The organism is Rhizobacter sp. P2_G4 (assembly GCF_056403575.1).
Genome location: NZ_JBFUFG010000008.1, coordinates 109,363 through 166,768, shown reverse-complemented (window position 1 = coordinate 166,768; position 57,406 = coordinate 109,363). Strand labels below are relative to the sequence as shown.

General features: G+C 61.1%; 53 protein-coding genes (1 of these 53 cut by a window edge). 20 read left to right on the top strand and 33 right to left on the bottom strand.

The window, feature by feature from the left end; translation table 11 throughout:
* The 4 genes in view from AC1DYS_RS24800 to AC1DYS_RS24785 are tightly spaced (at most 42 nt apart) and all read right to left on the bottom strand, a layout consistent with a single transcriptional unit that may run on beyond the window.
* Window positions 1-1,852, bottom strand: the 5' portion of a protein-coding gene (locus tag AC1DYS_RS24800; protein ID WP_477904116.1) for a 3-hydroxyacyl-CoA dehydrogenase/enoyl-CoA hydratase family protein. The gene continues 533 nt to the left of window position 1, outside the view; the window shows 1,852 of its 2,385 coding nt (coding positions 1-1,852); its start codon is at window positions 1,850-1,852; the stop codon falls past the left edge of the window.
* Between the two features lie 40 nt (window positions 1,853-1,892).
* A complete protein-coding gene (locus tag AC1DYS_RS24795) occupies window positions 1,893-2,336 on the bottom strand; it encodes a DUF2147 domain-containing protein (protein WP_477904114.1) in 444 nt (147 codons plus the stop codon).
* 36 nt (window positions 2,337-2,372) lie between these two features.
* Window positions 2,373-4,163: an acyl-CoA dehydrogenase C-terminal domain-containing protein gene (locus AC1DYS_RS24790; RefSeq protein ID WP_477904112.1), complete on the bottom strand. Its 1,791-nt coding sequence runs from the start codon at window positions 4,161-4,163 to the stop codon at window positions 2,373-2,375.
* A gap of 42 nt (window positions 4,164-4,205) precedes the next feature.
* Window positions 4,206-4,892, bottom strand: a complete 687-nt coding sequence (locus AC1DYS_RS24785; protein ID WP_477904110.1) for a TetR/AcrR family transcriptional regulator — start codon at window positions 4,890-4,892, stop codon at window positions 4,206-4,208.
* Window positions 4,893-5,055: 163 nt separating this feature from the next.
* On the opposite strand from AC1DYS_RS24785, the gene AC1DYS_RS24780 reads away from it, so the two are divergent.
* Together AC1DYS_RS24780 and AC1DYS_RS24775 are read left to right on the top strand one after the other, a co-directional pair.
* A complete protein-coding gene (locus AC1DYS_RS24780) occupies window positions 5,056-6,072 on the top strand; it encodes a 2-dehydropantoate 2-reductase (protein ID WP_477904108.1) in 1,017 nt (338 codons plus the stop codon).
* A 103-nt stretch (window positions 6,073-6,175) separates the two neighbouring features.
* Window positions 6,176-6,733, top strand: a complete 558-nt coding sequence (locus AC1DYS_RS24775) for an HNH endonuclease (protein WP_047490840.1) — start codon at window positions 6,176-6,178, stop codon at window positions 6,731-6,733.
* On the opposite strand, the gene AC1DYS_RS24770 is transcribed toward AC1DYS_RS24775, so the two are convergent.
* Genes AC1DYS_RS24770 through tal form a run of 3 tightly spaced genes read right to left on the bottom strand, consistent with a single transcriptional unit; the run spans window position 6,730 to window position 9,886 of the window.
* Entirely contained in the window at window positions 6,730-7,341 is a 612-nt protein-coding gene (locus AC1DYS_RS24770) for an HAD family hydrolase (protein ID WP_477904106.1), read from the bottom strand. The two genes, AC1DYS_RS24775 and AC1DYS_RS24770, sit on opposite strands and share 4 nt — an antisense overlap.
* A complete protein-coding gene (gene pgi / locus AC1DYS_RS24765) occupies window positions 7,338-8,939 on the bottom strand; it encodes a glucose-6-phosphate isomerase (protein WP_477904104.1) in 1,602 nt (533 codons plus the stop codon). The genes AC1DYS_RS24770 and pgi overlap by 4 nt, the downstream gene beginning before the upstream one ends.
* Window positions 8,936-9,886, bottom strand: a complete 951-nt coding sequence (tal, locus tag AC1DYS_RS24760; protein WP_477904102.1) for a transaldolase — start codon at window positions 9,884-9,886, stop codon at window positions 8,936-8,938. Before tal ends, pgi begins: the two co-directional genes overlap by 4 nt.
* 136 nt (window positions 9,887-10,022) lie before the next feature.
* On the opposite strand from tal, the gene zwf reads away from it, so the two are divergent.
* Complete coding sequence (gene zwf / locus AC1DYS_RS24755) at window positions 10,023-11,468, top strand: glucose-6-phosphate dehydrogenase (RefSeq protein ID WP_477904100.1); 1,446 nt, start codon at window positions 10,023-10,025, stop codon at window positions 11,466-11,468.
* 109 nt (window positions 11,469-11,577) lie between these two features.
* Complete coding sequence (locus AC1DYS_RS24750; RefSeq protein ID WP_477904098.1) at window positions 11,578-12,447, top strand: MurR/RpiR family transcriptional regulator; 870 nt, start codon at window positions 11,578-11,580, stop codon at window positions 12,445-12,447.
* A 4-nt stretch (window positions 12,448-12,451) separates the two neighbouring features.
* Here AC1DYS_RS24750 and AC1DYS_RS24745 read toward each other — a convergent pair whose 3' ends face one another.
* The 6 genes from AC1DYS_RS24745 to AC1DYS_RS24720 all read right to left on the bottom strand — a co-directional run bounded on the left by AC1DYS_RS24745 (window position 12,452) and on the right by AC1DYS_RS24720 (window position 16,480).
* On the bottom strand, window positions 12,452-12,751 hold the full coding sequence (locus AC1DYS_RS24745) for an STAS domain-containing protein (RefSeq protein ID WP_477904096.1): 300 nt from the start codon (window positions 12,749-12,751) through the stop codon (window positions 12,452-12,454).
* A 2-nt stretch (window positions 12,752-12,753) separates the two neighbouring features.
* Window positions 12,754-13,371: an MlaC/ttg2D family ABC transporter substrate-binding protein gene (locus tag AC1DYS_RS24740; RefSeq protein ID WP_477904094.1), complete on the bottom strand. Its 618-nt coding sequence runs from the start codon at window positions 13,369-13,371 to the stop codon at window positions 12,754-12,756.
* 156 nt (window positions 13,372-13,527) lie between these two features.
* Window positions 13,528-14,358: an MlaA family lipoprotein gene (locus AC1DYS_RS24735; RefSeq protein WP_477904092.1), complete on the bottom strand. Its 831-nt coding sequence runs from the start codon at window positions 14,356-14,358 to the stop codon at window positions 13,528-13,530.
* Window positions 14,355-14,864, bottom strand: a complete 510-nt coding sequence (gene mlaD / locus AC1DYS_RS24730) for an outer membrane lipid asymmetry maintenance protein MlaD (protein WP_047490864.1) — start codon at window positions 14,862-14,864, stop codon at window positions 14,355-14,357. The genes AC1DYS_RS24735 and mlaD overlap by 4 nt, the downstream gene beginning before the upstream one ends.
* Before the next feature lie 24 nt (window positions 14,865-14,888).
* Window positions 14,889-15,671, bottom strand: a complete 783-nt coding sequence (gene mlaE, locus AC1DYS_RS24725; RefSeq protein WP_477904090.1) for a lipid asymmetry maintenance ABC transporter permease subunit MlaE — start codon at window positions 15,669-15,671, stop codon at window positions 14,889-14,891.
* Entirely contained in the window at window positions 15,668-16,480 is an 813-nt protein-coding gene (locus AC1DYS_RS24720; RefSeq protein ID WP_477904088.1) for an ABC transporter ATP-binding protein, read from the bottom strand. The genes mlaE and AC1DYS_RS24720 overlap by 4 nt, the downstream gene beginning before the upstream one ends.
* Before the next feature lie 224 nt (window positions 16,481-16,704).
* Between AC1DYS_RS24720 and AC1DYS_RS24715 the strand changes: the two genes are divergently transcribed.
* From AC1DYS_RS24715 to AC1DYS_RS24690, 6 genes are read left to right on the top strand one after another with little or no spacing between them, the layout of a single operon-like run.
* Window positions 16,705-17,169, top strand: coding sequence for a type IV pilin protein (locus tag AC1DYS_RS24715; protein ID WP_477904086.1), 465 nt, complete (start codon window positions 16,705-16,707; stop codon window positions 17,167-17,169).
* The gene (locus tag AC1DYS_RS24710) at window positions 17,127-17,783 is read left to right on the top strand and encodes a GspH/FimT family pseudopilin (protein ID WP_477904084.1); all 657 of its coding nucleotides are present in this window, start codon (window positions 17,127-17,129) and stop codon (window positions 17,781-17,783) included. Before AC1DYS_RS24715 ends, AC1DYS_RS24710 begins: the two co-directional genes overlap by 43 nt.
* Window positions 17,784-17,809: 26 nt before the next feature.
* Window positions 17,810-18,169, top strand: coding sequence for a type IV pilus modification protein PilV (gene pilV, locus AC1DYS_RS24705; protein WP_477904082.1), 360 nt, complete (start codon window positions 17,810-17,812; stop codon window positions 18,167-18,169).
* Window positions 18,170-18,173: 4 nt separating this feature from the next.
* Entirely contained in the window at window positions 18,174-19,334 is a 1,161-nt protein-coding gene (locus tag AC1DYS_RS24700) for a PilW family protein (RefSeq protein WP_477904080.1), read from the top strand.
* A complete protein-coding gene (locus tag AC1DYS_RS24695) occupies window positions 19,331-19,984 on the top strand; it encodes a hypothetical protein (RefSeq protein ID WP_477904078.1) in 654 nt (217 codons plus the stop codon). The genes AC1DYS_RS24700 and AC1DYS_RS24695 overlap by 4 nt, the downstream gene beginning before the upstream one ends.
* Before the next feature lie 15 nt (window positions 19,985-19,999).
* Window positions 20,000-23,791, top strand: a complete 3,792-nt coding sequence (locus AC1DYS_RS24690; protein ID WP_477904076.1) for a pilus assembly protein — start codon at window positions 20,000-20,002, stop codon at window positions 23,789-23,791.
* A 95-nt stretch (window positions 23,792-23,886) separates the two neighbouring features.
* Here AC1DYS_RS24690 and AC1DYS_RS24685 read toward each other — a convergent pair whose 3' ends face one another.
* From AC1DYS_RS24685 to AC1DYS_RS24635, 11 genes are all read right to left on the bottom strand, one after another.
* On the bottom strand, window positions 23,887-25,365 hold the full coding sequence (locus AC1DYS_RS24685; RefSeq protein WP_477904074.1) for a glutamate synthase subunit beta: 1,479 nt from the start codon (window positions 25,363-25,365) through the stop codon (window positions 23,887-23,889).
* A 20-nt stretch (window positions 25,366-25,385) separates the two neighbouring features.
* On the bottom strand, window positions 25,386-30,140 hold the full coding sequence (locus AC1DYS_RS24680; protein WP_477904072.1) for a glutamate synthase-related protein: 4,755 nt from the start codon (window positions 30,138-30,140) through the stop codon (window positions 25,386-25,388).
* Window positions 30,141-30,230: 90 nt separating this feature from the next.
* A complete protein-coding gene (locus AC1DYS_RS24675) occupies window positions 30,231-30,857 on the bottom strand; it encodes a transposase (protein ID WP_477904070.1) in 627 nt (208 codons plus the stop codon).
* A 106-nt stretch (window positions 30,858-30,963) separates the two neighbouring features.
* Entirely contained in the window at window positions 30,964-32,100 is a 1,137-nt protein-coding gene (locus tag AC1DYS_RS24670; RefSeq protein WP_477904185.1) for a deoxyguanosinetriphosphate triphosphohydrolase, read from the bottom strand.
* A 28-nt stretch (window positions 32,101-32,128) separates the two neighbouring features.
* Window positions 32,129-33,220 carry a 3-dehydroquinate synthase gene (aroB, locus tag AC1DYS_RS24665; protein WP_477904183.1) on the bottom strand — a complete coding sequence of 364 codons (1,092 nt, stop codon included), beginning with the start codon at window positions 33,218-33,220 and terminating at the stop codon, window positions 32,129-32,131.
* 25 nt (window positions 33,221-33,245) lie between these two features.
* Window positions 33,246-33,782 carry a shikimate kinase gene (locus AC1DYS_RS24660; RefSeq protein ID WP_477904181.1) on the bottom strand — a complete coding sequence of 179 codons (537 nt, stop codon included), beginning with the start codon at window positions 33,780-33,782 and terminating at the stop codon, window positions 33,246-33,248.
* Window positions 33,783-34,319: 537 nt separating this feature from the next.
* Window positions 34,320-36,476 (bottom strand): type IV pilus secretin PilQ, encoded by a 2,157-nt coding sequence (locus AC1DYS_RS24655; protein ID WP_477904068.1) that lies wholly within the window; start codon window positions 36,474-36,476, stop codon window positions 34,320-34,322.
* Window positions 36,473-37,021 (bottom strand): pilus assembly protein PilP, encoded by a 549-nt coding sequence (locus AC1DYS_RS24650; protein ID WP_477904066.1) that lies wholly within the window; start codon window positions 37,019-37,021, stop codon window positions 36,473-36,475. The genes AC1DYS_RS24655 and AC1DYS_RS24650 overlap by 4 nt, the downstream gene beginning before the upstream one ends.
* Window positions 37,018-37,716, bottom strand: a complete 699-nt coding sequence (locus tag AC1DYS_RS24645) for a type IV pilus inner membrane component PilO (RefSeq protein WP_477904064.1) — start codon at window positions 37,714-37,716, stop codon at window positions 37,018-37,020. Before AC1DYS_RS24645 ends, AC1DYS_RS24650 begins: the two co-directional genes overlap by 4 nt.
* A gap of 13 nt (window positions 37,717-37,729) precedes the next feature.
* On the bottom strand, window positions 37,730-38,386 hold the full coding sequence (locus tag AC1DYS_RS24640) for a PilN domain-containing protein (protein WP_477904062.1): 657 nt from the start codon (window positions 38,384-38,386) through the stop codon (window positions 37,730-37,732).
* On the bottom strand, window positions 38,383-39,420 hold the full coding sequence (locus tag AC1DYS_RS24635; protein ID WP_477904179.1) for a pilus assembly protein PilM: 1,038 nt from the start codon (window positions 39,418-39,420) through the stop codon (window positions 38,383-38,385). Before AC1DYS_RS24635 ends, AC1DYS_RS24640 begins: the two co-directional genes overlap by 4 nt.
* 305 nt (window positions 39,421-39,725) lie before the next feature.
* Here AC1DYS_RS24635 and AC1DYS_RS24630 point away from each other — a divergent pair, with 305 nt between their 5' ends.
* Window positions 39,726-42,089 carry a penicillin-binding protein 1A gene (locus AC1DYS_RS24630; RefSeq protein WP_477904060.1) on the top strand — a complete coding sequence of 788 codons (2,364 nt, stop codon included), beginning with the start codon at window positions 39,726-39,728 and terminating at the stop codon, window positions 42,087-42,089.
* 22 nt (window positions 42,090-42,111) lie between these two features.
* Here the strand turns inward: AC1DYS_RS24630 and cyaY are convergent, their stop codons facing one another.
* Window positions 42,112-42,474 carry an iron donor protein CyaY gene (gene cyaY / locus AC1DYS_RS24625; RefSeq protein WP_477904058.1) on the bottom strand — a complete coding sequence of 121 codons (363 nt, stop codon included), beginning with the start codon at window positions 42,472-42,474 and terminating at the stop codon, window positions 42,112-42,114.
* Here cyaY and lptM point away from each other — a divergent pair.
* Entirely contained in the window at window positions 42,473-42,658 is a 186-nt protein-coding gene (lptM, locus tag AC1DYS_RS24620) for an LPS translocon maturation chaperone LptM (RefSeq protein WP_477904056.1), read from the top strand. The two genes, cyaY and lptM, sit on opposite strands and share 2 nt — an antisense overlap.
* 2 nt (window positions 42,659-42,660) lie before the next feature.
* On the opposite strand, the gene AC1DYS_RS24615 is transcribed toward lptM, so the two are convergent.
* The 6 genes from AC1DYS_RS24615 to AC1DYS_RS24590 all read right to left on the bottom strand — a co-directional run bounded on the left by AC1DYS_RS24615 (window position 42,661) and on the right by AC1DYS_RS24590 (window position 49,324).
* Window positions 42,661-43,653 (bottom strand): ABC transporter ATP-binding protein, encoded by a 993-nt coding sequence (locus AC1DYS_RS24615; RefSeq protein WP_477904054.1) that lies wholly within the window; start codon window positions 43,651-43,653, stop codon window positions 42,661-42,663.
* Window positions 43,650-44,627, bottom strand: coding sequence for an ABC transporter ATP-binding protein (locus tag AC1DYS_RS24610; protein ID WP_477904052.1), 978 nt, complete (start codon window positions 44,625-44,627; stop codon window positions 43,650-43,652). Before AC1DYS_RS24610 ends, AC1DYS_RS24615 begins: the two co-directional genes overlap by 4 nt.
* A 4-nt stretch (window positions 44,628-44,631) precedes the next feature.
* Entirely contained in the window at window positions 44,632-45,546 is a 915-nt protein-coding gene (locus AC1DYS_RS24605) for an ABC transporter permease (protein WP_477904050.1), read from the bottom strand.
* A 49-nt stretch (window positions 45,547-45,595) separates the two neighbouring features.
* Window positions 45,596-47,170 (bottom strand): ABC transporter substrate-binding protein, encoded by a 1,575-nt coding sequence (locus AC1DYS_RS24600; RefSeq protein ID WP_477904048.1) that lies wholly within the window; start codon window positions 47,168-47,170, stop codon window positions 45,596-45,598.
* Between the two features lie 20 nt (window positions 47,171-47,190).
* Complete coding sequence (locus tag AC1DYS_RS24595; RefSeq protein WP_477904046.1) at window positions 47,191-48,174, bottom strand: ABC transporter permease; 984 nt, start codon at window positions 48,172-48,174, stop codon at window positions 47,191-47,193.
* A 109-nt stretch (window positions 48,175-48,283) separates the two neighbouring features.
* Window positions 48,284-49,324 carry a porin gene (locus AC1DYS_RS24590; protein WP_477904044.1) on the bottom strand — a complete coding sequence of 347 codons (1,041 nt, stop codon included), beginning with the start codon at window positions 49,322-49,324 and terminating at the stop codon, window positions 48,284-48,286.
* Between the two features lie 245 nt (window positions 49,325-49,569).
* Here AC1DYS_RS24590 and coq7 point away from each other — a divergent pair, with 245 nt between their 5' ends.
* On the top strand, window positions 49,570-50,223 hold the full coding sequence (gene coq7 / locus AC1DYS_RS24585) for a 2-polyprenyl-3-methyl-6-methoxy-1,4-benzoquinone monooxygenase (protein ID WP_477904042.1): 654 nt from the start codon (window positions 49,570-49,572) through the stop codon (window positions 50,221-50,223).
* A gap of 15 nt (window positions 50,224-50,238) precedes the next feature.
* On the opposite strand, the gene AC1DYS_RS24580 is transcribed toward coq7, so the two are convergent.
* Window positions 50,239-50,661 carry an OsmC family protein gene (locus tag AC1DYS_RS24580; protein WP_477904040.1) on the bottom strand — a complete coding sequence of 141 codons (423 nt, stop codon included), beginning with the start codon at window positions 50,659-50,661 and terminating at the stop codon, window positions 50,239-50,241.
* 317 nt (window positions 50,662-50,978) lie between these two features.
* Here AC1DYS_RS24580 and ilvA point away from each other — a divergent pair, with 317 nt between their 5' ends.
* Window positions 50,979-52,547 (top strand): threonine ammonia-lyase, biosynthetic, encoded by a 1,569-nt coding sequence (gene ilvA, locus AC1DYS_RS24575; RefSeq protein WP_477904038.1) that lies wholly within the window; start codon window positions 50,979-50,981, stop codon window positions 52,545-52,547.
* A 114-nt stretch (window positions 52,548-52,661) separates the two neighbouring features.
* Complete coding sequence (locus AC1DYS_RS24570; protein ID WP_047490926.1) at window positions 52,662-53,726, top strand: nicotinate-nucleotide--dimethylbenzimidazole phosphoribosyltransferase; 1,065 nt, start codon at window positions 52,662-52,664, stop codon at window positions 53,724-53,726.
* 22 nt (window positions 53,727-53,748) lie between these two features.
* On the opposite strand, the gene AC1DYS_RS24565 is transcribed toward AC1DYS_RS24570, so the two are convergent.
* Entirely contained in the window at window positions 53,749-54,354 is a 606-nt protein-coding gene (locus AC1DYS_RS24565) for a type II secretion system protein N (RefSeq protein WP_477904036.1), read from the bottom strand.
* A 48-nt stretch (window positions 54,355-54,402) separates the two neighbouring features.
* On the opposite strand from AC1DYS_RS24565, the gene gspG reads away from it, so the two are divergent.
* Genes gspG through gspK form a run of 5 tightly spaced genes read left to right on the top strand, consistent with a single transcriptional unit; the run spans window position 54,403 to window position 57,316 of the window.
* Window positions 54,403-54,843: a type II secretion system major pseudopilin GspG gene (gspG, locus tag AC1DYS_RS24560; protein WP_047490932.1), complete on the top strand. Its 441-nt coding sequence runs from the start codon at window positions 54,403-54,405 to the stop codon at window positions 54,841-54,843.
* Window positions 54,770-55,339: a pilus assembly FimT family protein gene (locus tag AC1DYS_RS24555; protein ID WP_477904033.1), complete on the top strand. Its 570-nt coding sequence runs from the start codon at window positions 54,770-54,772 to the stop codon at window positions 55,337-55,339. The genes gspG and AC1DYS_RS24555 overlap by 74 nt, the downstream gene beginning before the upstream one ends.
* Window positions 55,336-55,707, top strand: coding sequence for a type II secretion system minor pseudopilin GspI (gene gspI / locus AC1DYS_RS24550; RefSeq protein ID WP_477904031.1), 372 nt, complete (start codon window positions 55,336-55,338; stop codon window positions 55,705-55,707). Before AC1DYS_RS24555 ends, gspI begins: the two co-directional genes overlap by 4 nt.
* Window positions 55,708-55,709: 2 nt before the next feature.
* Entirely contained in the window at window positions 55,710-56,360 is a 651-nt protein-coding gene (locus AC1DYS_RS24545; protein ID WP_477904029.1) for a PulJ/GspJ family protein, read from the top strand.
* Window positions 56,357-57,316, top strand: coding sequence for a type II secretion system minor pseudopilin GspK (gene gspK / locus AC1DYS_RS24540; RefSeq protein ID WP_477904027.1), 960 nt, complete (start codon window positions 56,357-56,359; stop codon window positions 57,314-57,316). Before AC1DYS_RS24545 ends, gspK begins: the two co-directional genes overlap by 4 nt.
* The last annotated feature ends 90 nt before the right edge of the window (window positions 57,317-57,406 follow it).

Genomic DNA, 57,406 nt, shown 5'->3' with positions numbered 1-57,406 from the left:
CGCCGCCGGGGATCAGGCCTACGCCCACTTCCACCAGGCCCATGTAGCTTTCCATGGCCGCGACGCGCTTGGCCGAGTACACCGCCAGTTCGCAGCCACCGCCCAGCGCGATGCCGCGCAGCGCCGAGACCACCGGCACCGCGGCGTAGCGGATGCGCAGCATGGCGTCCTGCAGCTTCTTCTCTTCAGGCGCGATGCCCTTGGCGCCGCTCTTCATGAAGACGGGCATCAGCGCCTCGAGGTTGGCGCCCGCCGAGAACACGTCGTCCGGCGACCAGATCACCAGGCCCTTGTACTTCTCTTCGGCGATGTCGACGGCCTTCAGCAGGCCTTCGGTCACCAGCGGGCTGATGAGGTGCAGCTTGGCGGTGATGCTGGCGATCAGCACCTCGCCGTCGAGCGACCATACGCGCACCTCGTCGTTCTTGAACTCCTGCGTGCCGGCCTTCAGCGGGTCGACAGCACCGGCGCCGAACAGCGCTTCAGGGAAGTACTGGCGCTCGTAAACCGGCAGCGTGCTTTTCGGCAGGTACTTGCTCTGCGCCGCGCTCCACGAGCCTTCGGCGGTATGCACACCGTCGCGGCCATCGAAGACCCACGCGGGCAGCGGTGCCTTGCTCAGCGCCTTGCCGGCGTCGATGTCGGCCTTGACCCACTCGGCCACCTGCTTCCAGCCGGCTTGCTGCCACAGCTCGAACGGGCCCTGGCTCATGCCGAAGCCCCAGCGCAATGCGAGATCAACCTCGCGGGCAGAGTCGGCCACGTCGGCCAGGTGCACGGCAGCGTAGTGGAAGCCGTTCCGCAGAATGGCCCACAGGAACTGCGCCTGCGGGTTGGTCGATTCGCGCAGCAGCTTCAGGCGCTCGGCCGGGGCCTTCTTGAGCATGCGGGCGACGATCTCGTCGGCCTTGCCGCCACCGGCGACGTAGTCCTTCTTGGCGGGGTCGAGGCGCAGGATGTCCTTGCCGACCTTCTTGTAGAAGCCCGCACCGGTCTTCTGGCCCAGAGCGCCCGCGGTGATCAGGCCGCCCAGCGCGGCCGGGGTGGCGTAGGCGCTGTAGAACGGGTCGTCCTTCAGGTTGTCCTGCATCGTCTTGATGACGTGGGCCATGGTGTCCAGACCCACGACATCGGCAGTGCGGAAGGTGCCACTCGATGCGCGACCCAGCTTCTTGCCGGTGAGGTCGTCGACCACGTCGTAGCTGAGGCCGAAGTTCTCGGCTTCCTTCATCGTCGACAGCATGTTGGCAATGCCCACGCGGTTGGCGATGAAGTTCGGCGTGTCCTTGGCGCGCACCACGCCCTTGCCGAGCGCGGTGGTGACGAAGGTCTCGAGCTGGTCGAGGATCTGCGGCTCCGTCGCGGGGGTGGGGATCAGCTCCACCAGGTACATGTAGCGCGGCGGGTTGAAGAAATGGATGCCGCAGAAGCGGTGGCGGATTTCTTCCGGCAGCACATCCGACAGTTTGGTGATCGACAGGCCCGAGGTGTTGCTCGCGACGATGGCGTGCGGGGCGATGAACGGCGCGATCTTGGTGTAGAGGTCGAGCTTCCAGTCCATGCGCTCGGCGATGGCCTCGATGATGAGGTCGCAGTCCTTCAACAGCTCGCTGTGCTCTTCGTAGTTGGCCTGCTGGATCAGCGCAGCGTCTTCCGGAATGCCGAGCGGCGAAGGCTTCAGCTTCTTCAGGCCTTCGACCGCTTTGGTGACGATGCCGTTCTTCGGGCCTTCTTTCGCAGGCAGGTCGAACAGGATCACGGGGACTTTGACGTTGACCAGGTGCGCGGCGATCTGCGCGCCCATCACGCCGGCGCCGAGCACGGCCACCTTGCGAACATTGAATCGGCTCATGGCTTCTCCTAGGAATTATTTGAAAGGGTGGCGGGGGCTGTCATTCCGCTTTCTGCCAGGTCTGCGAACGGCCGAACACCGGCGTGCCGATGTAGCCGCGCACCTCCAGCTTCTTGCCGTCTTCAGATGGCTTCAAGCGCAGCTTGTAGGTCTTGCCGTTGTTGGGGTCGAGGATGGTGCCGCCGTCCCAGATGCCCTCGGTCTCGGCGCTCTTCTTCACGCCGCGGATGATGGCCATGCCGACGATGGGCTTGCCCTTGCGGTCATCGGTGCACTGTTCGCACACCGCGTCTTGCTTGGCATCGGCGCCGAGCAGCTTCTCGATGCGGCCACCAAGCACACCACCGGTTTCGGTGATGCGGATCAGCGATCTTTCGGTCTTGGTCTCGTCGTCGATCGTCTTCCACAGGCCCACGGGTGTGGGCTGTGCAAAGGCCACGCTGGCAGCGAAGGTGGCGGCCAGCGCCATCAGCACTTTCTTCATCGTCTCTCCTGGCTTTACTCTGGGGTGGAAGTCAGCTTAGAACAAAGCTTCTTCCATCTCCATCAGCGGCTTCAAGCCCGCGCGCGCGGTGCGGATCAGCGAAGCCGTCTCGGGCAGCAGCTTGGCAAAGTAGAAGCGCGCGGTGGCCAGCTTGGCCTTGTAGAACGGGTCGCCGGAGCCTTGCTTCTCGAGCGCCACCTTGGCCATGCGGGCCCAGAAGTATGCGAACACGAGGTGGCCGGCCACGCGCAGGTAGTCGACAGCGGCAGCGCCCACTTCGTCCTGGTTGCCAAAGGCTTTCATGCCCAGCTCGGTAGTGAGCTTGGTCAGCTTGTCGCCCAGATCGGCCAGCGGATTGATGAACTCCTGCATGGCTTCGTCGACGCCTTCGTCTTCCACGAACTGCTGCACGATCTTGCCGAACTTCTTCAGCTTGGCGCCGTTGTCGCCCAGCACCTTCCGGCCCAGCAGGTCGAGCGACTGGATGGTGTTGGTGCCCTCGTAGATCATGTTGATGCGCGCGTCGCGCACGTACTGCTCCATGCCCCATTCGCGGATGAAGCCGTGGCCGCCGAAGACCTGCATGCAGTGCGAGGTCGAGATCCAGGCGTTGTCGGTGATGAAGGCCTTGATGATGGGCGTGAGCAGCGCCACCAGATCGGCGCACTCCTTGCGCTCTTCTTCGTCGCCGGACGACAGCTCCTTGTCGAGCTGCAGCGCGGTATAGATCTGCATCGCGCGGCCGCCTTCGGCGTAGGCACGCGCGGTCAGCAGCATCTTGCGCACGTCGGGGTGCACGATGATCGGGTCGGCGGGTTTGTCCGGCGCCTTCGGGCCCGACAGCGCACGCATCTGCAGGCGGTCTTTTGCGTAGGCGACGGCGTTCTGGTACGCCACTTCGGTCAGGCCCAGCGACTGGTTGCCCACGCCCAGGCGAGCGGCGTTCATCATCACGAACATCGCGGCGAGGCCCTTGTTGGGCTGGCCGACCAGCGTGCCGACAGCGTTCTCCAGCACCAGCTGCGCCGTCGCGTTGCCGTGGATGCCCATCTTGTGCTCGAGACCCGCGCAGAAGATGCCGTTGCGTTCGCCCAGACTGCCATCGGCCTTGACCAGGAACTTGGGCACCACGAAGAGCGAGATGCCCTTGGAGCCGACCGGTGCGTCCGGCAAGCGAGCCAGCACGAGGTGGATGATGTTGTCGGCCATGTCGTGCTCGCCGGCCGAAATGAAGATCTTCGCACCGGTGATCTTGTAGCTGCCGTCGCCCACCGGCTCGGCCTTGGTCCGCAGCAGACCGAGGTCAGTGCCGCAGTGCGATTCGGTCAGGCACATGGTGCCCGTCCATTCGCCGCTGGTGAGCTTGGGCAGGAAGGTCTTCTTCTGCTCGTCGGTGCCATGGGCATGCAGTGCCTCATAGGCGCCGTGCGACAGGCCGGGGTACATGGTCCAGGCCTGGTTGGCCGAGTTCAACATCTCGTAGATGCACTGGTTCACCGTCACTGGCAGGCCCTGGCCGCCGAAGGCCGGGTCGCAGCTCAAAGCCGGCCAACCGCCTTCGACGTACTGCTTGTAGGCCTCCTTGAAGCCCTTGGGCGCGGTGACGTCGTGTGTCTGCTTGTCGAGCGTGCAACCTTCTTCGTCACCGCTCTGGTTGAGCGGGAACACCACTTGAGCGGCGAACTTGCCGCCCTCTTCGAGCACGGCGTTGATGGTGTCGGCGTCGATGTCCGCATGGGGCGGCAGCGCCTTCAGTTCTTCGGGCACGTTGAGCACTTCGTGCAGCAGGAACTGCATGTCGCGCAGCGGCGGGTTGTACTGAGGCATCGTGGACTCCTTGAATATGGAAAGGGAAACTGAGCGATCGGGTTATCGATTTGCAGCGCGCTTGGCGGGCCGCGGGCCGGCAGCCACGGCTTTCACCGGCGAGGTCGCGTAATAGGCGATCACGCGTTCGAAGCCCGTGCGAGCGCGGTCGAGCGCGCCGGGCAGGCGCAGGAAACGCGCGTCGTGGTGCACCGCAAGAATGTGGCCGTGGATCTCGAACAGCATCTGCAGCGGGTCGGTGTCGGGGCGCAGCTGGCCTTCGTCGATCGACATGCGGATGGCGCGCTCCAGGGCCGAATGCCAGGCGCGAACCATGGTCACCAGCGCATCGCGCACCGGCCCGGGCCGGTCGTCGAATTCGACAGCGCCGCTGATGTAGATGCAGCCGGAGTCGAGCTCAACGGAGACGCGCTTGATCCAGCGCTCGAACAGCGCGCGCAGGCGAGGCAGGCCACGTTCTTCACGCAACGCTGGGAAGAACACTTCTTCTTCGAACTTGGCGTGGTATTCGCGGATCACCGAGATTTGAAGCTCTTCACGCGAGCCGAAGTGGGCGAAGACGCCCGACTTGCTCATGTTCATCACGTCCGCCAGCGCACCGATCGACAGGCCTTCGAGGCCCATGTGCGAAGCCAGGCCCAATGCGGCTTCGAGAATGGCGGCGCGGGTCTGCTGACCCTTTTGCATCTGCTTGGGGCTTTCGCGAACGGGCTTCTGGGCGACACTCATGCGATGGCTCTGCGGTTGCAAATAAAACGAACGATCGTTCTATTCTCCCCGAGTTTTTTGGGCAGCGCCACGAGTTTTCCGACTTCTTCGTCACCTTTTTTCTAGGCGCTGTCGCCTAGATGCGATCACAGCTCTCACACGCAAGGGTTAACCCGCAAATCACATGACCATGATGACTGAGCGAATGAAGATCACCGTGGTGGGCCTCGGCGCCGTGGGCGGGTTGATTGCCGCCAAGCTGGCCCTCGCAGGGCATGAGGTCAGCGCCCTTGCGCGTGGTGCCAACTTGAAGGCAGTGCGAGAACAAGGCTTGCGCCTGCGCATGGACGGTACCGAACAAACCGCGACGATCGCCGCCAGCGACGACGCTCGCTCGCTGGGCATGCAAGAGCTGGTGGTCATCGCCCTCAAGGGCCAAGCCCTGCCCGACATCACTCCGACGTTGGCTCCGCTCATCGGCCCGGACACGCTGGTGCTGCCTGCCATGAACGGCGTGCCTTGGTGGTTTCTGCGCACACCGGCATTGAGCCGGCGGCTCACGCCCGAGCAACAGCATCTGACGAGCGTGGACCCGAGCGGCGCAATCGATCAGGACCTGCCATTGCAGCAGGTCCTCGGTTGCGTGGTCCACCTCACCTGCTCGCAGCCGCAACCGGGCGTGGTGGTGCATGGATTCGGCAAGCGCTTGATCATTGGCGAGCCAATGGGTGCGCTGAGCGATCGCGTGCAGCGCGTCTCGCAGGCGTTCGCCGGTGCGGGTTTCGAGGCTGAGCCGAGCGCCGACATCCGGCGCGACATCTGGTTCAAGCTGTGGGGCAACATGACCACCAACCCGGTCTCCGCACTCACCGGCGCCACCGCCGACCGCATCCTCGACGACCCGCTGGTTCGCAGCTTCATGCTGCGCGCGATGGCCGAAGCAGCAGCCATCGGCGAGCAGCTGGGTTGCCCCATCGATCAATCGGGCGAAGAGCGGCTTGTGGTCACCCGCAAGCTGGGCGCATTCAAGACCTCGATGCTGCAAGACAGCGAGGCGAACCGCTCGCTGGAGATCGATGCGCTCGTTGGCGCCGTGCACGAGATCGGCCAGCGGCTCGGCATCCCGACGCCGAACATCGACACCGTGCTCGGCCTCACTCGGTTAATGGCCCGAACGCGCGGTCTCTATCCGCTGGATTGATGATCGCTTGATGACATGTGTGTGGCGCCTTCGCTGTCACCAAGTGCATCGCTCTTGAGCGAACACTATGGAATGGATTACTCTCCGTATAGGAGAGTGACCTGTGGAAGTGCTGCAACTTGATGTATCCGGCCGCCCGCAATCGTGGATCTCGGCCAAGGAAGCGGCGATCCTCTACGCCAGTGATGGCGTAGCCTGGACGCTGGGAGACGCGTTCCATGTGCTTCGCGGTGGCATGCAGCGCCGCACCGGCATGCAGTCGCGCATCGAAGTGCACCCCATCATCGCGGTGCGCGGCGCCGTCCCCAGCCGAGCGTGGCGGCAAACGCCGGCGCTGTCCAACCCGAAGCTGTTCAACCGCGATCGGCTGGTCTGCGCCTACTGCGGCGGGCGCTTCCATGTGGACGACCTGACGCGCGAGCACATCGTGCCAACCTCACGCGGCGGTCATGACACCTGGATGAACTGCATCACCGCCTGCCGCCCCTGCAACGGGCACAAGGGCAACCGCATGCCCGAAGAGGCGCACATGTCGCTGCTGTACCTGCCCTATGTGCCGAGCCTGCATGAGGACATGATCCTGCGCGGGAGACGCATCTTGGCCGACCAGATGGAGTTCCTGCTGGCCAGCGTGCCGAGGCACAGCCGGCTTCGCGTCTAGAGAAGCATCAGCAGTTCACGCTCGCACTGGACTGAGTTCCGGAAGTGAACTGCCTGCCATCCATGCGCGCGGGCTGCTTCGACGTTGTGCAGTACATCGTCAATGAAGATCGTGTCTTTTGGGACTACGCCGAAGCGCTTCGTCGCCAGTTCGAAAATCTCGGGCTCGGGCTTGATGAGTTGAACGCGTGCTGAAAAGATGCCGTCGGTGAAGCGCTCGAAGAATGCATTGCTCCGCTCGAGATGCTCGGCATAGCCGGCCGGCATGTTCGACAGGTAGAACAGCGGGTGACCGTTGGCATGCAGGCGGTGCAGCAGGTCCACCGTGCCCTCGAGTGGCTGCAGTTCGCCAGGCACGGCGGCGATGACGGCGTTCACTTCGTCCAGCGACAAACCCAGGCGCTGGGCGATACGGGGTGCGAGTTCGGGCACGGTGATCGTGCCGCGGTCGAAGTTGCCCCAGTCACCGCGGTAGCCTTCGAAGAAGGCGTCCACCATCGCGTTCGCCGAAGTCAGATCGCGCGCATGCCGGGGCAACAGGCGCAGCATCAGCTCATGCGGCTCCCAGCAGAAGACGACACCGCCGAAGTCGAAGACGATATTCTTCACGCGAGCAACCGCTTCATCAGGCCAGCGGTCGACGCGTCCAGCCCAGTCACGTCGCCGGAGGCAAGGCGCGGCAGCAGGTCGTTGCACAGGGCCTTGCCCAGCTCCACGCCCCACTGGTCGAAGCTGTTGATGCCCCACAAGGCGCCGCTTGTGAACACACGGTGTTCGTACAGCGCGATCAGGGCGCCCAGGCTGCGCGGCGTGATTTGATCCAGCATCAAGGTCGTGCTGGGGCGGTTGCCGGGGAAGGTGCGGTGGCGCGCCACGGTCTGCGCGTCGAGCGAAGCCGAAGCCGTCGGCGCCTTCTCGCCCAGCGCCTGGGCGGTGCTCTTGCCCAGCATCAGCGCCTGGCTTTGCGCGAGGCCGTTGGCGATCAGCTTGGTGTGCAGGTCGTGCAGATCGTGGGTTGGCCGCTTGACGAGGATGAACTCGACCGGGATCACATCCGTCCCTTGGTGCAGCATCTGGAAATAGGCATGCTGGCCATTGGTGCCCGGCTCGCCCCACACGACCGGGCTGGTCGCGAAAGGCAGCGCCTCGCCATCGAGATCGACGCACTTGCCATTGCTTTCCATCTCCAGCTGCTGCAGGTACGCCGGCAGGCGCTTCAAGCCCTGGTGATACGGCGCGACGCTGCGGCTGGTGAAGCCGTGGAAGTTGCGATACCAGACATCGAGCAGCCCGAGCATCGCCGGCAGGTTCTTGGCCAGCGGCGCCTGTGCAAAATGCTGGTCCATTGCGTGTGCACCAGCGAGCAGCGCACGGAAGTTGTCTGCGCCGATGGCCAGCGCAATGGGCAAGCCGATGGCCGACCACAGCGAATAGCGGCCGCCCACCCAGTCCCAGAAGCCGAAGGTCGTGCTGATGCCGAACTCGGCGGCGGCCTTCACGTTGGTGGTGGTGGCGACGAAATGCTTGTGCGTGTCGGTTCCCCCATTGGCGAGAAACCAGGCCTTGGCGACCTGCGCATTGGCCAGCGTCTCCTGCGTGGTGAAGGTCTTGCTGGCGATCACGAACAGGGTATCGGCCGGGTCGAGGCCGCGCAGCACCGGCGTGATGTCATGACCATCGACGTTGGAGACGAAGTGAAACTGCAGGCCGCGGTGCGCAAAGGCGTCGAGCGCCGGCAGCACCATCTGCGGCCCGAGGTCGCTGCCTCCGATGCCGATGTTGACGACGTGCCGAATGCCGCTGTTCGCCGTGTCGCGCACGGTTTCGGCGTAAGCCAGCATGCGGTCCAGCACCTCGTGCACCTCGGCGCTGAACGGGCCCTCGCCTTTCGGTGCGCGCAACGCCGTGTGCAGCACAGCGCGACCCTCGGTGATGTTGACCACATCGCCGCGCAGCATCGCGTCGCGTCGTGCTTCAAGCTGGCACTCGGCCGCCAGATCGAGCAGGAAATGCCGCGTGGCCACGTCGATCAGGTTCTTGGACAGATCGGCAAACACCTCGGGCGCTTCGATGCCGAAGCCGGCAAAGCGGTCGGCATCACGCTCGAAGGCGTCGCGCAGGTCGAAGTCGCGGCCGTGTGCTTCGTAGTGGCCCTGCAGGGCGGCCCAAGCCTCGGTGCGGTCGCAGCGTGGTGCAGCAGCGTTCACTTCAGGCCCTCGATGATCTTGTCGAGCTTGATCGCATCGGCCGCGAACGCACGGATGCCTTCGGCCAGCTTCTCGGTGGCCATGGCGTCCTCGTTCAGGGCAAAGCGGAAGCTCGGCTCGTTGTAGGTGAGCGCATGGATGCAAGCATCACAGGCCGCCTTGGGATCGAGCGCACGGCTCAACGGTTGCTCGCTCGACTGCAGTTGCGCCAGCAACTCGGGGCTGATGGTCAACAGATCGCAGCCAGCCAAGGCGACGATCTGGCCGACATTGCGGAAGCTCGCCCCCATGACCTCGGTCTCGATGTCGAACTTCTTGTAGTAGGTGTAGATCTGCGCCACCGACTTGACACCAGGGTCGTTGGCTCCGGCGTTCGCGGCTTCGTCCCAGCTGGCGCCGGCGCTCTTCCTGTACCAGTCGTAGATGCGGCCGACGAAGGGCGAGATGAGCCGCACGCCGGCGTCACCGCAGGCCACCGCCTGGCAGAACGAGAACAGCAAGGTCAGGTTGCAATGGATGCCTTCGCGCTCAAGGATGCGCGCCGCCTGGATACCCTCCCAGGTGGCAGCGATCTTGATCAGCACGCGGTCGCGGCCCACGCCGTTGGCCTCGTACAGCGCCATGATGCGCCGCGCGCGTTGCACGGTGCAAGCGGTGTCGAAGCTCAGCCGCGCATCGACCTCGGTGGACACGCGCCCGGGCACTACCTTCAGGATTTCGAGGCCGAAGCGCACCAGCACTTCGTCGATCACTTCATCGTGCAGGCGCCCGCGATGGGCCGCCACGGTTTCTGACAGCAGCGGCGCGTAATCGGGCTGCTGCACGGCCTTGAGGATCAGTGACGGGTTGGTGGTGGCATCACGGGGCGCAAAGGCGCTCAACTGCTTGAAATTGCCGGTATCAGCCACCACGGTGGTGAACTGTTTGAGTTGCTCGAGTTGGTTCATTTCCTGGCCTTAAACAGAGGCGATATGCCATTAGAACCGAGCGAGTGCCGTAGTTCTATGGCCCGACCCCACAGTTTGACGCAAGGAAGAAACGTGGGCATCATTCCGATGAAACTAAATTACATCGGCCACGCGTATGTCATTCGACCTTGTCTTCTTCGGCGGCACCGGCGACCTCACTTGGCGCAAGCTGATGCCGGCGCTGTTTCAGGCCTTTCGCCACGGCAAGCTGCCGGCGGGCGGGCGCATCTTGTCGGTCGCCCGCGATGAGCAGAGCGATGACAAGTACCGCCACTGGTTGAAAGAGCGCTTCCAGGAAGTTGAAGGCGCAAAACGGCCGAGCGACGAAGAATTTGCCCGTTTTGCCGAGCTGCTGCACTACAAGCGCATGGACCTGTCCCAGCCTGCCGACTACGGCAAGCTCAAGTCCTGGCTGGAAGAGCGCAATGCGGACACCGCGGTGCTCTACCTCGCCACCAGCCCGCACCTTTTTCCCCAGATCTGCGAGCAGCTGGGCGCCGCCGGCCTGAACGGGCCTCGCATTCGCGTGGTGCTGGAGAAGCCGCTCGGCCACGACCTCGCCAGCGCACAAGAAATCAACCGGGTGGTGCGGTCGGTCTTCAGCGAAACCCAGGCCTTCCGCATCGACCACTACCTGGGCAAGCCGTCGGTGCAGAACCTCATGGCCCTGCGCTTCGGCAACGCCTTGTTCGAGCCGCTGTGGCGTCGTGAAAGCATCGCCAACATCCAGATCACCTTGGCAGAAGGACTGGGCGTGGGCACACGCGGCGACTTCTACAACCGCACCGGTGCGCTGCGCGACATGATTCAGAACCATGCGCTGCAGCTGCTGACGATGGTGGCGATGGAGCCGCCGTCGAGCTACGACGCCGACGCCATCCGCGACGAAAAACTGAAGGTGTTGCGGTCGTTGAAGCCCTTCACCGATGAATCGGTGGCGCGCGACGTGGTGCGCGGCCAGTACCGCGCCGGCAGCGCCGCAGGCAAGCCGGTGTTGGGCTATCTGCAGGAAGAAAAAGTGCCGGCCGGCAGCCAGTGCGAGACCTTCGTCGCGCTGCGCACCGAGGTGCAGAACTGGCGCTGGGCCGGCGTGCCCTTCTACCTGCGCACCGGCAAGCGACTCGCTGCACGCGATGCGCAGATCGTGGTGAATTTCAGGCCCACGCCGCACAGTATCTTTCCCGGCCGGAACCAGCCGAACAAGCTGGTCATCAACCTGCAGCCGGAGGACGGGCTGGAGCTGCATCTGCTTGCGGCCAAGGGAGCCGGCCAGCAGGAGATGCTGTCACCGGTGTCGCTGGACCTGGACTTCGACAAGGCCTTTGCCGAGAACCGGGTTGGCGCCTACGAGCGCCTGCTGCTCGATGCGATTGCCGGCCGGCTGAATCTTTTCGTCCGCAGTGACGAGCAAGAGCAAGCATGGCGTTGGGTCGAGCCCATCCTGGGCGCCTGGGTCAGGGACACGAGTGGACCGCGCCCGTATGCCGCCGGCACCTGGGGCCCGGCAGCAGCGAGTGCGTTGGTCGCCCGCGATGGCTTCGCCTGGTCTGAAGAGCAGTGATGACGACACCTCGCTCCACGGGTACATGGGGCGATCCCCGAGTGGGATCGGCCCTGGCTTTGGAGCAGTCCGCAGCAGCAGCCCGACGACTCTTCAAGAGCGCGGCGTGATGCTCGATCGCATTCGGGCATCCATTCCCGCGCTGCCGCCCGCCGAACAACGCGTCGCTGAACTGGTGCTGGCGGACCCGCGCAGCTTTGCCACGCTGCCAGTGACCGAACTGGCCCTGCGAGCCAATGTCAGCAAGCCCACTGTCGTGCGCTTTTGCCGCAGCGTGGGCTACGACGGTCTGACGGATTTCAAGCGCAAGCTGGCGGGGAGCGTCAACGAAGGCGTACCTTTCGTGCACCGCGCGGTCGATGAAGACGACAAGCCCAATGACATCGTCGTCAAGGTGATCGACAACGCGGTGAGCGCGCTGCTGAAATACCGCAACGACGCTGCCGCGCACGCCTTCGAGCGGGCGTTGACCGCTCTGGCCACAGCTGGCCGTGAGGGACGGCGCATCGAGTTCTATGGCGTCGGCAACTCGGGCATCGTCGCACAGGACGCGCAGCACAAGTTCTTTCGCCTGGGCGTGAACGCCATGGCCATCAGCGATGGCCATGTGCAGGTGATGAGCGCCACGATGCTGCAACCTGGCGACTGCCTGGTCGTCATCTCGAACTCCGGGCGCAGCCGTGACCTGATCGACGCCGCAGAAATCGCACGCAAGAAGGGCGCGACGGTGATCTTCATCACCGCCAGCGGGTCGCCATTGGCCGTGATGGGCCAGGCGGGTGCCAACCAGATTCTGCTTCCGGTCGATCACCCGGAAGACTTCGATCGTTACAGCCCGATGGTGTCGCGCCTGCTCCACCTGGTGGTGATCGACATCCTGACGACCGGCGTGGCGTTGAGGTTGGGCAAGGAATTGCGCGCAACGCTGCAAGACATCAAGCGCAACCTGCGAGCCAAGCGCTACGCGCCGCTGGACTGAAGCTTCAGGTCTTCGGCTCGGCGGCCGGCATCAGCAACGCGTCAACGCCATACAAGCGCGCCAACTCAGCCAGCTTGGTAGGTGCGTTGCGCACCGCAAAGCCTTTGCCCCAGGCCTGCGCCAGGCGTTGGCATTCGAGCAGTACCGCCAAGGCAGCAGAGTCGAAGTGCTGCAAGCCAGCAGCATCGACCGTGACAACAGGCTCGTCCTGCGTCTTGATGCCCTGCTGCAGCGCCTGCGCGAGCATGCGCTGCGTGTCACGTGCTTCCTGCGTGGTGATGGTCGCTGGCAGGACGAGCCTCATGGTCAACGGGCCGAAGCCTTGTTGAGATCGACCAGCGCCTTGATGACACCGTCGATGCCGCCAGAGCTGATCACCGGCTTGAATTGGCCCTGGAAGTTGGCAACCAGCCAGAGGCCGGACACGTTCACGTCCCAGATCTTCCAGCTGCCCGTGGAGTTCTCAAGGCGGTAGTCGAGCGGAATGGGTTCGCCGGATCCGCGAATCTTGCTCTTGACGAGCACTTCGCCGGACTCGGCAGCGCCTGCGCGCAGCGGCTCGACTTGGACGGTCTGGTCTTTCACTTGGGCGAGCGCGCCGGCATAGGTGCGCACCAACAGAGTCCGGAATTCGTCCTGCAGCTTTTGCTTCTGCTCGGGCGTGGCCTGCCTCCACTGCGGACCGATGGTCTTGGAGGTCATCAACGGAAAGTTGACATAGGGCATGACCTTCGTTTCGACCAGCGCGCTGATCTTCTTCATGTCGCCTGCTTGGATGGACTTGTCAGCCTTTGCCGCGTCAAGCACTTCGCTTGAAATCTGTTTGACCAGTGCGTCGGGGGTCTGTTGAGCATGGGCAATGCCCACGGTGGCCATCAACACGGCAGCCGCTGAAAACCATGACGTGAAACGTTGGCGGAGCATTTTGTTTCCTTTCTATTTGCGAGCCCACGAAACGTGGCCTGGATTGGAGGAGCCTGCGCGCGATGAGTTCACGCTCAAGCGGCTCGCATGATGATCAACGCACCATGCACGCTGACGGTTGGCATGCATTACACAGCAGCAACACAGCGCAGCAGCCTAGCCCGGCTGGGATGCAGCCGACGCTGCGGGTGTTGGTGCAACGGGAGCAGGCGCTGGAGCTTCTGCAGGTGGGGCAGTTTTCTCTTTTTCGAAGGCGGGCTCGTCGTCCGCAGGGTCTTTCTCTTCCGGGGGGTCGCCGTCGAACACGAGGCTTCGACGACGCTGCAGATAGCCGTCCCGCACGAATGCGTACTTGTCCAGTGCGATGTCGTTCAGCAACCCGCTGGCCCCCAGCAGGTTGGCCCGCGTGTTCACGAGCTGCAGGCCGGTGACCATGTATTGAGCGGCCTCGTTGGTGACGATCCCCGCGGGTGTGACACTCATGTCCAAAGGCAAGGCCAGCGAGTCTCGCAACGTAGACGGTCCGAGCACAGGCCAGACGACGTACGGCCCTGGCGCCATGCCCCAGTGACCCAAGGTCTGACCGAAATCTTCGCTTTGCCGATCGGCCCCGAACTCACTGGCGACATCAAGAAAACCGCCCAGGCCGAACAAGGTGTTGGTTCCCACGCGAACCACATCTTGAAAGCCGTTGGCAAACTTGCCTTGCAGGAAGTTGTTCACCGCCGACCACGCGTCGGAAAAATTGCCGAAGAAGTTGGTGACACCACGTCGTACCGGCTGCGGCACCACGTTGGTGTAAGCCGTGGCCACTGGCTTCAGCACCGCTCGGTCCACCCGGTCGTTGAAGGCGTAGACCTTGCGGTTCCAGTTCTCCCACGGGTCGATCTTCTGTGCGGCCGTCTTCGGCGCACCGCCCGTCGTTGCACAGCCAGTCAGCAGTGCAAGCAAGCTCGCGATCAACAACAAGCCGAGTCGTCGCATCATTTCTTGGGGGCTGGTGCTGCAGGCTGGGCGGCGGGCGTGGCAGGTGCAGTGGGTTCGGCAGCCTTGCTGTACAGGAACTGGCTGATCAGGTTCTCAAGCACCACGGCCGACTGGGTTTGCGTGATGGTGTCACCAGCGGCAAGGTTCTTCTCTGCTGCGCCAGGCTCGAGGCCGAGGTACTGCTCACCCAGCAAGCCGGATGTGAGGATCTTCGCGGAGCTGTCCTTGGGGAAAGCGAACTTCTTCTCCAGCTGCAGCATCACGCGAGCCTGGTAGGTCTTGTCGTCGAAGCCGATCGATTCGACGCGGCCCACCACCACGCCCGCGCTTTTCACGGCAGCACGCGGCTTCAGGCCGCCGATGTTGTCGAACTTGGCGGCCACTTGGTAGGTTTCATCGAAGTTCAGTGTCAGCAGGTTGCCGGCCTTGAGCGCCAGAAAGAGCACCGCCGCCGCGCCGATCATCACGAACAGACCTACCCACACGTCATGACGAGATTTTTGCATCGCCTATTTCTCCCACGAATCCCATCAAATCGAAAACATCATCGCCGTCAAGACGAAGTCGAGCCCCAGCACGGCCAGTGACGCCATCACCACCGTGCGCGTCGTCGCAGCCGACACGCCTTCCGGCGTGGGCTTGCAACCGTAGCCTTGCAGCAAGGCGATGAAGGTTACCGTGAAGCCGAACACGACGCTCTTGATCACGCCATTGCCCACGTCGGCCCACACACCAACGCCACCTTGCATCTGAGACCAGAAACTGCCGGCATCGATGCCGATCAAAGGCACCGCCACGAGCCAGCCGCCAAGTATGCCGACCGCGCTGAACACCGCGGCAAGCAGCGGCATCGCAATCACACCCGCCCAGAAACGCGGCGCAAGAACGCGCTTCACCGGGTCAACGGCCATCATCTCCATCGCGGCCAACTGCTCACCGGCTTTCATCAAGCCGATTTCAGCAGTCAGCGAGGTGCCGGCACGGCCGGCAAACAGAAGCGCCGTGACCACAGGGCCCAGTTCACGCACCAGCGACAAGGCCACCAACAAACCGACTGCCTCGGCTGATCCATACCGCTGCAACGTGTAGTAGCCCTGGAGCGCCAACACGAAGCCGACGAAGAGTCCAGACACCGTGATGATCGACAGCGAACGATTGCCGATGAAGAACAGCTGATCGATCACCAACCGCATGCGGCCAAAGGTAGCGCCGACCAAAGCAACGAGGCGCAAGAACAGGCTCGTACCCTCACCAACATCGGCGAGGGCACTCCGCACCGACAAACCGACCGCTGCCGGGTTGAGCCAATTCATCGCGAAGCCCCCACACCGAAATCTTCAGCCACCGGCACAGCGGGGTAGTGAAAGCGGACCGGGCCGTCAGCAAGACCGCCAACGAACTGCCGCACCAGCGGGTCCTCGCTCGCTCGCATCTCAGCGGGTGTGCCCTGGGCCGCGATGCGACCGTTGGCCACGAACACCACGTGATCGGCGATGAGGAAGGTCTCGTCTACATCGTGCGACACGACGATGCTGGTCAGGCCGAGCGCGCTATTCAAGTCCTTGATCAGTGTGGCTGCGACGCTCATCGAGATCGGGTCCAGCCCGGCGAAGGGCTCGTCGTACATGATCAGGTCGGGATCGAGAGCGATGGCTCTTGCCAAAGCAACACGCCGCGCCATGCCGCCTGACACCTGGGACGGCAACAGATCGCGCGCGCCCCGTAGACCGACAGCGTTGAGTTTCATCAGCACCAGGTCACGAATCATTGCCTCGGACAAGTCGGTGTGCTCTCGCAAGGGGAATGCGACGTTCTCGAAGACCGAGAGGTCGGTGAATAAGGCTCCGAACTGGAACAACATGCCCATGCGGCGGCGGGCCGCATAAAGCCCTTGGGCGTCAAGTGTTGCCATATCAACGCCGTCGAGCAGCACTTGACCGCTCATGGGCTGAAGCTGTCGACCAATGAGCCGAAGGACCGTCGTTTTCCCGCCGCCGGAAGTCCCCATGAGAGCAACAACCCGCCCACGGGGGATCACCAAGTCAATGTTCTCCAGAATGACTCGGTCACCGTATCCACAGGAAACGCGTCGCAACTGAACAAGCGGAGTATCTGAAGACATGGGCTCGGATTATTGGGGGCTGTTTGCTCACGTTGTCGGCAGCGTCATCCGACTGAGCACGTTGATGATAGAGGAGAACGTTTGCCTGTAATCCGTCACGCCTCGCGACTACAAGGCCGCCATGTACGAACGGACAGGGCGGACAAGCGGCACAAACCATCTGATGTGCGGCACGCAGCACCTAAGGCCGCCCACGGAAAATGAAGCCTCAATGAGGAGTAGTGATGCAGATGAACACCCGGACCGCAAAGCCGACCACGAACTATCGTGGTTTTACGCTGATCGAAGTGATGATCGTCGTGGCGATCATTGCGGTTTTAGCGGCCTTTGCCATCCCGCAGTACCGGGAATACGTGTTGCGTGGCCAGTTGGTGGGCGCCACCAACCTGCTCTCCACCTTCCAGGCACGCATGGAACGTCACTTCCAGGATAACCGCACGTATCAAACGGTTGGGACTTTTACTACCCCCTGCGACGCACCTATCGCGCAAAGAACGGACGAGTACTTTGGTCTCACCTGCACGGTGCTCACGCCCAACACTTTCACCCTGCAGGCTCAAGGAACTGGTCCGACAGCAGATTTTCGGTTCACCGTGACTCATGACAACACGCGCGCCACGACAGGCGTGCCCACGGGCTGGAGCCAATGTGMGACCAAATGGATCCTCAAGAGGGGGCAAGCGTGCTGAACTCCTCCTCATCGCTAGCACGTAATCGTGGCAGCGCATCCGCACGGGGCTTCACGCTCGTCGAGCTGATGGTGACGGTCGTGTTGCTGGCAATCCTGTTCTCGCTAGCGGTTCCGTCATTCACCGGCATGGTGAGAAACAGTCAGGTTCGCAGCGTCGCTGAGTCGCTTCAGAACGGGCTTCGCTTGGCACAGTCAGAATCGGTGCGGCGCAATCGCCAGACGGTCTTCACGCTCACGAATGCTGAGCCGAGCACCAACTCGGCCGCAGTTGCGAATGGCCGCAACTGGGCCATTCACACTGTGCCGCGCACCACGGAAGACCCTGCGTCGCATGTCTTCATCCAGGGCGGCTCGCTGTCAGACACAGCCGGCAACGTGACCGTCTCCAACGCCCCTGCAGCCGTGTGCTTCAACTCTGCTGGTCGCGTTGTCGACAACGCCGATCCAGCCGTGTCGGGTGCGGTGTGCACGGTGACCGCCACACCCGTGAGATACGACCTTGCACTCACCGGGGCCGACCGCCCGCTGCGTGTGACGCTGGCCGTGGGCGGCCAGATTCGCATGTGCGACCCGAACAAGGCCCTCTCCGCAACCAACCCCGACGGATGCTAGCCATGAAGCCATCACTGCGACGACAGATGGGCATGAGCCTGATTGAAGTGCTCACCTCGTTGCTCATCTTCTCGATTGGCATCCTTGGGATGCTGAGCCTCCAGACGCGAGCAACTCAGTTCTCCACCAGCGCCGAAGACACCAACCGTGCTGCCTTGCTGGCCAACGAAATTGCTTCTCAAATGTGGGATCAGAAATCGTTGACTGTCGACACAACCACGTGGGCAGCCCGCGTGGCAGACACGCAGAACGGCGGCCTCCCCTCGGGCACGGGCACGGTCACGGTGGCCGGAGGCGTCGCCGACATCACCATCACGTGGAGACCACCGAGTGCACCAGCCGGTGAAGTGAATCGCTTTGTGACGCAGGTGATGAATGTCAACTAACACCATGAGTACTTCACATCGGCCCCAGAACTCCGGCTTCTCCCTGGTCGAGTTGATGGTCTCCATGGTCATCGGCCTCATCTTGACGCTCGCTATCACCAGCGTGATGACCAGCGGCGAGAGCAACAAGCGCAGCACCACGACGCTCAACGACGCCAACCAGACGGCCACTCACATTTCCTTCGTACTAGACCGTTCCTTGCGCAGTGCGGGCTCAGGCTTCGTGCAGAGTTGGAGCGCTGCCGCAGGGGGTGGTGCCCTGGGATGTCTCGTGAATGCGTCTCGCGATGGCAGCGCCATTTTGCCGAGGCCGAGGGCGGTCGCTGCACCGTTTGCAAGCGTACCACTCAACCTTCGCCTCGCCCCGGTTGTCATTCAACGGGAGACCGATTCCGACGTTCTGACAGTGATGTCAGGCAGCGCGGGATTTGCAGAGGTCGGCAGGCGTGTGCTCCCGGCATCGGTCACCACCAACAGCGTGCGGCTGCTCAACACCCTTGGATGGAGAGAAGATGATCTAGTCCTGTTCTCTGAGGACGGAACAGGCTGCATGCTGCAGCAAGTAAGAGCACTCGTTGCCGGAGCCGACCAGGAGCTGCCGCTTGGAGGGCGCTTCTTTCAGGCGGCGGGAACTACCGTGAACCTCAGCGCATTCGGCGCCAGCAACACCTTTGCCATCGCGCTCGGAAGCGTCAGCGCCACCGCCGCCCGCAACAACCCGCCCCAGTTCCAGCTTTTCGGCGTAGACACTGCCGCGCGCAGGCTCGTCAGCTACGACCTGTTGCTCAGCGCCCTTGACGAGGCTCCGGCTCCGATTGCCGACGGCGTGGTGGAAATGCGCGCGTTGTACGGCGTCGACACCAATGGCGACGGTATTCGCGATTTGTGGCAGGCACCTACCGGCGCTTTCTCCAGCACCTCGTTGCTCAATGGCACGCCAGCAGCGCAAGCCAGCTTGCGGCAGATCGTGGCTGTTCGGGTCGCGGTGGTCCTGCAAACCTCGCTGATTGAGAAGGACCTGGTTGCTCCAGCAACCTTGCCACTCTTTGGTGATCTGGCGGACACGAGTCTTCATCTGCAACGAACGCTTTCCGTCGATGAGCAGCACATCCGCCACCGGACGATCGAGTTCACTGTTCCTTTGAGAAACATGCTTTTGCTATGAGCTCCACATCCTTTCGTCCATTGAAGAGCCTCCATGCCCAGCGTGCCGAACGTGGCGTTGTGCTGTTGTTCTGCCTGATCGCGCTCATCGTGATGCTCATCGGCAGCGTCGCCTTGGTGCGATCGTTCAATACAACCCTATTCACTGCAGGCAACGTGGCGTTCAAGCGCGATCTGCAGAACCAGGGAGAACGTGCCGTTACCGTAGTTCTGGCTGCGGTGGCCGCCAGTGGTCCGCTTGGAACACCTGTCGCCAGGTCGCTGAACCGACCAGGCAACAACTACAGCGCCACCATCCTGCCGACCAATGCGCAGGGGATTCCGAATACGCTTCTGCTCAACGCCCAGGATTTCGACGCCGCTTGGACGGCCCCAGCGATTTCGACACCCGCCGGGCAAGGCGTGACGATTCGTTACGTGATCGATCGCCTGTGCGACAGCACGGGTCTCGACAGCGTACTTGGCTCTGCACGCTGCCAGATCGTCGACAACGGGCCCATGGGCGGCAGCGGTTCCCATTTGAACGTGGCCGGAGATGCCTCTTCGGGCGGCGCTGGTGCAACCAGTCTGCAGATCGTCTACCGCGTCAGCGTTCGGGTAGACGGACCTCGGGAGACTCAGGCCTTCTTCCAGACCACCTTCACCATGTAATTCTGCGAGAACACCATGAACACTCTAGCGAAACCCTCGGTGAAGCATGTTCGAAAACACGGGCAGAGTCACGGCCCTGTCAGCAAGGTATTGCTGGCCTTCCTTTGTGCCGCGCTAGCTTTTACCGCCGGCGCAGCCACACCGCTCGCAGACCAACCTCTGTTCACGACAACAGGCGTCCCAGGCAACGTAGCGCTTGCCTTGTCAGTGGAATACCCGACCGCCATTCGAGCGGCTCACACAGCGGCTTACGCCTCTGCAACTGAGTATCTCGGCTACTTCGACCCAGGCAAGTGCTACACGTACCAATACGGCGTAGCAGAAGACGATCGCTATTTCACCCCTGCCGGCGCAGCGTCGAGTCGTACGTGCGTTGGCAAGTGGAGCGGCAACTTTTTAAACTGGGCCACGATGCAGACCATCGACCCGTTTCGCTGGGCTTTGACAGGCGGCTATCGCAAGCACGACACCACCACACTGACCGTGCTCGAGCGGGCGTGGCAATCAAGCCAAGCTGACGGCCTGTCGCCTAACAAGGCCTTGGGCACGAGCGGGCTGGTCGCTGGCGCCACCCCGCTGGGGTTCGGCAATCTGAACATCCGGGTGGCCAGTCTCGGCAACAAGTTCAGGTTCACCCGCTCGGGCGACCTCAACGCCACCACGGCCGTTCACTATCAGAATGGTCTGAATGACGTCAATGCGGTGTACGAAGCCTTCGTGCGCGTCAAAGTGTGCGACGCGACCGCCGGTTCCGGCGGTGTGGAAGCCAATTGCCGCCAGTACGGCAACAACTGGAAGCCCGAAGGGCTGATTCAGCAGTATTCCAACCGCATGCGGTTCAGCGCATTCGGCTACCTGAACGAAAGCGGCAACGGGCGCGATGGCGGCGTGATGAGAGCGCGGCAGAAATTCGTGGGGCCGACACAACCCGTTCCAGGCCAAGCGGATCAAACCAACGCCCTGCGTGAGTGGGATCCCACGACCGGCGTGTTCCTGGTCAACCCCAACCCGGCGGACGCCACCGACACGAACACGCTGTTCGGCCCGAGTGTCCCGGTCACCAACAGCGGGGTGATGAACTACCTGAACAAGTTCGGGCAGATCACGCCGGGCAACTACAAATCCAACGACCCGGTCGGCGAGCTGTACTACGCCACCCTACGCTACTTCAAGAACCTGGGGAACGTGCCCGAGTGGTCCGACATGAGCAGCGTGAACGCTGCGGGCAAGACTACCCGGATAGATGGGTTCCCCGTCATCACCCGATGGGATGACCCGATCCAGTACTCATGCCAGCGCAACTTCGTCCTCGGCATCGGCGACATCTACACCCACGCCGACAAGAACGTGCCGGGGAACACCATCACCACGAATGAACCCCCGCTGCCGGCGGCGGTGGCGGCGGACACCACGGCAAATGCCGTGACCTGGACCAACCGCGTCGGCGTGCTGCAGGGCATGGGCAACTCCCTCGGAACCCAGAACCCAATCAACGCCTCGGCCTGCTGCAGCAACAACTCGGCCCGCATGGCGGGTCTGGCCTATCAGGCGAACACCGAGGACATCCGGCCAGACATCCCCAACATGCCCGGCACCCGAGGGCAGTCTGTCCAGACTTACTGGGTGGACGTGCTGGAGAAGGCCTTCGAACGAAACAACCAGTTCTATCTGGCGGCGAAATACGGCGGGTTTGCCGTCCCGCTGGATTACAACGTCACCAATACGGTCGCCCTGGACCAGAGCCTCTGGGCCACCACCGCGGACACCGTGGGCACGGGAACCACGCTCCAGCCCCGACCTGACAACTACTTCACCGCAGGGCGACCTGACCAGATGGTCAGTGGCTTGACGCGTGCGTTCGCCAGCATCGCCGCACAACTGCGGGCTTACACGACCTCGTTTTCTTTGGCGTTGCCTCAGGTCGATACAACCGGCAATGCCAGCTTCAGCAGCCAATACGACTCCAACAATTGGACTGGTGAACTCACCGGCAACGAGTTGGCGTTCAGCGCCACCACGGGTGAACCTACCGCAGTCCAGCGTTGGCTCGCATCGGACAGGCTGGCAACTCAGTTCGCCGGCAACGGTTGGAACGTCAATAGACGTGTGGCCACCTGGAACTCCGCCACCAATGTTGGCGTTCCATTCCGTTACACCGACATCTCGCCGGCGCAACGCACTGCGCTGGACACCTCGTACCGTACCAGCGCGGACGCCAGCGACTATCTCAACTACCTGCGCGGAGAACGCACTTACGAGGTGTCTTCGACCGTGGTTGCTAATAGGTTCTACCGTGCGCGCAGCCGCTTACTGGGTGACATTGTTGGATCAAAAGTCCGCGCAGTGGGCCCGCCCAGCCTGCCCTTGTCCAATTCAGCCAATCCTGGCTACACGCTCTTCAAGGGAGCTTGGTCTTCGCGCCCAACCGTCGTCTACGTAGGCGCCAATGACGGCATGCTCCACGCATTCAATGGATCAGTAGCCGCCAACGATCTCCAGGGAGGGACGGAGCTGTTTGCCTATGTGCCCGGTGCGCTTTACCAAGGGCCGAGCAGTACACCCAACATAAACGGACTGGCAGGCTTGGGCAGTCCTGACTTCTCACATCACTATTACGTGAACGCCTCGCCCACCGTGTACGACATCGACTTGAACCGCACGGAAGGAGTGGCTGCTAATTCCGTGCCCAACTGGCGCTCGATCCTGATCGGCGGCTTAGGCAAGGGGGGAAAGAGCTACTACGCCATTGACGTCACCGACCCTGCTTCAATGACAAGCGAAGGTGCCGTGGCCGGCAAGATCATGTGGGAGTTCGCCGATCCAGATCTTGGCTTCACCTATGGCGAACCTTCCGTAGTCAAGACACGCAAGTACGGCTGGGTTGTGATCCTAGCATCCGGTTACAACAACACAGATGGTCGGGGCTACTTCTTCATAGTGAATCCACGCACCGGCGTGTTGCTGGAAAAAATCTCCACCGGGGAGGGCACTGTCGCGGCGAGCGCTGGTTTGGCGCATGTGAACACCTACGTGAACGATCGGAGCGATGCCACGGCTGATTCCGCCTATGCCGGTGACCTGCTAGGGAATGTGTGGCGTTGGGATTTGACGGCAACGAGCGGTTCGTACCCCGCTCCCGTCCGCATTGCCACACTGACCGACCCCATCAACGGCGCAGTTCAGCCGATCACGTCGCGTCCACGAATCGAGATTCAGCGTTCGACGAGCAAGCGCTTCGTGCTGTTCGGCACCGGAAAGCTTCTCGATGTCTCCGATATTGGAGACATACAGGAGCAGAGTTTCTATGCCGTAGGAGACGGCCTGGCGAACCAGTTCGACACCACGGGGCCGTTCCCTTTGACCCGTACAAACCTGACGTCCAATGCAGACCCGCTTGTCGGGCTGGTGAACGCACCACCCACGTCGAAGGGCTGGTACATCAATCTGGGCCGCAGTTCCGCCGGGATTGGCTGGCGCGTTATTTCGGAAGCGGACATCCTCTCGGGAATCGTTGGGTTCGCTTCCATCCTTCCGAACGGCGATGCCTGCAACCCAGCCGGTATCAGCCGCCCGTACGCAATCAACTACGGAACGGGGGTGACTGCACTCCGGAACGATGCGGGCGCTGCCATCGTCTTTGCCGAATTGCCAGGTATCGTGACAGACCTGCGATTCCTCAGTGTCAGCGGAACGCCTCGATTGATTGTCGGCACCGACTCAGGCAGCTTATCTTCCCTGCCCGGCAACTTCACCGAACCCACATCCCTGCGCCGGCTCAACTGGCGTGAATTGAAATCTGTAGATTGAGATAAAAGAAGAGCGTGATTTTCACAAACCACGCTCTTCCAGCAAAAACGGCGCCTACGCAAGCTCAAAGAGGCTGCCGCAGCGGCCGCTCGCCCTTATCTAGGCAGGTCGCTCGCACCCAACAAGAACTCGTCGACTGCCCGCGCCGCTTGGCGCCCTTCGCGGATGGCCCACACCACGAGTGATTGGCCACGGCGCACATCACCAGCGGCAAACACTTTTTCGACATTGGTTCCATAACCACCGATGAAATCAGTGGTGGCCTGAGCATTGCCACGCGCATCCTTGTCAACGCCGAAGGCCTCGATCACGCTGGCAACCGGGCTCACAAAGCCCATCGCCAACAACACGAGATCAGCAGGCAGCATCTGCTCAGAGCCGGCGACTTCGACCATCTTGCCACCCTGCCATTCCACACGCACTGCCTTCAGCGCCTTGACCTTGCCCTTGTCTTTTCCCTCGCCACCAATGAATTCCTTGGTGGCGATGGCGAACTCGCGTTCGCACCCTTCTTCGTGACTTGAGCTGGTACGCAGCTTGGTCGGCCAGTAAGGCCACACCAGCGGCTTGTTTTCCTGCTCGGGAGGCATTGGCAACAACTCGAACTGCGTAACACTCTTCGCCCCATGGCGGTTGCTCGTGCCGACGCAATCGCTGCCGGTGTCGCCACCGCCGATCACGATCACGTGCTTGCCGTCTGCGCGCAATTGATCTTTCACTTTGTCGCCGGCGTTGATCTTGTTCTGCTGCGGCAAGAACTCCATCGCGAAGTGCACACCGTCGAGATCCCGCCCCGGTACCGGCAAGTCGCGTGATTGCTCGGCGCCGCCAGCCAGCAACACGGCGTCGAACTCTTTCTTCAATTCGTCGGGCGTGATGGTTTCGCGTGCCCAGTTGGTGACCTTGCTGCCCTCTGGCAATTTGCCAACCATCACGCCGGTGCGAAATTTGACGCCTTCTTTCTGCATCTGGTCCACACGCCGGTCGATCTGCGACTTCTCCATCTTGAAGTCGGGGATGCCGTAGCGCAGAAGACCACCCACGCGATCATTTTTTTCGAACACCGTCACGTCATGACCAGCCCGCGCCAATTGCTGAGCGGCTGCCATTCCCGCCGGGCCGGAGCCGACCACGGCCACCTTCTTGCCCGTCTTGATTTTGGGCGGGCGCGGTTGCACCCAGCCTTCGGCCCAGGCGCGATCGATGATGGCGTGCTCGATGCTCTTGATACCTACCGCATCGTCGTTCACGTTCAAGGTGCAAGCCGCCTCGCAAGGCGCGGGGCAGATGCGGCCGGTGAACTCCGGGAAGTTGTTGGTCGAGTCGAGCGTCGTCCAGGCGTTCTTCCAGTCACCGCGGTAAACCAGGTCGTTGAAGTCCGGGATGATGTTGTTGACGGGGCAACCGTTGTTGCAGAACGGCGTGCCGCAGTCCATGCAGCGCGCGCTCTGGATCTTGGCTTCGTCTTCCTTTAGGCCGATGACGAATTCGTTGTAGTTCTTGACGCGCTTCTGAACGGGCTCGTAGCCCTCTTCCAGACGCTCGTACTCCATGAAGCCGGTGACTTTTCCCATGATGTTTTGTGAGTCCTGATTTAGGCTTTGGCGCGGCTCTTGCCGGCGGGCTTGTCAGCGGCTTTCGCCTTGGCGATCGTGTCACCAGCTTGCTTGGCGGCATTCAACTCGCCGAGCGYACGCTTGTATTCGTTGGGGAAGACCTTGACGAACTTGCCACGTGCTTCAGCCCAGTGGTCGAGGATCTCGCGCGCGCGCAGGCTGCCCGTCCAACGGTGGTGATCGTTGAGCAGCTTCTTGAGGATGGCCTCGTCCGTCTCGCCGCGATGCCACACCGCCTTGTCGGAGCTGGCCTCTTGCTCCGCTGCACTGAGCACCTTTTCGAGCAACACCATCGAGGTGTTGCAGCGTTTGGCAAAGGCACCATCTTCGTCATAGACGTAAGCCACGCCACCACTCATGCCGGCCGCGAAGTTCCGGCCTGTCTTGCCGAGCACGGCTACGGTACCGCCCGTCATGTATTCGCACCCATGGTCGCCCGTGCCTTCTACCACTGCCGTGGCCCCCGACAGGCGCACTGCGAAACGTTCACCGCCCACGCCGCGGAAGAAAGCCTCGCCGCTCGTCGCTCCGTAAAGCACGGTGTTGCCCACGATGATGTTGCGCGTGGCGTCACCGCGGAAGTCGATGCTCGGCCGCACCACCACACGGCCACCCGACAGACCCTTGCCGGTGTAGTCGTTCGCATCGCCGATCAGGTACAGCGTGATGCCCTTCGCAAGGAAAGCGCCGAAGCTTTGACCACCCGTGCCCTCCATCTGGATGAAGATGGTTTCGTCGGGCAAGCCTTCGGGGCGATGGCGCACCAACTCCCCAGAGAGCATGGCACCCACTGTGCGATTGACGTTGCGAGTCTGCTCGATGATTTGCACCTTCTCGCCGCGCTCCAGCGCGGGCTTGCACTTCTCGATCAGCCGCACGTCGAGTGCCCGCGCCAAACCGTGGTCTTGCGTTTCGACCTGGCGGCGCGACACTTCGGCAGGTGCAGCTGGCTGATGGAAGATGCGGCTGAAGTCGAGGCCCTTGGCCTTCCAGTGTGAAATGCCCTTCTTGGTGTCCAGCAGGTCAGAGCGGCCAACGAGGTCGTCGAACTTGCGAATGCCGAGTTGCGCCATGATCTGGCGCGCTTCTTCAGCCACGAAGAAGAAGAAGTTCACCACGTGCTCGGGGCGGCCCTGGAACTTGGCACGCAGCACCGGGTCTTGCGTCGCCACGCCAACCGGGCAGGTGTTGAGGTGGCACTTGCGCATCATGATGCAGCCCTCGGCCACCAGCGGAGCAGTCGCGAAGCCGAACTCATCAGCGCCCAGCAGAGCGCCGATGACGACGTCACGCCCTGTCTTCATCTGACCATCCGCCTGCACACGAATGCGCCCGCGCAGGCGGTTCAGCACCAGGGTCTGCTGCGTCTCCGCCAAGCCCAGCTCCCAGGGCGTGCCGGCGTGCTTGATCGAGCTCCAGGGCGATGCACCTGTGCCGCCGTCATGGCCGGCAATCACCACGTGGTCGGCCTTGGCCTTGGCAACGCCGGTAGCGACTGTGCCCACGCCCACTTCGGACACGAGCTTCACGCTGATGTCAGCGCGCTGATTGGCGTTCTTCAAGTCATGGATGAGCTGTGCCAGGTCTTCGATCGAATAGATGTCATGGTGCGGCGGCGGCGAAATCAAACCCACACCGGGCACCGAGTAGCGCAGCATGCCGATGTAGTCGCTGACCTTGCCACCAGGCAGCTGACCACCCTCGCCCGGCTTGGCACCTTGCGCCATCTTGATCTGGATCTGATCCGCAGAAGCCAGGTACTCGGCGGTCACCCCGAAGCGGCCGGAAGCCACTTGCTTGATCTTCGACCGCAGCGAGTCACCGTCCTTCAGCTCGTAGTCGGAGGCGATCACCTTGGTGCCTACGACGTCACTGAGCTTGGTGCCGTCGGTGATCTTGATGCCCTTCAGCTCGTTGCGATAACGAGCAGGATCTTCACCGCCCTCGCCCGTGTTGGACTTGCCGCCAATGCGGTTCATCGCGACGGCCAGCGTCGTGTGGGCTTCGGTCGAGATCGACCCGAGCGACATGGCGCCTGTCGCGAACCGCTTGACGATCTCCTTGGCCGACTCGACCTCGTCGACAGGGATGGCCTTACTCGGATCGAGCTTGAACTCGAACAGCCCGCGCAAGGTCATGTGGCGACGCGATTGGTCATTCACCAGTTGCGCATATTCCTTGTAGGTCTCGAACTTGTTGGCGCGCGCGCTGTGCTGCAGCTTGGCGATCACGTCGGGCGTCCACATGTGCTCTTCGCCGCGCACGCGCCAAGCGTATTCACCGCCGGCGTCCAGCATGCTGTCGAGCACGGGGTCGTCGCCGAAAGCCGCCTTGTGCATGCGGACCGCTTCTTCAGCCACGTCGAACACATCGATGCCGCCCACTTGGCTTGCCGTGCCACGGAAGTACTTTTCGATCAGCGTCTTTTCCAGGCCGATTGCTTCGAACAGCTGCGAGCCGCAATACGACATGTAGGTCGACACGCCCATCTTGGACATGATCTTCGACAAGCCCTTGCCGATCGCCTTGACGTAGTTGTAGATCGCCTTCTCGGCCGAAAGCTCACCCGGCAGTTCCTTGTGCATGGACGCGAGCGTCTCCATGGCCAAGTAAGGGTGGACGGCTTCGGCTCCGTAACCCGCCAGCACGGCGAAGTGATGAACCTCGCGCGCAGAGCCGGTTTCCACGACGAGGCCAGCCGTGGTACGCAGCCCTTCGCGCACCAGGTGCTGGTGAATCGCCGATAAAGCCAGTAGCGCCGGGATCGCAATGTGATCGCGATCCATGTGCCGGTCGCTGATGATCAGAATGTTGTGCCCGCTCTTGATCGCATCCACGCTTTCGGCGCACAACGAAGCCAGCTTGGCTTCGACACCCTCATCACCCCATGACAGCGGGTAGCTGATATCGAGCTCGTGGCTACGGAACTTGCCGTAGGTGTATTTCTCGATCTCGCGCAGGCGGCCCATGTCAGAGAAGTCGAGCACAGGCTGCGACACCTCGAGGCGCATTGGAGGGTTGACTGCGTTGATGTCGAGCAGGTTGGGTTTCGGCCCAATGAATGACACGAGCGACATCACCACCGCTTCGCGAATCGGGTCGATCGGTGGGTTGGTGACTTGCGCAAAGAGCTGCTTGAAGTAGTTGAACAGCGGTTTGTTCTTATCGGAAAGCACAGCCAACGGCGAATCGTTGCCCATCGAGCCCGTGCCCTCTTCCCCGGCCTGCGCCATGGGGCTCAAGAGGAACTTGATGTCTTCTTGCGTGTAGCCGAAGGCCTGCTGGCGATCGAGCAGCGACTCGGTGAATTCGCTGGCACTGCCGGTCGCTTCGATGGAGTCGAGCCGCACGCGCACGTTCTCGATCCACTGGCGATACGGCTTGGCCAGAGCGAATTGGTTCTTCAGCTCTTCGTCATCGATGATGCGGCCCTGGTCGAAGTCGATCAGGAACATCTTGCCCGGCTGCAGGCGCCACTTCTTGACGATCTTGTTCTCGGGAATCATTGGCAGAACGCCGGACTCGGAGGCCATCACAACCAGATCGTCATCAGTCACGATGTAGCGCGACGGACGCAGCCCGTTGCGATCGAGCGTGGCGCCGATCTGGCGGCCATCTGTGAAGACCATCGACGCCGGGCCGTCCCAGGGCTCGAGCATCGCAGCGTGGTACTCATAGAACGCGCGGCGACGCTCGTCCATCGTGGCATGCTGCTCCCAGGCTTCTGGAATCATGATCATCGCGGCATGAGCCAGCGAGTACCCGCTCATGGTCAGCAGCTCGAGCGCGTTGTCGAACGTTGCCGTATCAGACTGGCCTTCGAAACTGATCGGGTAGAGCTTCTGCAGGTCGTCCCCGAGCACAGGCGACTTCATCACGCCTTCGCGAGCGCGCATCCAGTTGAAGTTGCCTTTGACGGTGTTGATCTCGCCGTTGTGCGCCACCATGCGATACGGGTGGGCAAGCGGCCATTCCGGAAACGTGTTGGTCGAGAAGCGCTGATGCACCAGCGCCAACGCCGACACGGCACGCGGGTCCAGCAGGTCCTTGTAGTACTTGCCGACCTGGTCGGCGAGCAGCAAGCCCTTGTAGATGATGGTGCGGCAGCTCATGCTGGGCACGTAGTACTCATGGCTGTGCGTCAGCTTCAGGCGCTGAATCGCGCTCGAGGCCGTTTTGCGGATCACGTACAGCTTGCGCTCCAGCGCGTCGGGAACGATCACGTCGGGGCCACGCCCGATGAAGATCTGGCGAATGATGGGTTCTTTCTGACGCACCGTCGGTGACATCGGCATCTCGGTGTCGACAGGCACATCACGCCAGCCCAACAGGACCTGGCCCTCTGTCTTGACGGCCCGCTCGAGAGCCTGCTCACAGGCCAGTCGCGAACCATGTTCCTTCGGCAGAAAGATCATTCCCACGCCGTACTCACCCGGAGGCGGCAATTCGACGCCTTGGGCCACCATCTCCGCACGATAGAAGTCATCGGGAATCTGGATCAGGATGCCAGCGCCATCGCCCATCAGCTTGTCAGCACCGACGGCGCCGCGATGGTCGAGGTTCTCGAGGATCTTCAGACCCTGCTCGAGAATGCTATGCGCCTTGTGACCTTTGATGTGCGCCACGAATCCGACGCCGCAAGCGTCATGCTCATGCGACGGGCTGTACAAGCCGAATTCAACTGCGTCATGCACTTCTGCGGGCGCAGCGGCCCCGTGAGTGGCCTGGGTCATGGCACACGCTCCGTTTCAAAGCTATGGAAGCCGGAGAATACTGCAGTGCAGCAGGGACTTCAACGAAAACAAAAAGGGGTCTGACACTAATTATTTTGCGGCGACGTCCTCATTCAAAGAATTGGGGTCAGATGTTTTGCCATGAGTCTTTACCGGCCTTCCGCGTGGCAAAGGCGCGAGACGCCGATCAGTACTGCCCGAGAGCTTGTCGAGAAATGATGGCGAACCTAGTGGCCACCCTTTTAAGGCGGCATCCGAGATCAGGTTCAGCTCAACAGACGTGAGTGCCCGCTGAGACAATTCTCTGTAAGTAGCCTCTCGGTCGAATGGTGTATTGCCCAGCAACCAGTACTCACGATGATCGCTGACACACGGGTCGCTTCGCTCGCCCAGGTGATGCGGAGCACTTGACCAAGGAGCGAGCTCCGCACCGCTCTCTTCACTAAGTGGACGTTCGACGTATCGCATGCACGTTAGCAAGTGCCGTTCCGGTTCGATGACCGTTGCCCGGAAGCGCCCCTCCCACAAGCTACCAATGTGCGCATGGCGCCGATTGAAGTTGCTCCCATAGCGGCGGCCGATCGCCTGCATCATCCGGCTCAGGCTGTCGAGCTTTGACGGAGTTCCCAGCAGCCGAACCTCACCGTCGCGCAGGGCGTAGGCGTGAATTGCCACACCATGTGTGATCGCAGCCTCACGAAGCAGGTCGAGGAACAAGCGTCGGTCGACGTCATCCCTGAACACGGCTTGGTGACCGTGCCCCAGTTGTATCAGCAGATGCGGCCATCCCGGAACGCACAGTCGCGGCAGACGCGCCATGACGTCACTCGTCGAACAGTCGGCGACCCGTCAATCGCTCATGCTCGCGCATGGCAAAGCGGTCGGTCATGCCGGCGATGTAGTCTGAAAGCTTGCGCAGGCTTGCTGTCTCGCCTTCCGTTGCCCACTCGTCCGAGTGGGCCCTATAGGCCGCGAAGAGGTCGCGAATGACTTCTTTGGCTCGATCGGTCGTCGATACCACCTGTGGGTGTCGATAGAGATTCACACGCAGAAATTGCTTGAGTTCAATGCTTTCTCGAGCCATCGCCTCGCTGAAACAGACCAGCACTGGCGCGTCGCGAACATCGTCCACGTGATTCGGTTGCGCGTTGTTGAGCGATGCACGTGTCGCATCGAGCACGTCGTAGACCTGCGCCGAGAGCATCCGACGGATGGTGTCGAACAGTAGGCGGCGCCCCGTCAGACTGGGGCGCTGGGCCAACGCCTCCCGCTGGAAGCGAGAGAACAATGTCACCTCTTCCAATTGCTCGATGCGGATTAGCCCTGAGCGCACGCCATCATCCACGTCGTGCGCGTTGTAGGCGATTTCGTCGGCGAGATTGCACAACTGAGCTTCCAGGCCCGGCTGCGTCCGGTCAATGAATCGGCGGCCGACGCCCCCAGGTTCACGCTCTTCCAGCCTCGCAGCGTAACGCCGCGAACAGTGCTTCAGGATGCCTTCTCGAGTCTCGAACGTGAGATTGAGGCCATCGAAATCCGCATAGCGCTCCTCCAAAGAATCTACAACTCGCAAGCTCTGCTGGTTGTGTTCGAACCCACCGCTGATGGGATCGGCGGCGCGAAGGCAGTCATTCAACGCATCTTGCCCCGCGTGTCCGAAAGGCGTGTGGCCCAAATCGTGAGCGAGCGCAATGGCCTCAACAAGATCTTCGCTTAAGCCCAGCGAGCGCGCTATGGAGCGGCCCAGCTGCGCCACCTCAAGAGAGTGGGTCAGCCGGGTCCTGAACAGATCACCCTCATGGTTGAGAAAGACCTGAGTTTTGTACACCAGGCGTCTAAACGCCGTGCTGTGCACGATGCGGTCTCGATCACGCTGATATTCGCTCCGCGTGGGCGCCTGAGCCTCTAGATGACGCCGACCGCGTGAAGCCGCAGGGTCACACGCATAGGGCTTGAGCATGAAGGAAAGGGTGCTGTCCACGCCTTCGTCAGGCCGTATGTGCGCTGATGACGTCACTGACAACGTCGTCATTGGCCGGCCGGATAGACGCTCGCCCTGGAGCGTCTATCACGACAAAGCGGATTTCGCCGGCCTCGGACTTCTTGTCGATACGCATCAGGTCGAGATACCGGTCCACCCCCAACGCCGGTCCTTGAATGGGGAGCTTCGCGCGCTCGATCAGTCGAGTCAGACGTTCGACATATGCCTCATCGATCAAGCCGAGGCGGCGCGAAAGATCTGCCGCCATCACCATGCCACAACCGACCGCCTCACCGTGCAACCAAGTACCGTAGCCCATGCCTGCTTCGATCGCGTGACCGAAGGTGTGGCCGAAGTTCAGAATGGCACGCAAACCTGACTCACGCTCATCTTGCCCCACGACCCATGCCTTGATCTCACATGAGCGCCTCACCGCGTAAGCCAACGCCTTCTTGTCGCGCGACCAGAGTGCATCAAGATTCGTTTCGATCCAACCAAAAAAGGCGTCGTCTGCAATCGGTCCGTACTTGATCACTTCCGCGAGGCCAGCCGACAACTCACGATCAGGGAGCGTGTCCAGCGTATCCAGGTCGGCGATAACTCGGAGAGGCTGATAGAACGCCCCGATCATGTTCTTGCCTAGCGGATGGTTGATGGCAGTTTTCCCGCCGACCGAAGAGTCCACTTGCGCCAGCAATGTTGTAGGAACTTGGACGAAAGGAATGCCTCGCATGTAGCTTGCCGCAGCGAAGCCTGCTACGTCTCCGACCACGCCTCCGCCAAGCGCGAAGATCACCGTCTTGCGGTCGCAGTGAGACTTGAGGAGGAACTCGAAGATCAGGTTGAGCGAACTCCAGCCTTTGAATGCCTCGCCATCAGGTAGCTCAACAACGAGAACTTCCTTGTATCGCGTTGCAAGTACCGCCAGCAACCGATGGCTGTGAAGTTTGGCCACCAACGGGTTGCTCACGACGACGGCTGAGTTGCCGCCCTGAAGGCCATCGAAGTGTGACTCGTCGCTTAAAAGGCCCGCGCCAATAAGAATGTCGTAGCGTCGGTCGCCCAAGGCAATGGTCACTCGATCTATTGGCGTCCGCATGACGTCAGTGTAGCGGCGACGCCGATCAGTCTCGACGTGGGTCAACGGGTGAGGGAACAGCCTCAGCGTCGACAACGCCAGCTAGTTCAAGCTGCATAAGTACGATGTTGATCAGGTTCGCAACGGAGGGACGACCTGTATCAACCACGGAATGAGCAGTTTCCCGATAGAGCGGATCTCTTACTTCGAAGAGTTGGCGGAGCCGAGCCATGGGGTCGGCTACTTGTAGCAACGGCCGCACGGTATCGTGCCGTAATCGCCTAAAGAGATCCTCGGGAGAGGATCGTAAATACACCACGTGGCAGCGCTCATGCAGCAGACCTCGATTGCCGGCGCGCAATACAACACCACCGCCTGTCGCGAGTACCGCGCCTCGCAGGCTGGTGATCTCGTCAATCACCGATTCTTCGACATCACGAAACGCGTCTTCTCCTCGCGCTTCGAAATAGGAACGGATCGGTTCCCCGATCCGCTTTTCGAGCACTACGTCGCTGTCAACAAACTCTCGCCCTAGTCGCCTTGCCAGTTGTCGACCCACGGTGGACTTTCCGCCGCCCGGCATACCGACAAGCGCTATGCTTTTTTTTGGCTCGGCGGTAAGGCGCTCTTCAGCAGTATCACCGCCCACGCCAGCTTTAGCTTCCCGAGCCAGACGCCGCAGTAACTGAAATAGTCGCGACCCGCTTCAATTGGTCCAGCACCGTAACTATCCCAGGATCAAAACAGCCAGTCACGAAGATCGCAACTTGATTATTCCGATTTGGAATCTCGTATGTGCCGGCAACCGTTGGGGTTGTACTGCCAGCTGGCCCGAAGGTAATATTCTGATGATCAGAACTGAAAGCTGTATACGGTGCCGTACCCCCAATGACCAAAAAATCTCCGACCTTGGTATTCGTTCCCGGGCAATTCGCTGTCCCGGTACTATATCCAATCTCGTCCGGGGAGACTTGGAACGCTGATAATTGCCCGGCATTATCATCACCACTTCCGCCGCAAGCAGTCAGAGCACCCAAGCCTATCAAGAGGATGCAACCAATTCTTAAATTAGCTTTCATCAAATCACCCGTTCTTCAAGTATCTTATGATCAAATCCAAACTATCGTGCCGCGGACCTATCAGAGATCACCTTAGGCGTGAGGAAGACTAGGAGTTCGGTCTTGCTCGTTGTGCGTGTCTTGGTTTTAAACAGATTACCCAAGAACGGGATATCGCCGAGGAAAGGAACCTTCGTGGTATCTTCCCGCTCATTTTGGGTGTAGATGCCGCCAATAACCACTGTTCCACCATTTTCAACAAGAATCTGCGTGCGTACATGCTTGGTGTCAATGGCGAAACCTGCCGCTGTGCTTCTGCCAACGCTGTCTTTATTCACGTCCACGTCCAGAATAACATTTCCCTCAGGAGTAATCTGTGGTGTAACTTCCAACTTTAGATTTGCCTTACGAAATGACAGGGCAGTAGCACCGCTTGAGGTTGCAGTTTGATACGGCAATTCCTCGCCTTGCTCGATCAGGGCTTTAACTTGATCAGCGGTAATGACACGAGGACTTGAAACAATCTTGCCCTTGCCATCAGCCTCCAAAGCGGAGATTTCCAGGTTTAAAAAGCGATTTGCTGCGGCACTAAATAAGGAGACAGCAAATGTTGACGCATTGAACCCATTTTGACCGGATGCAGGCAAATTGACAAACTGAGTGTCACTGAAGGGAATGGTTGTCCCGTTCACTTGACCGGTTTGAAGCCCAATAGCATTCATATTGCCACCAATTCCGACGCTAGCATCAGATGTGCCGTAACCTGATACGCCACCTCGCAGACCGCGCAAATCGGTAGCTCCCAGCTTGACACCGAGCGATCTCCCGAACGAGTCGGCAGCTTCAACAATGCGTGCCTCGATGAGCACTTGGCGAACAGGTATATCAATCTTCGCAATCATGGCCTGGATCTCTTCCAACTTGGAAGGTATATCGCTCACGAAAAGCTGATTGGTACGCGATTCAGAAATAACGCTACCCCGCGTGGAAAGAATGCGAGATGCAGTGCCACCACCCCCTGAGCCTCCTTGACCGGACAAGCCTTTCGCTACCTCTTCTGCTTTTGTATAGTTCAATTGGAACGATTGAGTGCGAACCGGCTCAAGATTGGCGATCTGCGCCTTTGCCTCGAGATCGACTTTCTCTTTTGCAGCCAACTCGTCTTTTGGCGCAATAAGAATGACGTTGCCTGATTTGCGCAAGCCCAAGCCTTTGGCCTGAAGGATAATGTCGAGCGCTTGATCCCAGGGAACATCTTTAAGCCGAAGGGTCACGTTCCCAGTGACCGTATCACTGGTCACAACGTTGAAGTTGGTGAAGTCAGCGATGACCTGCAACAAAGCGCGAACTTCAATATTCTGGAAGTTCAAAGAAAGCTTCTCGCCAGCGTAGCCCGGTCCTTGCACGAGTTTATTAGGGTCGGTCTTTTGCACGCGGACTTCAAGCACAAACTGATTATCGGTTTGATACGCACTATGCTCCCAAGCGCCGCGCGGTTCGACAACCATTCGGACCCTGTCGCCGTTCTGGAACGTAGAGACAGATTGCACAGGGGTACCAAAGTCTGTTACGTCAAGCTTACGACGCAGATTCTCAGGCAGTGTCGAACGGAGAAACTCCACCACGAGACTTTGCCCTTGCTGCTTGATGTCAACCCCGACTTGGTTATTCGGGAGATCAACGACGACTCGCCCGGACCCGTCTTGGCCACGTCGAAAATCAACACCCTTCAGCGCCAATTGCGACTGATTCAAGCTCTCGGCAAAATGAACGGGTTCTGTAGTCGTGCCAGCTGCTGCACTGGGCGAAGCTGAGTTATCCATCACGACCAGCAAAACCTTGCCCTGGATTTGAGTCCGATAGTTGGATGCCTGCTTGAGATTCAACACGAGTCTCGTGCGATCTCCTGCTTGGGCAACGTTCACTGACCTTAGATTACCTTGATTAATTTCGATATTGGAGCGCCCCATCGCATTTCCAACATTCGGCAAGTCAAGGGCAATACGAGGTGGCGTTTGCACCGTAAAACCAGATGGGGCTGATGCGAGAGGCTCGGACAGCTCGATACGAACGACCTCTGAACCTGCTTGTTGCGTGCTGTTGATCGACTGGATTGCGTTCTGAGCGAAAGCCCCTCCGCATGTGCCGAAGAGCAACGCGAGCGCAACGACACGAGCCCGCAAATTACCCATGATCTGAATCTCCTGCATGTTCTTCATCGCGCCTTCTCCTGAAGCTGAAGGGAGCTGGTGCGCTCAATCCACTCGCCCGCTGCATCCTGGACGATCTCGCGAAACGAGATGTCGGTTTCGGAAATCTTGGTGATTTTTCCGTAGTTTTGCCCCAGATAATCACCTTGCTTAACTTGATAAAGAAGGTTGTCGACCTTTAACAACGCGTATGGACGCCCTTGCTTAGTCACACTGCCGACCATATTCATGCTGTCCACAGGGTATGCTTCAAGAGGTTCTTTGCGGCGGTTGATTTCAGCCGCGAGCAAAGAATTGGACTGTCTTGCCTCTTGTTTAATAGCTACCGTCAGCTTTTGATTGCTGAACGGCTCAACCGCACCACCCGTCAAATAAGCCTGCGGATTGAATTTCTTCGGCGCGGAGAGTGGAGAAACATTTGGCTTGACTTCCCGCCGCTGCTGCTCGACCCACTGAGTCAATTCGTCTTGGGACCCGCTGCAACCGACCAGCGCAGCTGTAACAGACAGAATGGCGTAAAGAGACATCCGAAAGCGCAAGCTGGTGATCTTCATTTCTTCACCCCTGCCTTCGCCCCTGCCGCCTTGGCTGCCGCAGCTTTTTGCTCACTCACTTCGTTCGCGTCAAGGTATCGATAGGTTCGAGCGGTAGCTTCCATCGAAAGAAGCCCCGACGCATCCTTGGCGCCGCTGATGGTCATGTTGTGCAGGGTCACAATGCGGGACAGGTTTGCCACATCTGCAGCAAAGTTGCCGATGTCGTGATACCGCCCGGTGACGCGTAGGGCGATTGGCAGTTCAGCGTAGTATTCCCTGACCAGTACTTGCCCGGGGCGGAACAACTCGAACTGAAGTCCACGTCCAAGACCAGCTTGATTGATGTCGGACAACAAAGCATCCATTTCAGCCTTGCCTGGCAACTGCTTCTCGAGTTGCGTCACGTACTCTTCAACTTGAAGCTTTTGCTTGCGCAGCTCTTCCAAATTGACCGCCTGCGCCAGCTTTCCACGATAGTCCTGCTTTAGGGCCGGCTCTTTGTCGCGTTCTGCTTGCAGTTGATCATCCGCGCTGGAAAGCAGCAGGAACCAGCCAAGAACCACCATCGCGAGGGCGAGTGCCACCCACGTGGCGATTTTTGGCAGCACAGGCCACTGGCCTGGTTCGTTCGGATTCAGCCCGCGGAACTGCGAGGCAGCGGCACCGAAGACCGAGTTCAGATCAACGTTGATGGATTTAGCTTGCGTTGCCATGGCTTCAATACCTTCAGGGCTTCGGCGACTTCGCTGCCACGGCACTGGCAGCAACCGATTGAGAAGCCACGACTCCCGAAGCTGCCGCGGCGGCCTTAGCATCTACATCTTGGGGTCGCTTAATCGAAACTCGCATCGAAAAGTCAAACAGGCGCTTCTGCTCCTTGTTCGCTGCTTGAAGCGTTGCCGCCTTGATCTCGACCAACTCTGGCCGAGTGACCCACTCCGAGTTATTACCGGTGTTGCGAAGCAGCTCAGACACTCTCTCATTCGTCTGCGCGATACCCGCTAGGTTAAGCACTTGCCCGTCCTGTTTGACAGTGCTGTAGTAAATACCTTCTGGTGTTTGCTTGACCAGTTCGTTCAGCACATGCACAGGAATATTGCGATCGATTTGAAGATCCTCGACTGCCTTTTGCCGAGCCTTGAGGGCATCAATCTCAGCGCGCAAGGTTGCGATGTCCTTGATTTGCACTTCAAGCTTGCGAATTTCGGCCGTTAGAAACTCATTTCGCTGCTGCTGACTCGTAGTCATCTGCTGCAGAACCAAGTACCACATACCAACGACCGCAAGCCCCGCAGCAGCGGCCAAGCCAAGCCCAAGGAAGAACGCGGCCTTGCGCCGCTTACGCTTCTCTTCCCGATGCGGGAGCAGGTTGATCAAGATCACTGCAGGAACCTCCGCATCGCCAACCCGCAAGCCGTGAGATATGAAGGCGCCTCGCGACGAAGCTTGCTCTCGCGTACAGCCGAGCCAAGCTTCATGTTGTCAAAAGGATTCACCACCATCGACGCAAAACCGGTCAACTCGGTCACCCGATCCTTCAGACCAGGCAGAGTAGCCGTGCCACCCGCAAGCATCACGTAGTGCACCTTGTGGTGTGGCGTGCTGGTAAAGAAGTACTGCAACGCCCGGCCAATCTCTTGGGACAAACTGTCGACAAAGGGCGCCAGGATCGATGCCTCGTAGTCTTCAGGCAGATCTGAAGCAAGCTTCTTCTGCTCAGCCTCTTCAAATGAGAAGCCGTACTGACGTGAGATCAGTTGCGTGAGCTGGGAGCCACCAAATGCTTGATCACGGTCGTACAGCATTTCATCGTCACGCAGCACCTTCAAACTCGTGGTATCAGCGCCAATTTCGAACAGCGCGACGAGTGCGTCCTTGCCTTCATTGGGCAGCGCCTCAATGAGTCGGCCCATGGCAAGACGAGAAGCGTGCGATTCGATGTCAAGCACTACTGGCTTCAAGCCCGCAGCCTCAGCGAGACCCTGACGGTCCTGGACGCGGTCTTTGCGCGACGCCGCAATCAGCACCTCCACGTCCCCAACCGAGGTAGGGCTGGGCCCGATTACAGAGAAGTCAAGACTGACTTCATCGAGCGAAAACGGAATGTACTGGTTCGCCTCGGATTCGACCTGCAGCTCCAACTCTTCCTCGCGCAATCCCGCCGGCAACATGATCTTTTTAGTGATCACTGCAGATTGGGGCATGGCCATCACGACCTGCTTGGTTTTGGTGCCGCTCTTGGTGACAACACGCCGAACGGCGTCGGCCACCTCATCGAATTTCTCGATCTGGCCATCGGTGATCCAGCCTTTTTCAAAGCTCTCTGCCGCGAAACGCTCCAACACATATTCACCGGATGCGCTCTGCCCCAGCTCGACCAACTTGACGCTGGAAGAACTGATGTCCAAGCCGATCATCGGTGAATGTTTGCGGCCCAACAACAAGTCAAGGAAGCTCACGACGCCCTCTCCCAACGTGCTTTTTTGTACGCTGGAACTGTTAAGAAGTTACTTCAATGCTAGCAGTAAAGTCTTTGTGCAACAAAGATATTTCCAATTTTCACAACCTCGGCTCGTTGCGAAACGCAGACGTGAATGGGTGCCAAAAATTGGCACTTGCGGGTCAACCCTGATGGCCTCCTTAGCAACCTGCCAAAGAGTTCACGATCCACGGCTTGGACCCAGCCGCTTCCTATAATCATTTCGACTTTTGTTGGAGTTCCATGAGCGAATCCGAGCGAGCGGGGGCGTCCTCGTCCCACAACCGTGCATCACTGCCTTCATGGGCGCGCTTGCTGGCCCGCGGTTCGGCTTGGCTGGTAGGTCTCTTGGTGGCAGGGGTGCTCATGGTCGCCATGTTGGCTGGCTTGGCGTTGGCCGTGGCCTATCCAAATCTCCCTGAGATCAGCGGGCTGCTCGATTACCGGCCCAAGCTGCCGATGCGCATCTATTCATCGGACGGCGTCTTGCTGGGTGAGTTTGGCGAAGAGCGGCGCAACTTCACGCCGATCTCGCAGGTTCCCAAGGTGATGCAGCAGGCGGTGTTGGCGATCGAGGACGCTCGCTTCTATCAGCACAGCGGCGTCGACTACAAGGGTGTGCTGCGTGCCGGCCTTGCCCAGTTTGCCGAATCGCGCAGTCAAGGCGCTTCGACCATCACGATGCAGGTGGCACGCAATTTTTACTTGTCGACCGAGAAGACCTTCACCCGCAAGATCTACGAAGTGCTGCTGGCGCTGAAGATCGAGAGCCTGCTCACGAAGGAGCAGATTCTCGAGGTTTACATGAACCAGATATTCCTCGGGCAGCGGGCGTATGGCTTCTCCGCTGCGAGCGAGGTCTACTTCGGTAAACCACTGAAGGACATCTCCATCGCCGAGGCTGCCATGCTTGCCGGCCTGCCGAAGGCGCCGTCCGCGTATAACCCGATCACCAATCCGCGAAGGGCGACCGTCCGTCAGCAGTACATCATCGACCGCATGCTGGAGAACGGCTTCATCACCACCGAGCAGCACGATGCCGCCCGAAGCCAGCCGCTGAAGTACCGGACGCCCTCGGAGGTTGCGGTCCATGCCGAGTACGTGGCAGAAGCGGCCCGTCAGATGATCTTCAGCCAATACGGCGATGAGGCCTATAACCGCGGTCTCAACATCTTCCTGACGTTGAACTCTGCCGAGCAGACGACGGCCTATCACGCGTTGCGCAAGGGCATCCTCGATTTCGAGCGCCGTCAGGTCTACCGTGGACCCGAGGCATACATCGACCTGCCGGCCAACCTGAAGGAAGTAGACACTCGCATTGCTGAAGCGCTGGACGAGCATCCAGACAACGATGAACTTCGCGCCGGGGTGGCGCTTGAAGTCAGCCCGCGCAAGGTGGTGGCCGTGCTTCAGAGCGGTGAGTCGATCACGGTGACGGGCGAGGGCCTCAAGCCCGTGACCTCTGGGCTCGCCGAAAAGGGCAACCCCAAGACGCAGATTCGGCGTGGCGCAGTGATCCGGATGGTCAAAGGACCCAAGGGTGACTGGTCAATCACCCAACTCCCTGAAGTGGAAGGCGCGTTTGTGTCGCTGGACCCGCGTACCGGTGCCGTGCGCACGATGGTCGGCGGTTTCGACTACGCCAAGAACAAGTTCAACCACGTGACGCAGGCATGGCGGCAACCCGGCTCCAGCTTTAAGCCCTTCATCTACTCGGCTGCGTTAGAAAAGGGCTTCACACCAGCAACCGTGATCAACGATGCCCCGCTGTTCTTCGACGCAGGCACCACCGGCAGCCAGCCTTGGGAACCCAAGAACTACGACGGCACCTTTGACGGCCCAATGTCGATGCGCCGCGGCTTGGCCAAATCGAAGAACATGATTTCCATCCGCATCCTGCAGTCCATCACTCCCGCGTATGCGCAAGATTGGGTCACGCGTTTCGGGTTCGATGCCGACAAGCATCCGGCATATCTCACGATGGCTCTCGGTGCCGGATCGGCAACGCCGCTCCAGATGGCGTCGGCCTATGGCGTCTTCGCGAACGGGGGCTTTCGCATCAACCCGTTCCTCATCAGCAAGGTCACCGACGCCAAGGGCCGGGTGCTGAACGAAGCCAAGCCACAGCTCCTGAACGGCGACAACCGCACCCTGGATGCGCGCAACGCCTTCGTGATGACCAGCCTGCTACAGGAAGTCACTCGCTCTGGCACTGCCGCCCGAGCGCAAGGCACACTCAAGCGGCCCGACATCTATGGCAAGACCGGTACCACCAATGATTCAATGGACGCCTGGTTCGCCGGCTTCCAGCGCAGTGTGGTAGCCGTCGTGTGGATCGGCTACGACAACCCGCGCAAGCTCGGTGATCGCGAAACCGGCGGAGGTCTGTCGCTGCCGGTATGGATCGACTACATGTCGCAGACCCTGAAGGGCGTGCCGGTCGAGGAGCCCTCAGCTCCCGAAGGACTGGTGAACCTCGGCGGCGAGTGGTACTACGAAGAATTCACCCACGGCAACGGCGTCAGCAGCCTGGGCCTGGACGACAAACTGCCCACGGCACCCAGCGAAGAAGAGAAGAAGAGCATCCTCGATCTGTTCAAGCGCTGATCGAGGGCAGACAAGCCCGTTCTCAGACTGGCGGCACAAATCGCAGCGCCAGCCCCGACTGCTCGCTGGCACACGCAGACAACGAATCGAAGAACTCCCGCCCCTCGCGGGTGTCGAGCCATTGCCCGTTCACATGCTTGTAGTGATAACCACCCGAGCGTGCCGCGAGCCACAACTCGTGCAACGGAGGCTGGGTGTTCAGGACAAGCTTGCTGCCGTTGGGGAAGCTCAGTTCGAGCAAGCCGCCTGTGCGATGGCTGTCGATATCCACCACGTCGTCTTGCAGCCAGCGGTCGACAGTGGCTTCAACCGATAGCAGAACCGAATTCGCCAACGCGTGGAACTCGGTGTCGGTGAGTGATGTGGGGGTAAGTTCGACAGACATGGCCGCTAGAATTCTTTGCATGTGGAAACCGAAATTCAGTGTAGCGGCCCGGTCCATGCGACTGACGACAGTAGGCTCTTTGCTGGCGGTGGTGCTCCTGTCAGGCTGCGGCCAGAAAGGGCCACTAACGCTGACGACACCACACGCGCACTCATCGGCATCGGCCGCGTCCACCCCGCGCTGAGGTCAGACACGCCCCTCTTCCACCGCGTGGCAAGCGATGCGCACGCCCCGAATCTGCAGCAGGGCCGGCCGCTCTTGTCGGCACCGTTCATTCGCGTGAGGACAGCGTGGGTGAAATGAACAGCCCGTCGGGGGGTTGAGCGGATTCGGCACCTCGCCTTGCACCGGCGTTCGCGAACGGCCGCTCATCGCGATGTCCGGGATCGCATCCAGCAGCATCCGCGTGTAAGGATGGCGCGGCGTCGCAAACAGCGAGGCCTTGTCAGCCAATTCGACCACCCGCCCCAGATACATCACGCCCACATGGTCACTCACATGGCGGACCACGGCGAGGTTGTGCGAGATGAACAGATAGGTCAGACCGCGGCTGCGCTGCAGGTCTTTCATGATGTTGAGCACCTGGGCCTGTACCGACACATCAAGAGCCGACGTCGGCTCGTCGCACACGAGGAACTCCGGCTGAGTAGCCAAGGCTCGCGCAATCGACACCCGCTGGCGCTGGCCGCCCGAGAACTGATGCGCGAACTTGTCCATGTCGGCAGCCGCCAGCCCGACCGATTGCAGCAGTTCGACGACACGGTCCTTCAGCTCCGCATCGTTGCGAACCAAGCCGTGCTCGGTCAGCGGCTCGCCAATGATGCCGCGGACCTTCCAACGCGGGTTCAGRCTCGCGTATGGGTCCTGAAAAATCATCTGCATGCGTCGGCGCACGGCAAGCGCCTGCGGACCAACCAGTGTGCTGGCGATGCTCTGCCCATCGAAGAGCACTTCGCCTGCACTGGCGCTGTGCAGGCCCACGAGCAAACGCGCAACGGTGCTCTTGCCGCAGCCCGATTCGCCTACGAGCGCCAGCGTCTTCCCCCGCTCAATGGAGAAGCTCACCCCATCCACCGCATGCACCCACTGGCGGGGCCTGCGTTCGATGACACGGTTTAGCCACGGCGCCGATACGTCGAAGCCTTTGGCCAGATCGCGTACTTCGACCAGCGTGCTCATGACGCGACGCCCACATCGTGAAGCCAGCAGGCGGCGCGTGTGGCGCTCGCATCCAGCAACTCAGGTCGCTCAACGCGACAACGATCCATCACGCGAGGGCAGCGTGGGTTGAATGCGCACCCGGCCGGGATGGCCGTGAGGCGAGGCATGGCGCCGTCAATCTGCAACAGGCGTTCACGGTCTTCAGCCATCGCCGGTATCGCGCCCATCAGCCCAGCGGTGTAGGGGTGCGCCGGCTTGTGGATCACGGCCTGTACCGGGCCGATCTCAGCCAGGCGGCCGGCGTACATCACTGCCACGCGATCACAAGTTTCGGCGATGACGCCCATGTCGTGCGTCACCAGCATCACCGCAGCGCCATGCTCCTTGCACAGGCGTTTGAGCAGCGAAATGATCTGCGCTTGCACCGACACGTCGAGTGCGGTGGTCGGCTCGTCCGCCACGATGAGCTTGGGGTTGGCTGCCAGCGCAAGGGCAATCACGACGCGCTGCCGCATGCCTCCGGAGAACTGATGTGGGTACTGGTCGATGCGTTCCGCCGCGGCGGAGATGCCGGTCTCTTGCAACAAGCCAATGGCCCGCTCGCGAGCTTGCGCCGCGTTGAGTGGCAGGTGAGTTCGAATCGTTTCGGTCAGTTGGCGCCCCACGGTGTACAGCGGGTTCAGTGACGTCAACGGGTCTTGGAAGATCGCGCCGATGTAGCGGCCTCGGAGCTTGCGCATTTCTTCATACGGCAAGTTGTCGATCCGCCGGCCCTCGAAGCGAATCTCACCGCCAGCCACCCGGCCGGGCGGATCAAGCAAGCCGATGATGGCCGCGCCGGTGAGCGATTTGCCTGCGCCTGACTCGCCCACAACACCGAGGATTTCACCCGGCGCGATGTCGAACGAAATGTCGTCGAGCGCCAGCAAGGTGCCGTGACGCGACGGAAACTCGACGCGGAGGTTCCTGACTTCGAGCAAGGGCGAAGTCATGGGTTCAGCGGAGCCGAGGATTCAGGGCGTCGCGCAACCAGTCGCCCAGCAGGTTCACGCTCAGCGCGACCATCACAAGCACGACGCCCGGAAAGATGGTGATCCACCACTCGCCCGAAAGCAGGAAGTCGTTGCCCACACGGATCAGCGTGCCGAGCGACGGTGACGTGACGGGCATGCCGACCCCTAGGAACGAGAGGGTGGCTTCGATGATGATTGCCGACGCTACCTGAATGGTGGCGAGCACCGTCACCGGACCCAACGCGTTGGGCAGCACATGCCGGCGCATGATGCGCAGCGGCGGCACGCCGATGACCCGTGCCGCCTGTACGTACTCCTTGTTGCGCTCCACAAGCGTCGAGCCGCGTACCGTCCGCGCGTATTGCACCCAACCGGTCAAAGAGATCGCGACGATCAGCACGGCAAAAGCCAGCGTGTCGTGCGCTTGGGGGAAGAGCGCGCGCCCCACCCCGTCCACGAGCAGGGCCACCAGGATCGCGGGGAACGATAGCATCACGTCACAGATCCGCATGATGAAGGCGTCGGTGCGGCCACCGACGAACCCGGCCACCAGGCCCAGGGTCACGCCCACCAGCATCGAGACCAGCACTGAGGCGATGCCCACGGCAAGAGAGATGCGCGTGCCGTACATCAACGCGGAAAGAATGTCTCTGCCTTGCGCATCGGTTCCGAAGAGGTACTTGGCCTTCCCCTCAGGCAGCCAGGCAGGCGGCATCAATGCGTCGGCCAACTCCAGCGTGGCGAGGTCAGTCGGGTTGTGGGGCGCTACCCAGTCGGCAAATAGAGCGCACACCACGCAGAAGAGCGCCACTGTGGCCGAGGCGATCGCCAGGGGCGATCGCCTGAAGCTGTACCAGACGTCCCCTCCGAAGAAGCGCGCCAGCACATCGCTGCTCATGCAGCACCCTCTGGTCGTCGGAATGACCTGAGCCGACTCTGGGTACCGATCACTTCACGGTGACCCATCGGTAGGGCATGTAGTTGTCCGGCAACTGGGTGAGATCGATGTTCTTCTTCATCGCCCACGCCAGCGCCTGCTGGTGCAAAGGCAAGTGGCCGATGTCCTGGCTGTGCAGGTCGAATGCTTCCTTGATCATCGCGTTGCGTTTGGCCTGGTCTGTTTCGCCCTGAATCATGACCGTGAGTTCATCCACCTTGGGGTTGCTGTAGGCACCCAGGTTGAATTGACCCTGGCCTTTGTCGCTGGGCGTGGCGATCAGAGACGAAAGCGCGTTGTGGGCGTCGTAGGTGCTCGGCGTCCAACCGAGTAGATAGAAGCTCGTGTCGCGCCGCAGGATCTTCGGAAAGTAGGTGGTCTTGGTCTCGGTCTGCAGATTCACCTTCACCCCGATGCGCGCAAGATTGGCGGCCACCGCCTGGCAGATGTCCGCATCGTTGACGTAGCGGTCGTTGGGACAGTTCAGGCCGACCTCGAAACCGCTTGCATATCCAGCGTCGGCCATCAGCTTCTTGGCAGCGTCGACGTCGTACGGCAGGCGCTTGTTCTGTTCCGCCGAGAAGCCGCGGACGCCCGGGCCCACCATCAGCGCCGTGGGCAACGATGCACCGCGCATCACACGCGTCTTGATGGTCTCGATGTCGATCGCCTGGTAGAAGGCCTGCCTCACCCGCTTGTCCTTGAACGGGTTCTTGCCCTTGACGTTGGAGAAGAGCAGTTCGTCGCGCTTCTGGTCCATGCCGAGAAAGATCGTCCGAAGCTCCGGCCCTTGCATGACCTTGAGATTGGGGGAAGCCTTGATGCGCGCAACATCCTGCAGAGGCACCGGCTCCATCAGGTCGATCTCGCCCGACAGCAACGCGGCAACCCGCGTCGCCGCGTTGCCGATAGGCGTGAAGATCACTTCGTCGACGTTGCCGTCCACCTTTCCCCAGTAGGTTCCGTTGCGAACCAGAACCGTGCGCGACGACGGTTGACGCTCCTTCAATCGATATGGCCCTGTGCCATTGGCGCGGAAGCTGGCCGCGTTTTCGATGCCCTTGCGCCGGTCGACAGGGATGGTCGCCTTGTTGTCCTCGCACCATTTCTTGCTCATCACGTAGAGATTGGTGAGCGAGTCAGGAAGGATGGGAAACGGCGTCGTGGTTTCGATCTCGACCGTGTACGCATCGATCTTGCGTGCTTCCTTGAACGACGACGTGTAGCTCTGCATGTCGGAGCCCGGCCCGGCTGCGCGGTTGATCGAAAAGACCACGTCGTCGGCCGTGAACGGCGTGCCGTCTTGGAAGTTCACGTTGCGCCTGAGCTCGAAGCGCCACACCGTCGGCTTGGTCTGTGTCCACTTGGTCGCAAGGCCCGGCGTGAGGGCCAGCTGCTTGTCTCGCGCCACCAGCGGCTCGTAGATGTTGTTGGTGAAGGTGAGTTGCAGCGACTCGTTGAGTGAGTGGGGATCCATCGATTGCGCATCGCCCTGATTGGCGACACGCAGTGTCACCGCGTGAGCCCAGCCGAACGCAGAAACGCAGGCCAGCGCCAGCAACCGAGATTTCAATTTCATCGCCATCTCCTTGTGGGAATGAGGTGTCAATGCACTTTGCTGCCAGGTTCGGCACGCAGGCGCGGGTCCACCACGAAGTACAGCAGATCAACGACGAGGTTGATCGAGACGAACACCAGAGCGATCACACACAGGTAGGCGGCCATCACCGGAATGTCGGCAAAAGTTACCGCCTGAATGAACAGCAGACCCATCCCCGGCCACTGGAAGACTTGCTCGGTGATGATGGAGAAAGCAATCAGCGAGCCCAGCTGAAGGCCCGTGATGGTGATCACCGGCACCAGGGTGTTCTTCAAGGCGTGCCCGAAATACACCACACGATTCGGCAGACCGCGGGCTCGTGCAAAACGGATGAAGTCGGTGCGCAAGACCTCCAGCATCTCGGCGCGCACGAGACGCATGATGAGGGTGAGCTGAAACACCGCCAGCGTGGTAGCCGGCAACACGAGATGCTTCCAGCCGTCGACGCTCAGGAAGCCCGTGGCCCATCCTCCCAGATCGATCAACTCACCACGGCCAAAGCTGGGCAGCCACTGCAGCAACACCGCAAAAACCAGGATCAGGAGGATGCCGATCAGGAAGGTGGGCAGAGAGACGCCGAGCAGCGACAAGGTCATCAAGAGCTGAGACATGAAGCTGCCACGCCTTAAGGCAGCGTAGACGCCCATCGGAAGGCCCAGAAGCAATGCGAGGAGCGCCGCCACGACAGAGAGCTCAAGGGTTGCCGGGAATCGTTCGGCGAACAGAGACGAGACCTTGCGTCCCTGGCGCAGGCTGAGGCCGAACTCTCCTTGCAGTGCATTCCCGACGAACCTTGCGAACTGCAGCGGGAATGGCCTGTCCAGCCCCAGATCGGCGCGCAGTTGATCGCGTTGCGCTGGCGTGGCGTCTTGCCCCAACAGGTTGGTGACGGGGTCACCCACGTACTGGAAGAGCATGAAGGCAATGAATGCCACCGCCAGCATGACGGCAATGGCTTGTGCAACGCGGCGAAGGATGAAGGCGAGCATGTGGTGCGCAGTTGTACAAGGACCCAGAGCATTTACCGCGCCCACCATGAAAAAGGCCGCCCGGAGGCGGCCTGAAGTTCAAGCCTGCGCGTGAAGCGCAAGCAATCGATCAGAACTCGTGGCGAGCGCCAAGGGCCCAGGCGTTGTTGTTGGTACGGGTGTCTTCCTTGCCTTGTGAGACCTCGGCATAGACCCGGGTGCGCTTGCTGAAGAAGTAGTCGTAGCCGACACCGATCTTGGTCTGCTTCAGACCAGCGGTCTGCACCCCAGTCACAGTGCCTTCAGGGTCAAGCTTGCTGTAAAGCGCCTTCACAACACCAGGGCCGACAGGAGCGGTTATCGCGATATGCGCGTATTTGTTCGTGGCCGAACTACCAGGCCCCGTCTTCGAACGCGCGAAATAGACAATCGGGCGCATGAACTTGAAGTCATAGGCTGCGCCTACGTTGATCAAGGAAGCCCCATCTCCGCTGGGCGCGGCGACGGTGGAAGCGATGTGCCCCGTAATCTTGTCATAGGAGATGCCCAGGTAAATCGGACCCGCCGTGTACTCAGCATTGATGCCTTGCTCGCGATTGGTGGCTGCTTCGCCGGCGGCAACGGCTGCGTTGGCCGTGAATCCCCCCAGGTTAGGTGTCTTGTAACCCACAGTATTGGCGTATCGCACGCCACTAGGTCCCGTGTATCCAGCCCAACCCTTTGCACCGACTTGCGCAATACCACCATAACCGAAGGGGTCGGTTTTCAAATTTACCCAGAAGGCAGGCGCGTAGTTGCGGCCCAGATAGACGCTGCCGGCCTGTGCACTGGTCAACTGAACCCAGGAGTTGCCAGACCAGAAAATGGTCGACGGTGTCGTCGATGACCCAATGTTCCCGGTATCAGGGGCGAACCGATGGTCAAGGAAGAACTGAGCCGATAAACCTCCGCCCATGTCTTCATTGCCGCGAAAGACAATGCGCGAACCTGGACCGTTGTCTCTGACGGTATAAGCCTTGGAGAGCCCATTTGCACCGTTGTTGACAGCAGTACCGCCGTTGCCTTTGACAACGCCTTCATCGATCATCCCGGAAATCGTGATCGACGATTGAGCTGACGCAACACTGGCGAAGGCGCTCAACACAGCAAGAGCGAGAAGAGATTTTTTCATTGCGACTATCTCCTAGGTTGAATAAGGGTCCCGGGCAGCCCGTCTCCTTTGGGCGGCCAGGCCGAACTCCTCAGCGGAAGTTGGATGTATTGCATCAGAGCGCTTCTGGGCACGCACCGGGGATAAGCACCAAATGTTGTCGCCTAACAACGAGCGATAAGGACACGCCTGGGTCCTAAATCACCCATGATTGGCGCTTCAAACCAAAGCAAAATATAGTCTTTACTAGGGTAATCTCGGGGGCAATGAACTCACATCACGGCAAGCAGCCGCACTCAATCGTCGACGACTGGCTCAGCGCAGCAGACGGCGCCTTGCGCACTCTCTCGGGGGTGACCGCCGCAACACGACCGCCGCCTCAAGCCGCCAACTCGCAACCGTCGTTGGATGCCGTTGAGGCCAAGCTTTCAGCGTCATTGATGCGGGTGAATCATGTGGGTGAGGTTTGCGCGCAAGCGCTATACAGAGCTCAATTTCTGGCCACGCGAAACCCGGAGCTGCGCGCAAGTTTTCGTGAGGCTGCGCGCGAAGAGACCGACCACCTTGCCTGGACACAGCAGCGTCTGCGCGAACTGAATGCGCGACCGAGCCTTCTGAATCCGCTCTGGTACGCCGGGGCATTCGGGTTGGGCTGGGTGGCTGGGCGCCTAGGGGATCGAGTCAGCTTGGGCTTTGTCGTCGAAACGGAGTCTCAAGTCGAACAACACCTGGCTACGCATCTGGATCGCTTACCAGCTGCTGATGGGGCGTCCCGAGCCATCGTGCAGCAAATGAAGGAAGATGAAGCCCGCCATGGCGCCCAAGCTCAAAACGCCGGAGCAGCGAAGTTGCCCCTGCTGGTGCGTTGGGGAATGCGCATCGCCGCCAAAGTCATGACGACGACGGCGCACCACATCTGATCGAACATCGGGCTTTCAACCCTCAATGATCTCGTAACTCGTGCTGATCTCGGCCGTCTTGGCCAGCATGATGCTCGCCGAGCAATACTTCTCGTGCGACATCTGGATGGCGCGTTGCACAGCCGAATCAGGCAGGTCCTTTCCAGTGATGATGAAGTGCATGCGGATGCTGGTGAACACCTTAGGATCCGTCGCTGCCCGTTCTGAGGTCAGCTTTACTTGGCAGCCTTTCACCTGGTGCCTGCCGCGTTGCAGGATGAGTACCACGTCGTAGGCCGTGCACCCGCCGGTGCCGGCCAGCACGGTTTCCATAGGCCTCGGTGCTAGATTTCGCCCGCCACCGTCCGGCGCGCCGTCCATCATCAGCACATGGCCGCTCCCGGTTTCGGCCATGAAGGCCATTCCGCTCGCCGCCACCCAGTTCACCGTGCATTCCATCGCTCGCTCCATTTGCTAAATGCCTTCTCCACGCGGGCAATTGTGCGTTCTGAGAAGAATGCACTCCCCGTCCATGCTTATGCATAGAAATTATTGCGGCGCAACATGCGCGCAGATATACTTGCCGCACTGGTGTTCAGCGTGTTTCGTTCCGCTCCACCAACCGTTTGTCTCCTCCACCTCCTCCAATTGGTGGATTCAACCCAAGGCAGCAATGCCTTGGGTTTTTTTCTGGGTCAGCGGTTTACGGAAGTGCATGCAAGCGGGCCGTATGATCCGGCGCCCCAAGACACGCTCCACATGCCGCAGGAAACGCCATGACCGGCTCCGCAAGTTCCTCCAAGCCCCTCCGTTCCAAAAACAAAGTTGAACTTAGCCTCGCCGGCTACCTGCAAAAGATTCTGACGGCGCGTGTCTATGACRTCGCGATGGAGACCCCTCTCGATCTGGCCAAGAACCTGTCAAAGCGCCTAGGCAACCAGGTCTGGCTCAAGCGCGAAGACACGCAGCCCGTGTTCAGCTTCAAGCTGCGCGGCGCCTACAACAAGATGTCCGGCCTCAGCGCCGCTCAACTCAAAAGGGGCGTCATCTGCGCCTCCGCCGGGAATCATGCCCAAGGCGTCGCCCTCGGCGCACATAAACTGAGCTGCAAGGCCTTGATCGTGATGCCGGTCACCACGCCTAAGCTCAAGATTGACGCGGTTCGCGCACTGGGTGGCGAGGTGATTCTGCATGGAGAAAGCTACTCCGACGCTTATGTTCACGCGCTTGAACTCGAGCGCGAGCACGCGCTGACCTTCGTTCACCCCTTCGACGATCCTGAGGTCATTGCCGGACAAGGCACCATTGCCGTCGAGATCCTGCGCCAGCACCAGGCACCGATTGACGCCGTGTTCGTTGCCATCGGAGGAGGCGGCCTGATTTCAGGCGTAGCGGCGTACATCAAATCGGTGCGACCGGAGATCAAGGTCATCGGCGTGCAGACCATCGATTCCGACGCCATGGTGCGTTCGGTCAAGGCCGGCAAACGTGTTCAGCTGAACGACGTCGGCCTGTTTTCCGACGGTACCGCGGTCAAGCTCGTGGGTGAGGAAACCTTCCGCCTGACCCGCGCGCTTGTTGATGACTTTGTCATCGTCGATACCGACGCCGTATGCGCCGCCATCAAGGACGTCTTCCAGGACACGCGGAGCATCCTGGAGCCGGCAGGCGCCCTCGGCGTCGCCGCGATCAAGCAGTACGTGGAAACCCACAAGCTCAAGGGCAAGACGCTGGTGGCCATCACCTGCGGAGCCAACATGAATTTCGATCGGCTGCGCTTCGTCGCCGAGCGCGCCGAGGTCGGCGAAGAACGTGAAGCCGTCTTCGCCGTCACCATCCCCGAGGCGCGCGGCAGCTTCAAGCGCTTCTGCGAGCTGATCGGCCCGCGCAGCGTCACCGAATTCAACTACCGGATCTCCGACGAGAAGAAGGCCCACGTGTTCGTTGGCCTCGCCACAAGCAACCGCAGCGAGTCCGACAAACTGACTCGCAGTTTCGCCAAACACGGCTTCGCGACGGTCGACCTGACCCACGACGAACTTGCCAAGCAGCACCTGCGGCACATGGTGGGTGGCCGCAGCGAACTCGCGCGCGACGAGCGGCTCTTTCGCTTCATATTCCCAGAACGGCCAGGCGCGTTGATGCAGTTCCTCTCCAGCATGCACCCGAGTTGGAACATCAGCCTCTTCCACTACCGCAATCAGGGAGCCGACTACGGCCGCATCCTCGTGGGTATCCAAGTGCCGAAGGGCGACAAGAAAGCGTTCAAGACGTTTTTGGAGGGGCTCACGTACCCCTGGGTTGACGAGACCGAGAACCCCGCCTACCAATTGTTTCTTCGCTGAAACGCAGCCTGCATTGCGCCCGCTGGTAGCGCTGCCTCACAATCCCGCCCTGGGCACTGCCAATTGCGGCGGTGCCACCGCCCACTTCAGCGCCCTGATTCTCAGACGCCGCCCATGCCTGTCAGCCGATCGCTCATCGCTCCCACCGCCAACCCGCTGCTCGAGCGGGCATTGCGTGACAAGCTGAAGCGGCGCAGCGAAACCACAGGCAAGCTCGGCGAACTCGAGCCTCTGGCGGTGCGCCTGGGCCTCGTTCAAAACTCCCTCAAGCCCCGCTTCAAGGCGCCGCAGATTGCCCTGTTCGCGTCGGATCATGGATTGGCGGTCGACGGCATCAGTGCAGCCGGCCAGCCGCCCACAGCGCGCTTGGTGCAAAGCCTGTTGACGTCGCAGCTCCCGGTCTCGGTGTTCGCGCGCATCCAGGGCATGGAACTCAGCGTCGTCGATTGCGGCGTGGCTGAACCCGTCGCCCCGCATCCTCGGCTGCTCGCCCGCAAGATCGCCCATGGCACGCGCAACTCACGCGTCAACATGGCCATGACGCTCGATCAGGCTCATGCCGCCATCCGTGCCGGCATGGAGATCGCCGATTCGATGGCAGGCAACCTCATCGCCTGCGCCGGTGTCGGCGTGGGTTCGCACGAAAGCGCCGCGCTGGTGCTGGCAGCGCTGTCCGGCGAGCCGGTGCACAACCTCGTGATGTCGCCCACATTGACGCCCGAGGACGAAGGCCGGCTGATGATGGTGCTGCAAACCGCCCAGGCTCGCCATCGCGAACTGACCGATCCGGTCGAGGTTCTGGCAGCCTTTGGCGGCTTCGAGATTGCGATGATGGTCGGCGTGATGCTCGTCGCTTCCAGCAAGCGGCGCCTCATCATGGTCGACGGCATGCCGGCCTGTGCCGCGCTGCTCGTGGCCGCACGCATCGCGCCCACCGTCACCGACTATTGCGTGTTCTGCCGCAGCCACGGCCATCCTGGCCTGTCGGTCACGCTTGGCTTGTTCAAGACGCTAGCCCTGCTCGAGTTGGGCATGGAGAGCACCGACGGCACCGGTGCCACGCTGGCTTTCCCGTTGGTACAGAGTTCTGCTGCGTTGCTGACTGAAGTGGCGGAAGGCGAAGACGCCGGGCCGTCGCAGCCCGCCGACATGCCGCCTTCAGGCCCTGGCCGCCTCTAGGCGGCAAGCTTCAACCCGACGATCAGCGCGACGAGTTCGGGTTGCCCATGCCCGGCCGCTGCATGCGGGGACCAGGCGGCTGCGGCGGCGGGGCTTCATTGGCCGGCATCGGCCGCTGAGCCATGGCTGGCACCGGTGGAACCGGCGCCGCCGTTGACGCCCCTTCGACCGCAAGCTTGGGCAATGACCCAGTGGCCGGGGCAGGCAAGGCGGGAATCTCCAACGTAAAGGCGGAACCACCCTGCGCCGATCCAATCGAAGCGCTGCGCAGACTCACGTTCTGCAACACCAATTGATCTTCGACACGAGCACCCGAGGTGAACGCACGCGCCGGCTTGCCATCAATGGAAATGAGCGCTACCCCAGGTGTCATGCCCTCTGGGCTGGCTTTAGCCGCCATCACCCCAAGAAGACGAAAACGACTGCTCATCGCGGGCGCGGCGGCCACCGCAGCCACCGGTTCCGCACCGAGCAGGCGAGAGAGGTCCCCGCGCACCGGGGCGGATTCACTGACAACGACGGCATTCATCGGTACCGGATCCGGGCGCACGAGAAAACGCATGCCCCAGAACACGGTCGCCAAAGCCACCAAAGCCCAAATCACGAAAGCTGACAATCGCGCAATCATCGGACGATTATGATTCAACGCCTTAACCGTACGCCACCCATGCCTGTCATGAAATCTTTCGCCAAGCTTCACGCACCGCGCCAAGCCCGCGGCTTCACCCTGATCGAACTGATGGTGGTGCTGGTGATCATCGGCGTGCTGGCGGCGCTGATTGCCCCCAACGTGCTCGACCGCGCCGATGACGCGCGCGTTACTGCCGCCCGTACCGACGTCAACAACATCATGCAGGCGCTCAAGCTCTACAAGCTCGACAACCAGCGCTACCCGTCCAGCGAACAAGGGCTGCAAGCCCTGGTGGCCAAGCCCACGGTGGGCGCCATTCCCCCCAACTGGAAGCCCTATGTGCCCAAGCTTCAGAACGACCCCTGGGGCCGGCCCTACCAGTACGCCAACCCCGGCGTGAAAGGCGAGATCGATGTGTACAGCTTGGGTGCCGACGGCCAGATCGGTGGCGAAGGCAAAGACGCTGAAATCGGCTCCTGGCAGTAAATCCCGGGGCGGCCGCGTAGGTGTCCGTCGCGAGGCGGGCTTTACGCTCATCGAACTGATGGTGGTGGTGACGCTGATCGCCATCGCATCCGGCCTGATGAGCCTGGCGCTGCGCGACCCCGCGGGCACGCAACTCGAGAACGAAGCAGCACGCCTTGTGGCACTTCTCGAATCGGCGCGCGCCGAATCGCGCGCCTCTGGCATATCTGTTCGCTGGGAACCGCACGCTGCCGAAGCCAATGCCAATACGACGGCTGATGCCGATGAAGGCTTCCGATTTGTCGGCGTCATCAACACCGCCGACTTCCCCAACCACTGGCTGGGCAACGGCGTGTCGGCCGAGATCGTCGGGGCGCGCGCCGTGCTGCTCGGGCCGGAGCCCATGATTGCGCCGCAGCGCATCATCCTGCGGCTCGAAGACCAGCGTCTCGCCCTGGCAACCGATGGCCTCGGGCCGTTTGTCGTCGTCGACAACGACGCCGCGCCGAAACCATGACGCGCCGCATCCCGCGCTCCCAGCGAGGCTTCACGCTGATCGAGGTCATGGTGGCGCTCGCCATCGTGGCCGTCACGCTCGGTGCGGGCATGAAGGCCGCGGGCGCGCTGGCCGACAACGCACAGCGAATGATCGAGGTCACTTCGGCGCAATGGTGCGCCGAGAACCAGCTCACAGAACTCCGGCTGACGAAGTTCTTCCAGGTGCCCACCGAGATCGAGTTCACCTGCGAGCAACTGGGTGTTTCGTACAAGGGCAAGCTGGTTTCGCGCCGCACACCGAACCCGAACTTCCTGCGGGCCGACGCTCAGATTTCCAACGAAAACGATCGGCCTGTGCTCACCTTGTCGACAGTGCTGGGCCGTTGACCGTGCGAACGCCCTCACGTTTGAAGCCGCGCGGTTTCACGCTCATTGAAGTGCTCGTCGCGATGATGATCATGGCCATCCTAGCGATGATGGCGTGGCAAGGTGTCGACGGCATCGTCAACACCCGTGCTGCTAGCCAGGCACGGCTCGAGCAGCTGCTGCGCCTCAACACCGTGTTGGCGCAGTTCGAACAGGACCTTCAGGCCTCGCAAGACAGCGGCGCGCTGCCGCAAACACTGCCCAGCTTCGACGGCATCTCGATGCGCCTCACACGGCGCGTCCCCGAGGGCCTGCAACTCGTCGTGTGGTCGTTGCGCGGGGGCACCTGGCTGCGTTGGGCGGGGCCGGCCGTCACGAGCACGCGTGCCCTGCAAGACAACTGGCTCACGAGCCAGCAGTTCATCGGCAACGAGACGGGCCAGCTTCGCACGCTCACCGGCATCACGGAGTGGCAGGCCTACTGCTACCGCGGGTCGGCGTGGAGCAATTGCCAGTCGAGCGCAGGCACCACGACGACTCAGCCGGGCGTCGTGCCGGCCGGAGGCACGTCGGTTGTCGACCCGCTCAAAGGCGTTCGCGTCGTGCTCAGTTTTGGCGAAGGCAGCGGCTTCAACGGCAGCATGACGCGAGAGATCGCGCTGGGTCCGCAATGACGCAAGCCCTGCGCAATCGCCAGCGTGGCGCAGCCCTGTTGCTGGCCATGATCATCGTCACTCTGGTGGCGACGCTCGCTGTGTCGATGGTGTGGCAGCAGTGGCGCGCGGTGCAGACCGAGACAGCCGAACGAGCGCGCTCGCAATCGGCGTGGATTCTCTCCGGCGCGCTCGATTGGGCCGGCCTCATTCTGAAAGAAGATGCCCGCCCCTCGGCAGGCCATGTCGATCACCTCGGCGAGCCGTGGGCCGTGCCGTTGGCTGAAGCCCGCCTGTCGACCTTTCTCGCCGCCGACAAGGACAACACCGACGACGGCCCCGAGGCGTTCCTCTCGGGCACCATCACCGACGCGCAATCTCGCTTCAACCTTCGCAATCTGGTCGATGCCAGCGGCCAGATCTCGCTACCCGACCAGGTGATCCTTCGCAGGCTTTGCGAAAACGTGAACATCACACCTGCGGTCGCCGATCTGCTGGCCAACGGACTCAAGGCCGCTTACGCCACGCCGGGTACGCCGGGCGCGCCAGCCGATCCGCCGTTGGTGCCCAAGCGCGTCTCGCAACTCACTTGGCTGGGGATCGATCCACAGGCCCTGCAACGCCTTGAGCCGCACATCGTGCTGCTGCCCGAAGCCACCAAGGTCAACATCAACACCGCCAGCCGTGAAGTGATCGCCGCAGCCATCCCGGGGCTCAACGTCGGGGACGCCGAACGCCTCGTTCAGTACCGCCAGCGCACGCCTTTCAAGAAGGCACAGGACATCCAGAGCCAATTGCCGGGTGTGAAGCTGGAGGACCTGCAGGGGGTGAACTGGGAGTCTCGGTACTTCGAGGTGCGCGGGCGCCTCCGACTCTCGGACCGCGTGCTGGAACAGCGCTCGCTGGTGGAGCGCAGTGCGCGAACCATCAACGTGCTGAGCACCGAGCGCGTCAGCTCGAACGACAGCGGCCGCTGAGTTCATAACGAAACCCGTTGCAACAAGCACTACAAGAAAACGCCGCAAGCCTTTGATTCGGGTGGGTTTGTACGGCCGCTCACTTACATT

Coding starts and splice junctions, on each gene's coding strand:
- AC1DYS_RS24780 (WP_477904108.1), top strand. CDS start 5,056: ATGACCATGATGACTGAGCGAATGAAGATCACCGTGGTGGGCCTCGGC.
- AC1DYS_RS24590 (WP_477904044.1), bottom strand. CDS start 49,324: ATGAAAAAATCTCTTCTCGCTCTTGCTGTGTTGAGCGCCTTCGCCAGT.
- gspG (WP_047490932.1), top strand. CDS start 54,403: ATGAAATCTTTCGCCAAGCTTCACGCACCGCGCCAAGCCCGCGGCTTC.
- AC1DYS_RS24630 (WP_477904060.1), top strand. CDS start 39,726: ATGAGCGAATCCGAGCGAGCGGGGGCGTCCTCGTCCCACAACCGTGCA.
- AC1DYS_RS24790 (WP_477904112.1), bottom strand. CDS start 4,163: ATGCCTCAGTACAACCCGCCGCTGCGCGACATGCAGTTCCTGCTGCAC.
- coq7 (WP_477904042.1), top strand. CDS start 49,570: ATGAACTCACATCACGGCAAGCAGCCGCACTCAATCGTCGACGACTGG.
- gspK (WP_477904027.1), top strand. CDS start 56,357: ATGACGCAAGCCCTGCGCAATCGCCAGCGTGGCGCAGCCCTGTTGCTG.
- zwf (WP_477904100.1), top strand. CDS start 10,023: ATGTCATTCGACCTTGTCTTCTTCGGCGGCACCGGCGACCTCACTTGG.
- AC1DYS_RS24785 (WP_477904110.1), bottom strand. CDS start 4,892: ATGAGTGTCGCCCAGAAGCCCGTTCGCGAAAGCCCCAAGCAGATGCAA.
- AC1DYS_RS24740 (WP_477904094.1), bottom strand. CDS start 13,371: ATGCTCCGCCAACGTTTCACGTCATGGTTTTCAGCGGCTGCCGTGTTG.
- AC1DYS_RS24650 (WP_477904066.1), bottom strand. CDS start 37,021: ATGAAGATCACCAGCTTGCGCTTTCGGATGTCTCTTTACGCCATTCTG.
- AC1DYS_RS24655 (WP_477904068.1), bottom strand. CDS start 36,476: ATGAAGAACATGCAGGAGATTCAGATCATGGGTAATTTGCGGGCTCGT.
- AC1DYS_RS24605 (WP_477904050.1), bottom strand. CDS start 45,546: ATGAGCAGCGATGTGCTGGCGCGCTTCTTCGGAGGGGACGTCTGGTAC.
- AC1DYS_RS24635 (WP_477904179.1), bottom strand. CDS start 39,420: ATGATCGGCTTGGACATCAGTTCTTCCAGCGTCAAGTTGGTCGAGCTG.
- AC1DYS_RS24670 (WP_477904185.1), bottom strand. CDS start 32,100: ATGCTCAAGCCCTATGCGTGTGACCCTGCGGCTTCACGCGGTCGGCGT.
- AC1DYS_RS24600 (WP_477904048.1), bottom strand. CDS start 47,170: ATGGCGATGAAATTGAAATCTCGGTTGCTGGCGCTGGCCTGCGTTTCT.
- AC1DYS_RS24580 (WP_477904040.1), bottom strand. CDS start 50,661: ATGGAATGCACGGTGAACTGGGTGGCGGCGAGCGGAATGGCCTTCATG.
- pilV (WP_477904082.1), top strand. CDS start 17,810: ATGGGCATGAGCCTGATTGAAGTGCTCACCTCGTTGCTCATCTTCTCG.
- gspI (WP_477904031.1), top strand. CDS start 55,336: ATGACGCGCCGCATCCCGCGCTCCCAGCGAGGCTTCACGCTGATCGAG.
- mlaD (WP_047490864.1), bottom strand. CDS start 14,864: ATGCAAAAATCTCGTCATGACGTGTGGGTAGGTCTGTTCGTGATGATC.
- AC1DYS_RS24750 (WP_477904098.1), top strand. CDS start 11,578: ATGCTCGATCGCATTCGGGCATCCATTCCCGCGCTGCCGCCCGCCGAA.
- AC1DYS_RS24685 (WP_477904074.1), bottom strand. CDS start 25,365: ATGGGAAAAGTCACCGGCTTCATGGAGTACGAGCGTCTGGAAGAGGGC.
- AC1DYS_RS24745 (WP_477904096.1), bottom strand. CDS start 12,751: ATGAGGCTCGTCCTGCCAGCGACCATCACCACGCAGGAAGCACGTGAC.
- AC1DYS_RS24690 (WP_477904076.1), top strand. CDS start 20,000: ATGAACACTCTAGCGAAACCCTCGGTGAAGCATGTTCGAAAACACGGG.
- lptM (WP_477904056.1), top strand. CDS start 42,473: ATGGCCGCTAGAATTCTTTGCATGTGGAAACCGAAATTCAGTGTAGCG.
- tal (WP_477904102.1), bottom strand. CDS start 9,886: ATGAACCAACTCGAGCAACTCAAACAGTTCACCACCGTGGTGGCTGAT.
- AC1DYS_RS24795 (WP_477904114.1), bottom strand. CDS start 2,336: ATGAAGAAAGTGCTGATGGCGCTGGCCGCCACCTTCGCTGCCAGCGTG.
- AC1DYS_RS24555 (WP_477904033.1), top strand. CDS start 54,770: ATGTGTACAGCTTGGGTGCCGACGGCCAGATCGGTGGCGAAGGCAAAG.
- AC1DYS_RS24695 (WP_477904078.1), top strand. CDS start 19,331: ATGAGCTCCACATCCTTTCGTCCATTGAAGAGCCTCCATGCCCAGCGT.
- AC1DYS_RS24700 (WP_477904080.1), top strand. CDS start 18,174: ATGAGTACTTCACATCGGCCCCAGAACTCCGGCTTCTCCCTGGTCGAG.
- AC1DYS_RS24720 (WP_477904088.1), bottom strand. CDS start 16,480: ATGTCTTCAGATACTCCGCTTGTTCAGTTGCGACGCGTTTCCTGTGGA.
- mlaE (WP_477904090.1), bottom strand. CDS start 15,671: ATGAATTGGCTCAACCCGGCAGCGGTCGGTTTGTCGGTGCGGAGTGCC.
- AC1DYS_RS24595 (WP_477904046.1), bottom strand. CDS start 48,174: ATGCTCGCCTTCATCCTTCGCCGCGTTGCACAAGCCATTGCCGTCATG.
- AC1DYS_RS24735 (WP_477904092.1), bottom strand. CDS start 14,358: ATGATGCGACGACTCGGCTTGTTGTTGATCGCGAGCTTGCTTGCACTG.
- AC1DYS_RS24570 (WP_047490926.1), top strand. CDS start 52,662: ATGCCTGTCAGCCGATCGCTCATCGCTCCCACCGCCAACCCGCTGCTC.
- cyaY (WP_477904058.1), bottom strand. CDS start 42,474: ATGTCTGTCGAACTTACCCCCACATCACTCACCGACACCGAGTTCCAC.
- AC1DYS_RS24645 (WP_477904064.1), bottom strand. CDS start 37,716: ATGGCAACGCAAGCTAAATCCATCAACGTTGATCTGAACTCGGTCTTC.
- AC1DYS_RS24660 (WP_477904181.1), bottom strand. CDS start 33,782: ATGCCGGGCGGCGGAAAGTCCACCGTGGGTCGACAACTGGCAAGGCGA.
- AC1DYS_RS24565 (WP_477904036.1), bottom strand. CDS start 54,354: ATGATTGCGCGATTGTCAGCTTTCGTGATTTGGGCTTTGGTGGCTTTG.
- aroB (WP_477904183.1), bottom strand. CDS start 33,220: ATGCGGACGCCAATAGATCGAGTGACCATTGCCTTGGGCGACCGACGC.
- AC1DYS_RS24610 (WP_477904052.1), bottom strand. CDS start 44,627: ATGACTTCGCCCTTGCTCGAAGTCAGGAACCTCCGCGTCGAGTTTCCG.